The 57,671-nt window shown below is 46.1% G+C and carries 45 protein-coding genes, 1 tRNA gene and 1 pseudogene (1 of these 47 running past the window's edge); 24 read left to right on the forward strand and 23 right to left on the reverse strand.

Annotation, left to right across the window (positions count from 1 at the left end; genetic code table 11):
* Window positions 1–107: 107 nt before the first annotated feature.
* Window positions 108–269: pseudogene (locus JGK36_RS19040) on the forward strand (heavy metal-binding domain-containing protein); the annotation flags it as partial.
* A 253-nt stretch (window positions 270–522) separates the two neighbouring features.
* Window positions 523–1,146, forward strand: a complete 624-nt coding sequence (locus JGK36_RS19045) for a hypothetical protein (protein WP_293185976.1) — start codon at window positions 523–525, stop codon at window positions 1,144–1,146.
* A 330-nt stretch (window positions 1,147–1,476) separates the two neighbouring features.
* On the opposite strand, the gene metH is transcribed toward JGK36_RS19045, so the two are convergent.
* Window positions 1,477–5,091, reverse strand: a complete 3,615-nt coding sequence (gene metH, locus JGK36_RS19050; RefSeq protein ID WP_293197339.1) for a methionine synthase — start codon at window positions 5,089–5,091, stop codon at window positions 1,477–1,479.
* Window positions 5,092–5,181: 90 nt separating this feature from the next.
* Here metH and JGK36_RS19055 point away from each other — a divergent pair, with 90 nt between their 5' ends.
* Both JGK36_RS19055 and JGK36_RS19060 read left to right on the forward strand, forming a co-directional pair.
* On the forward strand, window positions 5,182–5,748 hold the full coding sequence (locus JGK36_RS19055) for a type II toxin-antitoxin system Phd/YefM family antitoxin (RefSeq protein ID WP_293193291.1): 567 nt from the start codon (window positions 5,182–5,184) through the stop codon (window positions 5,746–5,748).
* A 238-nt stretch (window positions 5,749–5,986) separates the two neighbouring features.
* The gene (locus JGK36_RS19060) at window positions 5,987–6,658 is read left to right on the forward strand and encodes a Uma2 family endonuclease (protein WP_293185980.1); all 672 of its coding nucleotides are present in this window, start codon (window positions 5,987–5,989) and stop codon (window positions 6,656–6,658) included.
* A 290-nt stretch (window positions 6,659–6,948) separates the two neighbouring features.
* On the opposite strand, the gene JGK36_RS19065 is transcribed toward JGK36_RS19060, so the two are convergent.
* The 6 genes from JGK36_RS19065 to ispE all read right to left on the reverse strand — a co-directional run bounded on the left by JGK36_RS19065 (window position 6,949) and on the right by ispE (window position 11,426).
* Window positions 6,949–7,659: a hypothetical protein gene (locus tag JGK36_RS19065; RefSeq protein ID WP_293185981.1), complete on the reverse strand. Its 711-nt coding sequence runs from the start codon at window positions 7,657–7,659 to the stop codon at window positions 6,949–6,951.
* Window positions 7,660–8,026: 367 nt separating this feature from the next.
* Window positions 8,027–8,701 carry a hypothetical protein gene (locus JGK36_RS19070; RefSeq protein ID WP_293185982.1) on the reverse strand — a complete coding sequence of 225 codons (675 nt, stop codon included), beginning with the start codon at window positions 8,699–8,701 and terminating at the stop codon, window positions 8,027–8,029.
* 70 nt (window positions 8,702–8,771) lie between these two features.
* A complete protein-coding gene (locus tag JGK36_RS19075) occupies window positions 8,772–9,224 on the reverse strand; it encodes a DUF488 family protein (protein ID WP_293185983.1) in 453 nt (150 codons plus the stop codon).
* Complete coding sequence (locus JGK36_RS19080; RefSeq protein WP_293185985.1) at window positions 9,202–9,828, reverse strand: DUF488 family protein; 627 nt, start codon at window positions 9,826–9,828, stop codon at window positions 9,202–9,204. Before JGK36_RS19080 ends, JGK36_RS19075 begins: the two co-directional genes overlap by 23 nt.
* A 61-nt stretch (window positions 9,829–9,889) precedes the next feature.
* Window positions 9,890–10,243 carry a DUF3082 domain-containing protein gene (locus JGK36_RS19085; RefSeq protein WP_293185987.1) on the reverse strand — a complete coding sequence of 118 codons (354 nt, stop codon included), beginning with the start codon at window positions 10,241–10,243 and terminating at the stop codon, window positions 9,890–9,892.
* Between the two features lie 205 nt (window positions 10,244–10,448).
* A complete protein-coding gene (gene ispE / locus JGK36_RS19090; protein WP_293147908.1) occupies window positions 10,449–11,426 on the reverse strand; it encodes a 4-(cytidine 5'-diphospho)-2-C-methyl-D-erythritol kinase in 978 nt (325 codons plus the stop codon).
* A gap of 102 nt (window positions 11,427–11,528) precedes the next feature.
* On the opposite strand from ispE, the gene JGK36_RS19095 reads away from it, so the two are divergent.
* The gene (locus JGK36_RS19095) at window positions 11,529–11,699 is read left to right on the forward strand and encodes a hypothetical protein (protein ID WP_293201054.1); all 171 of its coding nucleotides are present in this window, start codon (window positions 11,529–11,531) and stop codon (window positions 11,697–11,699) included.
* Between the two features lie 172 nt (window positions 11,700–11,871).
* Here the strand turns inward: JGK36_RS19095 and rsmA are convergent, their stop codons facing one another.
* On the reverse strand, window positions 11,872–12,693 hold the full coding sequence (gene rsmA, locus JGK36_RS19100; protein WP_293185990.1) for a 16S rRNA (adenine(1518)-N(6)/adenine(1519)-N(6))-dimethyltransferase RsmA: 822 nt from the start codon (window positions 12,691–12,693) through the stop codon (window positions 11,872–11,874).
* Between the two features lie 243 nt (window positions 12,694–12,936).
* Here rsmA and galK point away from each other — a divergent pair, with 243 nt between their 5' ends.
* Window positions 12,937–14,016 (forward strand): galactokinase, encoded by a 1,080-nt coding sequence (gene galK / locus JGK36_RS19105; protein WP_293185992.1) that lies wholly within the window; start codon window positions 12,937–12,939, stop codon window positions 14,014–14,016.
* Here galK and JGK36_RS19110 read toward each other — a convergent pair.
* The 3 genes from JGK36_RS19110 to JGK36_RS19120 all read right to left on the reverse strand — a co-directional run bounded on the left by JGK36_RS19110 (window position 14,006) and on the right by JGK36_RS19120 (window position 15,771).
* Window positions 14,006–14,380 (reverse strand): signal peptidase I, encoded by a 375-nt coding sequence (locus JGK36_RS19110; RefSeq protein ID WP_293185993.1) that lies wholly within the window; start codon window positions 14,378–14,380, stop codon window positions 14,006–14,008. The two genes, galK and JGK36_RS19110, sit on opposite strands and share 11 nt — an antisense overlap.
* 214 nt (window positions 14,381–14,594) lie before the next feature.
* Complete coding sequence (locus JGK36_RS33925; RefSeq protein WP_325315344.1) at window positions 14,595–14,765, reverse strand: hypothetical protein; 171 nt, start codon at window positions 14,763–14,765, stop codon at window positions 14,595–14,597.
* 559 nt (window positions 14,766–15,324) lie between these two features.
* Complete coding sequence (locus JGK36_RS19120; RefSeq protein ID WP_293185994.1) at window positions 15,325–15,771, reverse strand: transposase; 447 nt, start codon at window positions 15,769–15,771, stop codon at window positions 15,325–15,327.
* A 675-nt stretch (window positions 15,772–16,446) separates the two neighbouring features.
* Here JGK36_RS19120 and JGK36_RS19125 point away from each other — a divergent pair.
* The 3 genes from JGK36_RS19125 (at window position 16,447) to crtO (ending at window position 22,334) form a co-directional block, all read left to right on the forward strand.
* The gene (locus JGK36_RS19125) at window positions 16,447–19,296 is read left to right on the forward strand and encodes a COR domain-containing protein (RefSeq protein WP_293197341.1); all 2,850 of its coding nucleotides are present in this window, start codon (window positions 16,447–16,449) and stop codon (window positions 19,294–19,296) included.
* 192 nt (window positions 19,297–19,488) lie between these two features.
* On the forward strand, window positions 19,489–20,268 hold the full coding sequence (locus JGK36_RS19130) for a class I SAM-dependent methyltransferase (protein ID WP_293197343.1): 780 nt from the start codon (window positions 19,489–19,491) through the stop codon (window positions 20,266–20,268).
* Window positions 20,269–20,642: 374 nt separating this feature from the next.
* The gene (gene crtO / locus JGK36_RS19135) at window positions 20,643–22,334 is read left to right on the forward strand and encodes a beta-carotene ketolase CrtO (protein ID WP_293197345.1); all 1,692 of its coding nucleotides are present in this window, start codon (window positions 20,643–20,645) and stop codon (window positions 22,332–22,334) included.
* A gap of 75 nt (window positions 22,335–22,409) precedes the next feature.
* On the opposite strand, the gene JGK36_RS19140 is transcribed toward crtO, so the two are convergent.
* Both JGK36_RS19140 and JGK36_RS19145 read right to left on the reverse strand, forming a co-directional pair.
* On the reverse strand, window positions 22,410–23,210 hold the full coding sequence (locus JGK36_RS19140; RefSeq protein ID WP_293197347.1) for a HEAT repeat domain-containing protein: 801 nt from the start codon (window positions 23,208–23,210) through the stop codon (window positions 22,410–22,412).
* A gap of 192 nt (window positions 23,211–23,402) precedes the next feature.
* Complete coding sequence (locus JGK36_RS19145) at window positions 23,403–23,627, reverse strand: polymorphic toxin type 34 domain-containing protein (RefSeq protein WP_293197349.1); 225 nt, start codon at window positions 23,625–23,627, stop codon at window positions 23,403–23,405.
* 289 nt (window positions 23,628–23,916) lie between these two features.
* Here JGK36_RS19145 and JGK36_RS19150 point away from each other — a divergent pair, with 289 nt between their 5' ends.
* A complete protein-coding gene (locus JGK36_RS19150) occupies window positions 23,917–25,017 on the forward strand; it encodes a saccharopine dehydrogenase NADP-binding domain-containing protein (RefSeq protein ID WP_293197351.1) in 1,101 nt (366 codons plus the stop codon).
* Window positions 25,018–25,305: 288 nt separating this feature from the next.
* Here JGK36_RS19150 and JGK36_RS19155 read toward each other — a convergent pair whose 3' ends face one another.
* Window positions 25,306–25,578, reverse strand: coding sequence for a hypothetical protein (locus tag JGK36_RS19155; RefSeq protein ID WP_293197353.1), 273 nt, complete (start codon window positions 25,576–25,578; stop codon window positions 25,306–25,308).
* 803 nt (window positions 25,579–26,381) lie between these two features.
* Between JGK36_RS19155 and JGK36_RS19160 the strand changes: the two genes are divergently transcribed.
* Window positions 26,382–27,707 (forward strand): hypothetical protein, encoded by a 1,326-nt coding sequence (locus tag JGK36_RS19160; RefSeq protein ID WP_366035294.1) that lies wholly within the window; start codon window positions 26,382–26,384, stop codon window positions 27,705–27,707.
* 272 nt (window positions 27,708–27,979) lie between these two features.
* On the opposite strand, the gene JGK36_RS19165 is transcribed toward JGK36_RS19160, so the two are convergent.
* Window positions 27,980–28,366, reverse strand: a complete 387-nt coding sequence (locus JGK36_RS19165; protein WP_293186011.1) for a hypothetical protein — start codon at window positions 28,364–28,366, stop codon at window positions 27,980–27,982.
* Between the two features lie 71 nt (window positions 28,367–28,437).
* On the opposite strand from JGK36_RS19165, the gene JGK36_RS19170 reads away from it, so the two are divergent.
* From JGK36_RS19170 to JGK36_RS19200, 7 genes are all read left to right on the forward strand, one after another.
* On the forward strand, window positions 28,438–29,331 hold the full coding sequence (locus JGK36_RS19170) for an ion channel (RefSeq protein WP_293186013.1): 894 nt from the start codon (window positions 28,438–28,440) through the stop codon (window positions 29,329–29,331).
* Window positions 29,332–29,482: 151 nt separating this feature from the next.
* Window positions 29,483–29,809, forward strand: a complete 327-nt coding sequence (locus JGK36_RS19175) for a DUF433 domain-containing protein (RefSeq protein WP_293186036.1) — start codon at window positions 29,483–29,485, stop codon at window positions 29,807–29,809.
* A 183-nt stretch (window positions 29,810–29,992) separates the two neighbouring features.
* The gene (locus JGK36_RS19180) at window positions 29,993–30,328 is read left to right on the forward strand and encodes a DUF433 domain-containing protein (RefSeq protein ID WP_293186015.1); all 336 of its coding nucleotides are present in this window, start codon (window positions 29,993–29,995) and stop codon (window positions 30,326–30,328) included.
* A gap of 52 nt (window positions 30,329–30,380) precedes the next feature.
* Window positions 30,381–31,556: an exonuclease SbcCD subunit D gene (locus JGK36_RS19185; RefSeq protein WP_293197356.1), complete on the forward strand. Its 1,176-nt coding sequence runs from the start codon at window positions 30,381–30,383 to the stop codon at window positions 31,554–31,556.
* 277 nt (window positions 31,557–31,833) lie between these two features.
* The gene (locus JGK36_RS19190; RefSeq protein ID WP_293197358.1) at window positions 31,834–34,875 is read left to right on the forward strand and encodes an SMC family ATPase; all 3,042 of its coding nucleotides are present in this window, start codon (window positions 31,834–31,836) and stop codon (window positions 34,873–34,875) included.
* 192 nt (window positions 34,876–35,067) lie between these two features.
* The gene (locus tag JGK36_RS19195) at window positions 35,068–36,237 is read left to right on the forward strand and encodes a pyridoxal phosphate-dependent aminotransferase (RefSeq protein ID WP_293197360.1); all 1,170 of its coding nucleotides are present in this window, start codon (window positions 35,068–35,070) and stop codon (window positions 36,235–36,237) included.
* Between the two features lie 17 nt (window positions 36,238–36,254).
* Window positions 36,255–38,126, forward strand: a complete 1,872-nt coding sequence (locus tag JGK36_RS19200) for an aminopeptidase P family protein (protein WP_293197361.1) — start codon at window positions 36,255–36,257, stop codon at window positions 38,124–38,126.
* 85 nt (window positions 38,127–38,211) lie between these two features.
* Here JGK36_RS19200 and JGK36_RS19205 read toward each other — a convergent pair whose 3' ends face one another.
* From JGK36_RS19205 to JGK36_RS19220, 4 genes are all read right to left on the reverse strand, one after another.
* Window positions 38,212–39,366 carry a hypothetical protein gene (locus JGK36_RS19205; protein WP_293197363.1) on the reverse strand — a complete coding sequence of 385 codons (1,155 nt, stop codon included), beginning with the start codon at window positions 39,364–39,366 and terminating at the stop codon, window positions 38,212–38,214.
* Between the two features lie 6 nt (window positions 39,367–39,372).
* Window positions 39,373–39,789: a hypothetical protein gene (locus JGK36_RS19210; RefSeq protein ID WP_293193278.1), complete on the reverse strand. Its 417-nt coding sequence runs from the start codon at window positions 39,787–39,789 to the stop codon at window positions 39,373–39,375.
* Between the two features lie 273 nt (window positions 39,790–40,062).
* A tRNA-Thr gene (locus JGK36_RS19215) sits at window positions 40,063–40,135 on the reverse strand.
* A 295-nt stretch (window positions 40,136–40,430) separates the two neighbouring features.
* Window positions 40,431–42,710 (reverse strand): serine/threonine protein kinase, encoded by a 2,280-nt coding sequence (locus JGK36_RS19220; protein WP_293201056.1) that lies wholly within the window; start codon window positions 42,708–42,710, stop codon window positions 40,431–40,433.
* A gap of 530 nt (window positions 42,711–43,240) precedes the next feature.
* On the opposite strand from JGK36_RS19220, the gene JGK36_RS19225 reads away from it, so the two are divergent.
* From JGK36_RS19225 to JGK36_RS19245, 5 genes are all read left to right on the forward strand, one after another.
* Window positions 43,241–44,359 (forward strand): sulfate ABC transporter substrate-binding protein, encoded by a 1,119-nt coding sequence (locus tag JGK36_RS19225; RefSeq protein ID WP_293193277.1) that lies wholly within the window; start codon window positions 43,241–43,243, stop codon window positions 44,357–44,359.
* Between the two features lie 138 nt (window positions 44,360–44,497).
* Entirely contained in the window at window positions 44,498–45,358 is an 861-nt protein-coding gene (gene cysT / locus JGK36_RS19230; protein WP_293186033.1) for a sulfate ABC transporter permease subunit CysT, read from the forward strand.
* Entirely contained in the window at window positions 45,348–46,226 is an 879-nt protein-coding gene (gene cysW, locus JGK36_RS19235) for a sulfate ABC transporter permease subunit CysW (RefSeq protein WP_293186035.1), read from the forward strand. The genes cysT and cysW overlap by 11 nt, the downstream gene beginning before the upstream one ends.
* A 206-nt stretch (window positions 46,227–46,432) precedes the next feature.
* A complete protein-coding gene (locus tag JGK36_RS19240) occupies window positions 46,433–46,675 on the forward strand; it encodes an NIL domain-containing protein (RefSeq protein WP_293201058.1) in 243 nt (80 codons plus the stop codon).
* 648 nt (window positions 46,676–47,323) lie between these two features.
* Entirely contained in the window at window positions 47,324–52,381 is a 5,058-nt protein-coding gene (locus JGK36_RS19245) for an SdrD B-like domain-containing protein (protein ID WP_293197367.1), read from the forward strand.
* A 291-nt stretch (window positions 52,382–52,672) separates the two neighbouring features.
* Here the strand turns inward: JGK36_RS19245 and JGK36_RS19250 are convergent, their stop codons facing one another.
* Window positions 52,673–53,026, reverse strand: a complete 354-nt coding sequence (locus JGK36_RS19250; protein WP_293201060.1) for a cytochrome c — start codon at window positions 53,024–53,026, stop codon at window positions 52,673–52,675.
* A gap of 182 nt (window positions 53,027–53,208) precedes the next feature.
* Here JGK36_RS19250 and petG point away from each other — a divergent pair, with 182 nt between their 5' ends.
* On the forward strand, window positions 53,209–53,328 hold the full coding sequence (gene petG / locus JGK36_RS19255; protein ID WP_006632329.1) for a cytochrome b6-f complex subunit V: 120 nt from the start codon (window positions 53,209–53,211) through the stop codon (window positions 53,326–53,328).
* A 304-nt stretch (window positions 53,329–53,632) separates the two neighbouring features.
* On the opposite strand, the gene JGK36_RS19260 is transcribed toward petG, so the two are convergent.
* From JGK36_RS19260 to JGK36_RS19270, 3 genes are all read right to left on the reverse strand, one after another.
* Window positions 53,633–54,715, reverse strand: coding sequence for a glycosyltransferase family 1 protein (locus tag JGK36_RS19260; protein WP_293193274.1), 1,083 nt, complete (start codon window positions 54,713–54,715; stop codon window positions 53,633–53,635).
* 265 nt (window positions 54,716–54,980) lie between these two features.
* Window positions 54,981–56,051, reverse strand: a complete 1,071-nt coding sequence (locus tag JGK36_RS19265; RefSeq protein ID WP_293197369.1) for a glycosyltransferase family 1 protein — start codon at window positions 56,049–56,051, stop codon at window positions 54,981–54,983.
* Between the two features lie 342 nt (window positions 56,052–56,393).
* A protein-coding gene (locus JGK36_RS19270) for a glycosyltransferase (RefSeq protein ID WP_293197371.1) crosses the window boundary here: on the reverse strand, window positions 56,394–57,671 show its 3' portion. Its footprint extends 852 nt past the window's final position; only the last 1,278 of its 2,130 coding nucleotides appear in the window; its start codon lies beyond the right edge, outside the window; its stop codon occupies window positions 56,394–56,396.

The following is a 57,671-nucleotide window of genomic DNA, read 5'->3' on the forward strand; positions in this document are numbered from 1 at the left end:
GGTTCTATGGTTTCTAGATTGTTTCTAGATTTAGTCTAGGTAGACTCTATTCTCCAAGTAGGCTCCTAAAGTAGGGAGCTACTTTCAGTAAGCATAGCAGATTTCCGCGAGGGCAGGGACATGCCCTCGCGGAACTGGAAAAACGGGCCCAGCGCCTGGGTGCTAATGCCGTGATCGGGGTGGAAGTTGACACCGGCACGATTAATGTAGACTCTTCGGGGGCTTTGCTGTTGATTACTGCTGTTGGGACTGCTGTCAGATTGCGTTAATAAGCCGCTTTTCCTCTATACATCAGCGAACTTTTTTAACTGGATAAAATAGTTATTGGTTATCAGCCATCAGTCATCAGTCATTAGCTAATAGCTGCTGGCTGAAAGCTGATGACTTTTTAGTTTATTTCTTCAGACATAGATACTGGTTATTTCCCCAGGCAGATATGGTTTCTATCAATCTCAGCCACAATCAATGCTTAGGTGAAAGATTGTTAAAAATAAAACCAACTCTCAAAGGAAAGGAAAAGCTATGGCATACGTAAATAGACCAGTAGACAACGTTGTTACCGAGCAGACTCTAGTTAAGCCGGTCATGGAATATCACGATTTAGTGCGGTGGGGCCCAATTTTTTCAGGTTTGGTAATTGCGATCGGCACACAACTGGTGTTAAGTGCGTTGGGTGCTGCGATCGGGTTGAGCAACATTGCTAATTCAGGAGCTCCGCGCAGTATTGCAGGCAACGTCGGTACTGGAGTAGGAATTTGGTCAATTATCAGTTTATTAATAAGCTTGGGCGTTGGCGGTTGGGTAACTGCTCGCGCTTGCGGCCCGATGAACCGCAGCACCGCGCTTTTGAACGGAGCAATTTTGTGGGCAACTACCTTAACAATTGGCTCTTGGCTGTTAGCAAATGGCGTAGCTGGGACTTTTGGCGTAGTAGCAGCGAATGCCGGAGCAGCGATTAATCAAGCCCAACAAGGCGGCGTAAATCTACCCAACCAAGCGCCTAGCGTTTCTGCTCAGGATGCTCGGAATATTGCTGAAAATGCCGCTAAAGCTGGTTGGTCATTTTTGTTCGGCTCATTATTGGGTTTGGTTGCTTCAATGGCCGGAGCATCTGCCGGCGCCCGCACTCCCCGGAATCACTTGTAAAAGTTTGGTGGGACAATCAAACTTCCGGTTCATGAAAGCACTTTTTCAAGGTGCTTTTTTATTGGGTGAATTTGTGTATTCTTCAGTCCGCGAAGGCGGACTTTGTTTGTGTACTAGCGGTTTCAACCGCCGAGTTTTATTTGTATAATGCGCTTTTTGCTGAGTCTAGATCCCCCTAAATCCCCCTTAAAAAGGGGGACTTTGATATCTTCCGGTTCCCCCCTTTTTAAGGGGGGTGCCAGGGAGATCTGGGCCTAGTCGTCAAACAGTAAATCGATAGTACATTTGACGTTAAGTTGACACTAATGGTACTCCGCGCGCACTAATAAATTAAGCTGTGAAGTATTTAGCGGCTGGGTGATAGGTGATAATTGCAGTGGTTGACTGTTCCGGATAAAGTTGTTCGCTTTCATCCATATACAGGTTTATACGATCGCACTTTAGCAAATCCAATTGCTTGTACTGATCCGCCATATTCGGACAAGCAGGATAGCCGAAACTGTAGCGCGAACCGCGATATCGCTGCGCCAGCATATCCCGAATATTATCCGGTTCCTCGCTAGCAAAACCCAATTCCCGGCGAATCCGCGCGTGAGTCCATTCGGCTACTGCTTCCGCCGTCTGTACCGCCAATCCGTGGAAGTAGAGATAATCGGTGTATTGATTGTTAGCAAATAGCTTTTGTGCGTACTCCGTAGCAACTTCTCCCACCGTCGCTACTTGCATCGGAAATACATCGATTTTACCCGATTCTTTCGGCGCGAAGAAGTCGGCAATGCACAGCCGGCGCGCCGATTTTTGCCGGGGAAATGTCAATGTTGTCACAGGCAAGATGCCTGTGCCACTATTGGCATTCACAGGCAAGATGCCTGTGCCACTATTTTCTGCTGTGGGGTGGGCATCTTGCCCGCCCTTCATAATTTCTGGGTCATACAGATACAAGGAATTTCCTTCAGCTTGACAGGGGAAATACCCGTAAATTGCTTGCGGGTGCAGTAACTTTTCGGTGATGATTTTGTGTTTCCATTCTGCCAAGATTGGATAAACTGTCTCAGCTAAGAAAGCATCGTATTCTTCCCGCGATTGGTCTTTTGGCTTGCGGAATTGCCACTGTCCAGCAACTAAGGCTTGCAAATCTAAGTGCCAGAAAAGCTCTTCAAAGGGGATTTCTTCGGGCGATAACAGTTTTGTACCCCAGAAAGGAGGATTCGGGCGATCGATATTTGCATCAACTGCTTCGGAACGCTTGGTATCAACAATCACCGGAGTGTCTGCCTTCTTCGCATCCTCAACCGCAGTTTCTGCCGAAGTTTTAGCTGCTTTCACCGCCCCATTCTCACTCCCAACTTCATCTAAAAATCCAGCCAAATCTTCCCAGTTTCCAGCAGATTTGGCTGGCATCAGTTTCTCCATAAAGTTCAAGTCAGAAAACGCATCTTTGCCGTAAACAACTTTACCGTTATAAGTATTTTGGCAATCTTCATGGACAAATTTGGGAGTCAAAGCTGCACCGCCCAAAATCACTGGAACGGTAATGCCTCTCTGGTTGAATACCTCCAAATTTTCCTTCATAAATGCGGTGGATTTTACCAGCAAGCCACTCATGGCAATACAATCGGCTTTGTGCTTTTCGTAGGCTTCGATGATATTATCAACTGGCTGTTTAATTCCCAAGTTAATCACTCGATAGCCGTTGTTTGATAGGATAATATCAACCAAGTTTTTGCCAATGTCATGAACGTCGCCTTTGACAGTCGCAATGATAAATGTGCCTTTAGCATTGTCCCCGGATTCGGACTTTTCCATGTACGGTTCTAAATAAGCAACTGCCGCTTTCATGGTTTCGGCTGATTGCAATACAAATGGTAGCTGCATTTGTCCCGAACCGAACAATTCTCCGACTACTTTCATCCCATCTAACAAGAAGGTATTGATAATTTGCAGGGGCGGATAGGTTTCTAATGCTTTGGCGAGTTGGATGTCGAGGCCGATGCGTTCGCCATCGATGATGTGGCGCTTCAATCGTTCTTCGACGGGGAGGTTTTCGTCTTGGGTACGATCGCGCTTGGTAGTTTTGCCCGCAAACACCGTTGTTAGGTCGCCCAAGGGGTCGTAAATGCAAATATCGCCGTCGAACTCCCGTTCGTCGTAGATCAGTTTGCGGCAGATTTCCTGGTGTTTGGGGTCGATTTTGGCGATCGGCAAAATCTTGTTAGCGCTGATAATCGCCGAATCCATCCCCGCCTGCATCGCTTCGTGCAAAAACATGGAATTGAGAACTTGGCGCGCCGCCGGATTCAAGCCGAAGGAAATGTTAGAAACTCCCAAAATCACGTGACATCCCGGCAATTCTTGGCGGATGCGGCGGATAGATTCGATGGTAGCTTTGCCGTTTTTTCGGTCTTCTTCAATCCCGGTAGAAATCGGCAAAGCCAGGGTGTCAAAAAAGAGTTCTGAGGCGGGAATTCCATAGGCGACGGCGGCGTTATAGGCGCGTTGGGCGATCGCAAATTTTTGGTCAGCAGTGCGCGCCATCCCATCTTCATCAATCGTTCCGATCACAATCCCTGCGCCGTACTTTTTAGCCAACTCCAAAACTTGATAAAAACGCGGTTCTCCGTCTTCATAGTTAGTAGAATTCAGCAAACATTTGCCGCCCGCAACTTTCAAGCCAGCTTCCATCTTTTCCCACTCGGTGGAATCCAGCATTAAAGGCAGAGTTGCATTAGTCACAACCCGGGATACTAATTCTTTCATATCGCGCACGCCGTCGCGCCCGACATAATCGACGTTGACATCGAGAACGTGCGCGCCTTCTCGCACTTGTTCTCTAGCCATTGCTACTAAACCGTCCCAGTCTTCGGCGTTTAGCAAATCGCGGCATTTTTTGGAACCGCTAGCGTTGAGTTTTTCCCCGACAATTAAGAAGGAATTTTCTTGTTCGTAGGGTTGGGCGCTATAAATTGAAGCAGCGGCTGGTTCCCAAGTAATTTCGCGAATTTTGGGTTTAAGAGTTGTGCCAATTTCTGACAGTTCGCGGATGTGATCGTAGCGAGTACCGCAGCAGCCGCCAATGACTTGCACGCCTAAGTCTTCGACGAAGCGCATCAAGGCCATTTTTAATTCAATCGGCGTCAGTTTGTAGTGTGCGTGGCCGCCAATGTTTTCGGGTAAACCAGCGTTTGGTACGCAGGAAACCACGAAGGGCGAATGTTCGGATAGATATTTGACGTGTTCCGCCATGCGATCGGGCCCGGTGGCACAGTTTAATCCTAAAATATCTATGGGATACGGCTGCAAAATAGCTAAAGCGGCGCTGATGTCGGAACCGACTAACATTGTGCCGGTGGCTTCCATTGTGACTGATACCATCAGCGGAATCCGCGCACCTTTTTTCTTAAATACTTCTTCAATGGCATTTAATGCTGATTTAATTTGCAGCACGTCTTGACAAGTTTCGACTATAAATAAGTCAACGCCGCCGTCATAAAGTCCTTCGGCTTGTTCGGTAAAAGCGGCGGTTAGCGTGTCAAAATCGATGTGTCCTAAGGTTGGCAATTTGGTACCCGGGCCGATCGATCCTGCGACAAATCTCGGTTTTTCGGGCGTGTCAAATTCTGCTGCGATATTCTTGGCGAGTTCAGCCGCCGTTTTGTTGAGATAATAGGCTTTGTCGGCTAAATCGTACTCCGCGAGCACGATGGAAGCAGCGCCGAAGGTGTCTGTTTCGATGACATCGGCGCCTGCTTCGAGGAATCCTCGGTGCACGTTGGCGACGGCTTCCGGCTTGGTGTGCACGAGATATTCGTTGCAGCCTTCGTATTCTTTGCCGCCAAAGTCTTCTGCGGTGAGGTTTTGGACTTGCAGGTTGGTTCCCATGGCGCCGTCGAAGACGATGACTGGGCGCGAGGGGTGGTGGAGTCGATCGAGAAATTTGCTATTCATCAGCGGTAAAAAGACGTAGGTGCTATATATTTACAATTTTATCTATTGTGCAATATTGTCAACAATTATGCGTATGTTGGGGAACGACTGATGACTGAAGGATTTAATGCTGCTGACGGTAGTTCGATCGCACCTACGATCTTACCGATCGCCCTGGATAATTGTCAAAATTCTGCTGTGGGCGCGGCTGTGGGGGCTAAACTGGCGATCGACTCTGAGGGGTTTTTTCGCTTAACTGTTGAGGAATTTTGCGAAAATGCGATCGAGATCGTGAAACGAGTGATGCAAAAGGGCGATCGTTTTATTTTACAGCAAGCAGGGAAGGATCTAGCTGCGATCGTTCCCGAAGCAGAGTTTCACAAGATAGATTATCTCATGGAAGAACTCAAACCCTCACAATTCTTTCCTGACGAAGAAGCATATTATGAAGATGAGAGAGGAATCCACTGCATTTACCCGGACGAACTTGTAGAAGACTTTGATAATATTTTAGCAGATGTCAAGGAATTCGACGAATTATTTGGCTTATTGCCCACTGAGGAAATGGGAGAAAATATTGATATTTTCATGTCTGTAGCTATTCTCATGTCGATCGATCGTTTTTGGGTACCGGAGTACCTAATCGCCGAGAAATCCCGACTAAAAATGCTATCATAATACTATTAGTAGGGTGTGTCGCCATTGAAATACCTCGCATCAGATCGACAATCTCATAGCGACGCACCTGACTATTAGTAGGGTGTGTCGCCATTGAAATACCTCGCATCAGATCGACAATCTCATAGCGACGCACCGGACAAAATACTAAACAACACTTCTTTCCTAACACGGCTGTTTATAACTGCTATAAGTTTGTTCACCTTCGATCGCAAAACCAATACAGAGGACTCGCAATATGAATCCGCAAACAATAACCCCGTCTCCTCCCGTACAAGAGCAAATTATCCGAGAGTCAAAAGTTGTTTTGAAAGGCGTTAGCTGGCAAACTTTTCAAGCGTTGCTTGCTGATGTTGGAGACGATCGTGCGTGGAGAATTGCCTATGACAATGGAGTATTAGAAATCAGAATGCCCTACCAAGAACATGAAATGCCTACAGGGATGTTAGAAAGTTTTATTGAAGCCCTAGCAGATGAGCTAGAAATTGAGGTAATGAAACTCCGATCTCTGCTGCTTAAACGAGAAGATTTAAGTCGCGCGATCGAACCAGATACCTGTTTCTACATCCAGAATGAAGCTTTAGTAAGAAGCAGAGATATTGACTTGGAAACCGATCCGCCGCCGGATTTGGCTGTCGAGTCGGATTACACCAATTCTTCTCTAAACAAATTCGCAATTTATGCAGCTTTGGGCGTTCCAGAAATTTGGAGATACCGCCGCCAAACTCTAGAAGTTTATCAACTTGTCGATGACAAATACGAGAGTGTTGGTCAAAGTGTAGCTTTTCCATTTTTGCCGATCGCAGAAATACCAGGATTTATCGAACAAAGCAGGGCGATCGGACAAAGATCGGCCGTGCGTCTATTTCGGACAAGAATTAGAGAAATTTTGCAAAATTCCAACCTATAATAAATGTAAAATTCCAACCCATAATAAAATATAATTGGGGTGGATCTGAGTTTGGTAAATATGATTGTAGGGGCGAAGCATGACCGCAGTCAATATGAGATTATAACTAATAACTCATATACGGTCATGCTTCGCCCTCTTGAAAAACCCGATGCACCCTATAATTGGTTCGTAGCCAGGACTTCAGTCCGCATCCAATCCAAGGACTGAAGTCCTCACTACGAACCTTTAAGAAGGACTGAAGTCCTCACTACAAACCTGTGAGTCTTAAAAAATATTAAATTTTTTGATTATTTCTTTCGCATCTTTCTCTGTGAACCTCTTTTAGCCAGGTGCTTAATTTCATTGTCGGCTGGAACATCCACTTGTTCTACAATTTCTAAATCCAAAACTTCAACCTCGCCTCCGCTGATTTCTTCAGCTTTCTCAACATCCTGCAAATCCTGCTGATGTTCGATTAACTCCAATCCAAATCCAGAATCTAAAATCGGCAATTCATCGATTTCTTCACTAATTTCAGATTCTCCAACCCAATCGTCAATTTCCGCCGCTAAATCTTCCTCAATTTCTTGACTAATTTGAGTTTCTCTAATTTCCTTCTCTACTAGCTGCACCGATAACTGCTGGTTTTCCCTTGACAAATGCTCAATCTGAGTCGATTGAATTCTAAGCTGTTCATTCAAAACGCGAATTTCTCGGTTTTGCTGCTGAATCATTTCTTCCCCATCAGCAATAGTTCGATTTCTCTCTAATATGACTTCATTTCTAGTTTCTAATTCCAAAGCGCTCATTGCTGCTTTAATTACATTATAAAAATGCGGCTTAGACACATCAACTTGTTTAGCATTATGGCGACTTTTCCCCAAAAGTCCAATCTTTTCTCCTTGCTTAACAGCCAACACAAAACCTTGATGATTTTTAATTTTTAATTCTTTGACAAAATCAACTTGAACTAAGCTGCAAATATATCTGTGACAGTCATAATAAAATTCTGCTTTCATGAAAAAGCACCCCTTTCTGCTACAGTCCCGCAGAATTATAGCACGAAGAATGTTAAATCTCGAACAAAATCTCTAAACCTATGGTGCGCGCCGATCGCCCTACCATAATTTCAAATGTATGCGATGTCAAGAGTTGTTGCTAAAATTAATCAAAAATCAATAATCGATCGCCATTTCAATCAAAACACCAGCTAATCCAATACTTCGGACAGTTTTTTAACGACTCTGTAAGCGTATCGCGAGTAAGCCCTGGCATTTTTAATGATTTTTTGAAACGAGCGGGCGAGACTTAAAGAATAGTCATCCCTATAGCCATCAACGGTTTGAGATACTAGATTAGATCTAAAACTGTCCTTCGTATTGCTAATCAATAATAAATAATATCTTCCTCCAACTCAATCACACCCGCAATCAACTTCCAACAAGGATCGTCTCCTTCCCAATCATCAGGCCGCCAAGGCATACTTAAACTGATGGTTAGCAAACAAGCTTTTTCCGGGCGATAACCCAAATCCAACCTTCTAGTAAACACCGGATCGGTAATTGTTGCCGTCAATTTTTGATTGTATGCAGTTACAATAGATCCTTCCCATTTATTCCCACTTTCAAATCTTTTGCCGACCATTCTTACGGTAAATTTTACTGCTTTTATTAATTGTAAAGTAATGCGCTCTTCCCTTGGCAAAGACTGCATATAATCTACTGTCACAAATCGCAAATCATTATGCAAAATATATGCCCGATCGCGGAAATATTTCAGTAAATATGCAGAAGAAACCTTCCCGACGTGCTGCCATTTTCCCGGAATAATAGACAGATTTTCACACTCAAAACCAAAATCCGGCCCCGTATTTGCCAAAGGAATGTCTATAACATCTAATAATGCCGGTTCCAGTCTATTTATCTGCCGTATTTCTTTAGGAATCTGGCCGTCTGGTAAGTCGGAAATTGGACGTACCCAGTTACCATTAATTTCATTAATTCCAGCGATGCACCTGTCACCTCGTTTCCAGGAATTAGCAAGGCAAATTATCCGAGTCATTCGATTTTAGATGTTAGATTTTAGATTGATTCCTGTATTTATGGCGTACACTCCCCGCCAGCTATGCAATTCAAAGATGACTAATTTTGACATTTTGCCACTTATCGTTGAGATATTCAGCAACTAAACGGCGGTGACAGTTGTGAGGCTGTGGTTCGCTACAAAGCAGACACCCGCAGTCTAGAATATCCGGCGAAATTTTTTGCTCAATTTGTCGATCGCGAATCAACTGCAAAAACTGCTGTTCATAAACATCCCAATCTCCCTTTTTCTTTTTATAATCATCCAGAATATCTTGAGTCGGCGCTAAATCCAGAATATGCACATACTTAATATTACCAATTGTCCGCAAAAAATACTCTAAATCTTTCCGCTTAGCAAAACCAGCTAACTGGGACACATTATTCAGCCGCGTATCTATCACCCTGCGGACTCCGGCTTTTATCAAAGTATCAAAAAATTGCTCGGCGCTTTTTTGAGTAAAACCAATTGTAAATAAATTAATTGCTTTCTTTGGTGACATAAGCGATTTCCAATCCATAACGATAATAAGCTGTTTCTAAATCAACTATTTCATCTTTAACTTGAGGTTCTAATTCAAACAAGCTTAACTGAATTGGCTGATTATTTTTTTTACCTTTGTTAAACTTGCTCAAAAGTCTTGCTTCTACATCCTGATGCGATTCTAAACTGCCATCGGACAGAATATGATTTATTTGCAAATTAAATTCTTTGAGTTTGTGGCAAACTAAAATAGTGCGGTGACAAGTAATCGGGTCTTTTTCCGCACACATTAAACTGATTTTATAATTGGTGGCGCCTTTGAGCAAGCGTTGAATTCCTGAGGCAAATAGAGGAGTCGCTGCTATGCGATCGTACAAAGCTTTACCGCTAGTATCGTAACAGCTTAAGTCTTCCGGCCTCGCACCCAATTCTTGCCCCAAAAAAACATATTGAATGCCCGCAGCAGACAGAGAAGCTGTAATTTCTGATTTATTAAAATGAGGTAAATAGCGGCTGAAAGGATGCGATCGCACGTCCGCAACCGCTGTAATTCCGTGTTGTTCCAATAACAAAATAAACGCTTCAATACTGTGATTGGAGTGTCCGATCGTAAATACTTCCATTGCTTCGATCTTACTATTAAGTATTCAGCTTGCAGGCTAGATTTTCTGTAGTCTGATAGTTTCAACCAGCAGGTTTCTTCACCAACTTTTGAATCCCAATTTGCAAACCCAGCAGCATTAAGCCGACTGCCGCCAGCCCAAAAACGCCCGTACCTAAAGCCACCATCCCCACGACTAAAGTTCGCACGGCGACACTAATTTTAAGCACAGTAATATTGGTGGAATGCAGCGGCTTGCTAGCAAAATTTAGAGCGATCGACATAGTTAGCGAATACAAACCAAAAGCGAACACACTCGCGATCAGCGAACCAATCACGCACCGCAAAACAGTCGGCTGCTTGGGAGATGCAGGCGTTGCATCCCGCGCCGAACTTAGAGGTTCAGAAGTGGAATTTGGATTAGTTAAATCAGCCATGGCGATTTTAGATTTTAGATTTTAGATTTTAGATTTCTGGTTAATTTACCAAAACTAAAATCGGTGTTTCATGTCATTTTATCAGTTCTGCGATCTTAATAGACTCCGCGCAAAGTTAGATTCATTTTTGCCGTTAGCGCAGCCCTCGGAGAGGATCGCCCCCACTGACATTTAACCGACGATCGCGATCGCACCCGACAGCGAGTTACACCCTCACAATCGGCGGTTTCGTATCATTTCCTTCCGAAAAAATCCGAATCCCAGTATTGCTAAACTTTGCTACCCAAAAATCCAAATCGGGAGAAGCGATCGCACTTTTCACCCGTTCCAGAACCTGCTGAGCCTGCTCTGGAGACTCACACAGCGCAAACACCGTCGGCCCGGAACCGGACATCATCGCGCCCAAAACCCCCGCCGACTCAAAAGCCTCCCGCAATTGCAACACCTGCGGGTACACGGGTAAAGCAACTTTTTCTAAATCGTTGTGCAGCAATTGACCAATTTTCGATCGATCTTTTTGGGCGATCGCCCCCACCATCGGCCCTGAATGTAGCCTTTGGCGGCGACATTCCAAATCTTCTGGTGCACAATAGGAACTACTGAACTGTTTGCGATAAGTTTGATACGACCATGCAGTAGAAATACTGAGATTGCGAAACTTCGCCAGCACCACACAAAAACCTCCCAAATCAGGCAGGGGAGAGAGTTTATCCCCACGACCTGTTGCCAGAGCCGTACCTCCTCCAATGCAAAAAGGCACATCAGAACCCAGAGTTCCCCCCAACTCTTGCAACTCCGATTGAGTGAGTCCCAATTGCCACAGCAAGTCCATCCCGACTAAAACTGCGGCAGCATTTGCAGAACCGCCGGCGAGCCCCGCGGCCACCGGAATCTGCTTGTGAATGGCAATCTCGACTCCGCCGTATTTCGCCAAAGCATCTGGAAATTGCTGCGCCAACAAATCCGCCGCGCGATAAGCCAGATTATTCTTGTCCGGCGGGACTTGGGGGTGATCGCAGCGCACGCGGATCGTGTCCGTTCCGATCGCGCGCAAGTCAATTCGATCGGCCAAATCTATGCTTTGAAGCACCATCGCCAGTTCGTGATATCCGTCGGGGCGATCGCCTATTATCTCCAAATACAGATTGATTTTTGCTGAAGCTAGCAGAGAATATGAACGCATAGGTGATTAAGCCGCGGGTGAAAGAAACCCCTGGTTGAAGAAATTAATTGACACCAGTCAGACTACATTTTCTCACAACTCAAAGGAAATATTATGCAGGAAATGTGGAAAACTTTTTTTAGTTCGGGGTCATTTATTCCCCACGGGCGCTGTTATCGATGGCAGACCAAGTTAGTCTGGCTGCACGTAGCCTCAGATTCAATAATTGCGATCGCCTATTTCTCGCTCCCGATTACACTGCTTTACTTTATTTCCAAACGCGAAAGTCATTAGTCATTATTCATCAGTCATGTTTTGCGAGTAAACAAGAGTTCGCGAACGTTATTAATCATCAGTTATCAGTAAACTTATTGCATAAATCTTTGATTGATAGGCGAACCACAGATGCAACCGACGATGCAACGCAGATTATTTCCAGATAAGAAAGCTTGGGAGTGCAAGGATTCTAGTCATCGGAAAACAAATTATTGCTCAAATTTACCCATTGCGCCACGCTTAAATCTTCAGCGCGAGATTGAGGATTGATCTGTAACTTTTCTAACAATTGAACGAGTTTATCTAAATCCACAGATCCTTTTAAATTATTACGCAGCATCTTGCGCTTGCTGCCAAATCCTAACTTGACTAAAGTCTCTAAATAACGCGGATTAACTGCTGGCGTTTCTATCACTCGGGGCAGCAGCCGCACCACGGCGGAATCGACTTTTGGCGGCGGATAAAAGTCTCTAGACGGCACATCGCAAATTAACTCGCATTCTGCTAAATACTGCACCCGCACCGACAAAGCGCCAAAAGCTGTCGAACCAGGTTTAGCGTAAAGCCTTTGGGCTACTTCTTTCTGCACCAACAGGACGATCGCATCGAAGGGTTTCGCAACCGGCACAGATATCGTTCCCAGCAGTTTTTGCAGGATGGGGCCGGTGATATTGTAGGGAATGTTGGCAACAACTTTATTGGGATCTTGGAATTTGGGAAAGGCGATTAGTTCAGCCTCTAAATCCATTTCCAGAAAATCGCCTTGTAGCAGTAAAAAGTTGTCGTTTTTGCCTAGTTGCTTGGCGAGTTTTAGGCACAAATCTCGATCGATCTCCACCGCAACAACAGACTCAGCCGCAGCAAGCAAGGGTCGAGTCAGAATCCCAGTGCCCGGCCCGATTTCCAGGACGCGATCGCCCGACAAACTCGCCGCTTTGACAATCTTATCTAAGGCTTTCTCGCTTTTGAGCCAATGTTGAGCAAACTGTTTCCGGGGTCTGGTCGATCGCATTTTTTGAATTCTTCGAGAAATCTTAGCCTGCCATTCTATCACAACCCCATATTTTTTCCCAAGCTAAAGTTATGTTTATTTTTGTAAACAGGGGTTGAATTCAGCAAAAAACTTGGGCATCATAAAATAATTAACGATAAAAAATAAGTTTATTTCTTCCCAATTACCAATTACCAATTACCAATTACCAATTACCAATTACCAATTACCAATTACCAATTACCAATTACCAATTCCCCAAAAATGAAATTCCAACGAGTATTTGGTACATTACCCCAAACCCAAGCCAGCGCGCCCGGAAGAGTAAATATGCTGGGCGAACACACAGACTACAACGATGGATTTGTACTTCCGACTGCGATTGGGCAGCGCACAACAGTACAAATTGGCTTTAGCAGCGATACCCGACACCATTTTTATTCAGCCGAATATGACGAACTCATAAATTTTTCAGACGACGATACCATACCGCAAAAATTCGTCAGTTATATCTGTGGCTGCATCAGACTTTTAGAAAAAGAAGGGTACAAAATACCACCAATAAATCTCTACATTACCTCCGATGTGCCGATCGGCGCCGGTTTGTCCAGCAGCGCGGCTTTAGAAATAGCCACCCTCAGAGCAATCCGCGCGCTGCTGAACCTCCCCCTAGACGACGTGCGGCTGGCTCAAATCGGACAGCTAACCGAAATCCGGTATGCCGGGGTGAACTGTGGCATCATGGATCAAATGGCGTCGAGTTTAGCAGACACCAACACGATGCTATTTATCGACACCCGCAGCCTCGAATACCGCGCGCTACCTTTTCCCACAGGCACAGAAATTTTAGTCATTGACAGCGGTGAAAGCCACAACCTAGCAGCCGGAAGTGGCTACAACCAGCGGCGTGCTGAGTGCGAAGAATCCGCCCGGATATTGGGAGTTAAAGCCCTTAGGGATATCAGCGATCCCAAAGCAGTGGAAGTATTGCCAGAACCCCTAAAAAGGCGATCGCGCCACGTAGTCACCGAAAACAACCGCGTGCTGCAAGCTGTAAAATCTTTACCAGCCGAACGTTTCGGCGATTTAATGAATGCTTCCCATGCGAGTTTGCGCGACGACTACGAAGTTTCGGTGGTTGCAGTAGATGCCTTGGCGGCAATCTTGCAGTCAATCCCCGGAGTCTTCGGCGCGAGGCTGACGGGCGGAGGTTTTGGTGGTGCTTGTGTTGCACTGGTTAAGAGTGGGAAAGCCGATGTTATTGCATCAGAGGCGATCGATCGTTACCACCGCGCGGGTTATAATGGTCGCGTTTTAGTTCCCGAAGTTCAAGTTAATTCTTAATCGCAGAACTATCTCCCGACACCGAAGGCCACCGCACAGTCACGATAACCGAATCCTCCTCGGCCGACCAATAATGAGGCACTCCCGGCAGCCAGAGAGCATAATCTCCTTCACAACACAGCAAGATTTCTTGCGAAGGAAATTGCAAGCGAAACCGCCCTTTTACCAGAATAGAAAGCGTAGTTGCTGCCGCATTTACCGCCCACTGAGTCCTGCAATCTCCGGCGGAGTGAACGCCCCATTTTACCTCTAACGCAGAAGTCGATCGCGCGTCATCTTCGGGCATTATAAAGTGACCCGCAAACCAACCGCCGCGACTTGCACCTTCAGCACCCGCATTTCCAAAAATCACTTCAGGTGGCATCAGTTAATAATCTAACAAACAAATATTTTAAGTAACACAAACTCAAAGGTTCGTAGTAAGAACTTTAGTCATAAACACAACAGGCACTCTTCTGGGAATCGATCTTTAGGTACGTTGTTGCGCTTCAGCGCTCTTTCATAGATCTAGCATAGCGCCCAAGCGCAACAACGTACCTCATCCTTGATGATTTTTAGACGAGCCAACACGATCGCAATTATAACTTGCGGCCCGAAGATTGACCTTCCGTCGTAGCTATTTCCCCAGCTTCCATAAACTGCTTAAAGTGGCGCAAATCGTCAGCAATTTGCTGTTCTGGATCTTCCCCAAATAGTTTAGCAGCGCCCGCACCGATCGCACCGCCCGGAGGGTTGTATTCGATCGCCACTTTTACCTTTGATTCGCATCCGCAGCCGACTGCAAACCCTCCACAACCCCGAGTCCGCGCGCCGCCAAACTGCCGCCCGCAACCGCCAGCAAAGCACCTCTGAGTGAACGCTGCGACAAACCAAACAGCACCAGCGCTCGCCCACCAATTAACGAAGCCCAGCGTTCGGTATCGCTGGTGTTAGCTTGGTTTTGTTTGTCAGAATTTGCGATCGAAGTAGATTCGATTGCTTTAAACCTCGTCAGTCGATTTTAGATTTTAGATTTTAGATTCTTCGACTTCGCGATCGAACCAGTTTTAGATTTTAGATTTACTCCACAGATAAATCTGCGAGGTCTAACTAAGGTCTAAAATCTTGGGATACCCACGACAGCCCTGCGGGGACTTCCGTTTTTGGGCGGGTCAATTAATCGTGAAAAACAGCAGCAAAAGGGGCAACCCAAACAGATCCATCGAAACTGGGAGCATCTCAGTTTTTCATTTATAGCGGTTCTCAGAAAGATTCGCGGATGTTGTTGGGCTTGGGCCCTCTTGGTTTAAGGGTTGTGTGGGCTGTCAGTTATACCTCATCTTTTTGAGAAAGGCTATATATAGATAGTGCTGTCCCCGCTCGCGAGTTGTACAATACGCGAGCGGGGACAGCACTATAATAAAAAAAATGCTTTTTACAAAATTGAGATGCTCCCACATGAATCGCCTCAAACCGTCCCTGAAAAAGTGAACCAACTCTTTGATAGCGTTTATTAATAGCCTTAGTATAAGACAGAGTAAATGCCTGCATCAGGTTGGAAAAACGATTGGTGTTCAGGTGAACTAATAAATGATAGTGGTTCGGCATCAAACAATAAGCAATAATATCGACACCATGAGTAATCAGATGGTTTCTTAATTGACGTAAAAAATAAATATAGTTTTCTCGCTCAAAAAATATCAACTGACGGTTATTACCTCGGTTATAAACATGGTAGTAATTACCCGCTTGCAAGATAACTTGGCGACGTGGCATATCAGATAGTAGGTAAGTGGCTAGCCGAAGTCAGAAACTGGGAGGCTCAGAAACCGGGTTTCTACGAAAAATCTGGTGAGGTTGTTTAAATTATCGCAGAAACCCGGTTTCTTGGACTAAGCGCGTGGAACTCAGAAACCGGGTTTCTCGCGAAAATCTGGTGAAGAGGCGTAAATTCTCACAGAAACCCGGTTTCTTGGGCTCAGCGCGGGAACTCAGAAACCGGGTTTCTATGAAAAATCTCGTGAAGATACGAAAATTCTCGTAGAAACCCGGTTTCTCGGACTCAGCGCGTGGGACTCAGAAACCGGGTTTCTCGCGAAAATCTCGTGAAGAGGCGTAAATTGTCGTAGAAACCCGGTTTCTTGGACTAGGCGCGTCGAGATTCAGAAACCGGGTTTCTTCAGATCATCTCATGAGGAGGCGTAAATTCTCGTAGAAACCCGGTTTCTCGGACTCAGCGCGTGGGACTCAGAAACCGGGTTTCTGCGTAAAATCTCATGAGGAGGCGTAAATTACCGTAGAAACCCGGTTTCTTGGACTAGGCGCGTCGAGATTCAAAAACCTTACTCAAACCTCACGAATCGCCAAAATATTCGTGTTATTTTGTAGTGAGATTAAGGAATATTCAAAATCAAATCATGTCTCAAGATCGCCCTTTCATCTCAAAAGGCGATGATCGAACTTATATACAAAAATCAAAACAGGGAATTGGCAATGTTAGGAACTGATAGCTATTGGGAAGCACAGCAACGCATTGAAAAGGCACGGCAAAATGGAGCAAGAATACTCATTCTTAGCGACATTCAACTGAGGGAACTGCCAGACGAGATCGCCTCCCTAAACCAGTTGAAATGGCTTAACCTCTCCAACAACCAACTGAGAGAACTGCCAGAGGCGATCACATCTCTCACCCAGTTGCACCACATTGACCTCTCCAACAACCAACTGACGGAACTGCCAGACGTGATCCCCTCCCTTACCCAGTTGGGACAGATTAACCTCTCCGGCAACCAACTGACAGAACTGTCAGAGGCAATCGCATCTCTCACCCAGTTGCAAACTCTTTACCTCAGCAACAACGAACTGAGGGAACTGCCAGAGACGATCGCATCCCTCACCCAGTTGCGAGACCTTAACCTCTCCAACAACCCTCTGAATCCAGACCTCGCCGCCGCCTATCAGCAAGGCACTGATGCCCTCTGGCAATACCTGCGCGCAAAAGCAGAAGCAAAAATCACCCTAAATGAAGCCAAACTGATTTTGATCGGTGAAGGCGAGGTAGGCAAAAGTTGCCTCCTCGGAGCATTACGAGAAGACGAATGGCTAGAAAGTCGTCCCACAACTCACGGCATTGAAATTAAACCAGTCATTATCACCCATCCCGACACCGACACAGAGATATCCCTCAATGGTTGGGATTTTGGCGGTCAACCCGTTTATCGACCCACGCACCAATTGTTTTTTAGTGCACCAGCCGTGTATCTGGTGGTGTGGAAGCCGCGAGAAGGCCCCCAGCAAGGCTTTGTCAAAGAGTGGATTACCCTGATCAAGCATCGCGAACCCGATGCCAAAGTCCTGGTAGTCGCCACCCACGGCGGCCCCGGACAGCGACAACCCGACATTGACAGACAGGAAATTTGCGATCGATTCGGCTGCGATACGGTGCTTGGCTTCTTTCATATCGACAGCAAACCTGACACTCAGAACTCCTGCAACGGCGTGGCAGAATTAAAAAGTGCGATCGCTAATGTCGCCGCCTCTCTTCCCGAAATGGGACGTTCGATTCCCGCCAAATGGCAGCGAGTGCGGGAAATCTTGCAGACAAACGACAAAGCCTATCTGCCCTACGATGAAGTTATTGCCATCTGCGCTAAACACGGAATCGATAAAGAACAAGCAGAACTTTTTCTTCGCATTTCCCATACCTTGGGGCATATCATCCATTACCATTACGATCCAATACTGCGAGATATTGTCATCCTCAAACCCGACTGGTTGGCCAAGGCAATTAGCTTCGTACTTGATGATGAAACGACCCGCCGCCGCAACGGTTTAGTAGACTTTGAGCATCTGGGTGAATTATGGAGGAATCCCCCGTTTCCAGGCGAAAACGGCTACCCGAAAGAACTACATCCCATCTTTCTCAAGCTGATGGAACGCTTCGATTTGTCCTACCGCGTGGTACTCGATCCAACTAAACCCAGTAATACCAGTTTGATTGCTCAACTCGTACCCGATACACGCCCGGAATTGTCCAATTGGGGACAGCAACCGGAAGCCGGAGACAGACAACAAATACAAATCTGCCGCATTGTGGACGATCGAGGACAACTTGCAGTCGCAGAAGGATTGTTTTACCAGTTAATTGTGCGCTTGCACAAATACTCACTGGGGCGATGCAATTACGAACAAAGTATCCATTGGCAACGCGGTTTGATGCTTGACGATGACTACAACGGTCGGGCATTGCTGGAATATATTGACAGTGATGTCAAAATCACCGTGCGGGCGGCTTATCCAGAACGGTTCTTGTCTTATCTCACGGCAGAGATTAAATGGCTAGTCGAAAATTATTGGAAAGGATTGCTATGTAATGTGATGGTTCCTTGTATTGCGCCTTGTGGTAAAAATCTGCCTGGGAACGGGCTATTTGAGGTAGAAAAACTAATTAAGAGCAAAAAGAAGAATCGGGATGAGCATCAATGTCACATTTCAGGCTGCGATGAATGGCAAAATATCGATTCTTTACTGAATAACGCACCAATTGCTCCACCTCCATCCCAAGAAATCGGCATTCAGCAGTTCCAAAAAATTGTTGACAAGCTAAACATCATCCACGAAAATATAGCGACTTCCGATAGTCGAAATCAAGAACGATATCAGTCATTGTCTCAGGAACAGCGGATCATTCTCAGCAAAGTCGATGAGCAATTTGCGTCACTGATGCAAATGCTCACCGATGAAGCGAAAGATGGCCCGCGCCTGTTTAGTTTCAAGCCCGTCGATCCCAAGTTTTTCAATCGCCCAAAATGGATTAGTACAAAATTGCAAATAACCCTCTGGTGCGAACACTCTCGTCAACCGCTTCCCGCCTTAAATCCTCACGATAAGCAGAAAGGAGTTTATGAATTGGAAGTATCGCGCCAATGGTTTACCAAAGCAGCCCCCTATCTCAAAATTTTGACCGGAACCCTGAGTCTAGTCTTACCTGTCGCAGCCTCTGCCACCAAGTTCATGCTAGACGAAGCTACCTACAAAGGCATTGAAGAAGAACTCGATTTAGGACAAAAAAGCATCGAATCTACCTTGAAAGGTAGCGATTTAGCTACTAATTTGTCTGACGAAAATGACATCCCAGATTGGCAACAGGGCGACTCAGCAATCATGGCGAAAGGCTCGATTTTGCGAGAATTACACGCGCTGCTAAAAGCCAAAGATCCTGGCTTTGGTGGCTTAGTTCGGGTGCAGAACAGACGGCGCGAATTCCTGTGGGTTCACGAGCAGTTTGTAGGTGAGTATTAATATTGTTCGCCGATCGCCCGTTCCGCGCTACGATCGAACTATGATTCGGCGATTAAAATCGCTTCTACAAAAACGAAGTCCGCCTTCGCGGACTAAGAAAATAAACGGCGCTCTAAACCCGGATTTGGTATGATTACTGATGGCTAATAACTAATGACTGATAACTCATAACTCATACATAACTAATAACTAATGACTGATAACTCCAAACCGCCGTTATACGAGATGAATCCGCTAGGTCGATTTTCCGATCGCGCTACGGATTATGTCAAATACCGCCCGAGTTATCCAGCCGCTGCGATCGATGCGATTTTAGCAGGACTTGGGGAACCTTCACGGTTAACCGCAGCCGATATCGGTGCAGGTACAGGAATTTCTTCCCGTTTGCTAGCAGAAAGAGAGGTTCGAGTATTAGCGATCGAACCCAATGCCGAGATGAGACAAGCGGCTGCACCTCATACTTTGGTAGAGTTTAGAGACGGAACTTCCGAAGCCACTAATTTGCCTGACCGATCGCTCGATTTAGTCGCGTGTTTCCAGTCTTTCCATTGGTTCAATCCTGTTTTAACTTTACCAGAATTTCGGCGAATTCTCAAGCCGTCGGGAAGGTTGGCTGTTGTTTGGAATTTGCGCGATCGCACGGATGCGCTGACAGAGGGCTACACTCAAATTGTTAAGAGCGCTTCCCAGAGCTATCCTGCCCAAAAGCACGATCGCTCGATCGAACCTTTGCTTGCGAGTGCAGATTTTACTGATGTGCGATCGATCGAATTTGCTAACAGACAAGATTTAGATTTAGCAGGGTTAATCGGGCGGGCACAAAGCTCATCTTATATGCCGAACTCCGGGCCTCCATTGCAGAAACTTATCTCGGATTTAACCGAACTTTATCAAGCTTACTGTGGCGATCGTGGCTTTGTTTCATTGGTTTACAAAACAATAGTTTATCTGGGAAATCCTACGGATTGTTAATTTTTTATATAATACCGATAAATGAAAATTTCTGTGATATGATGCTGGGCAAATTGGCGTGGCGATCGCTCGTTCGTTCAGTTGACAGTTGACAGTTGACAGTTGACAGCTACCTCTACCTGGAAGGAAGAGGATTGGAGTAATGAATAGTCTGATTTTAATTTATCCCGATCGGGATTGGGGCTTTAAACCAATTCTTTATGGTAAATTCAAGAATAAATAAAGGCGATCGCACAGCAGCACTAGGTAAGAACTCCATCTTTTGTAAGATGCTCAAACTAATCTCTTAAGATGAATCTATTTCTATTGATAGAGCCCGCAAAGTTGTTAACATTTGTAAAATGAGAAAAACATCCTATCCCAAAGCTTCATCTATGCAAACGTATGACGTGATTATCATAGGAGCAGGTCACAACGGGCTTGTCTGTGCGTCTTATCTCCTCAAAGCCGGATATACCGTTCTTTTGTTAGAAAAACGTTCCGTTCCCGGTGGCGCCGCGACTACCGAAGCTGCGATTCCCGAATTACCAGATTTTAAATTCAACTTGTGCGCGATCGACCACGAATTTATCCATTTAGGGCCAGTTGTAGAAGAGTTAGAACTGGAAAAATACGGATTAGAATATCTTTACTGCGATCCAGTGGCGTTTTGTCCGCATCCAGACGGCAAATATTTCTTGGCGCACGGTTCCGTAGAAAAAACTTGTGCAGAAATTGCCCGCTACAACGAACGCGATGCGAAAAAATATGCCGAATATACAGATTTTTGGCAGCGCGCTTTAAGCGCGATGATTCCGATGTTTAACGCGCCGCCAAAATCCATCATAGATATTGCCGGCAACTACGATATTGCCAAACTCAAAGACTTATTTTCAGTCATCGGTTCCCCAGACAAAACGCTGGACTTTATTCGCACGATGATTACCAGCGCTGAGGACATTCTCAACGAGTGGTTTGATGAGGAATTTTTGAAAGCACCTTTGGCAAGACTGGCCGCAGAGTTGGGCGCGCCTCCTTCACAAAAAACCATTGCTGTAGGCGCAATTATGATGGCAATGCGCCACAATCCTGGGATGGCGAGGCCGCGCGGAGGAACGGGTGCATTGGTGCAAGCGCTGGTCAATTTAGTGAAAAGCTATGCGGGTGTTATACTTACTGACCAGCACGTCGAGAAAATATTAGTTGATAACGGCCGCGCTGTCGGTGTTAGAGTTGCAGGCGGCACAGAATATCGAGCTACTAAAGGCGTCATTTCTAATATTGATGCGAAGCGTTTGTTTCTGCACTTGATGGATGATAGCGATGTTGACAGTGCCGATCCGAATTTGCGGGAAAGATTGGAGCGCAAAATTGTCAATAACAATGAGACAATTCTGAAAATAGATTTAGCTCTCAATGAAGTACCGAAGTTCGATCGCTGGAACCATAAAGACGAATATTTAATGGGTTCTGTTTTGATTGCTGATTCGGTGAAACACGTGGAAATTGCTCATACTCAGCCTGCGATCGGCAAAATCCCCGATTCCGATCCGTCGATGTATGTCGTGTTTCCGACGGTACGAGACCCGTCAATGGCTCCCCCCGGACACCATACGGCTTGGATTGAATTTTTTGCTCCTTACCAAATCGAAAATGCTGAAGGAACCGGCCAGCACGGTACGGGTTGGACGGACGAGCTGAAAAACAAAGTTGCCGATCGCTGCATTGACAAATTAGCAGAATACGCACCCAATATCAAGAACTCAATTATCGGCCGCCGCGTGGAAAGTCCGGCGGAATTGGGAGAGCGTTTGGGGGCGCTGAAGGGGAATTATTACCACGTTGACATGACGCTGGATCAGATGATATTTTTCCGTCCGTTACCCGAGTTGGCGAATTACAAAACGCCGATCGACGGTTTGTTCCTCACCGGTGCGGGTACGCACCCAGGCGGCTCGATTTCGGGGATGCCGGGACGCAATACTGCTCGCGTGTTCATGCACTCGCAGCAGCCGATCGCGCAAACCTTGAGCGATGCGGCTAATTCTCTGAAATCGACGGCTAAGTCGGTGTTTCGGATTAATTAGAAGTAAGATTTTTAACCGCAGATGAACGCAGATAAACGCAGATGAATTACATCTGCGTTTATTTGTATTAATTTATCAGTGTGCGAGTGCGAGAATTTTTTCGGGTTGATTCCCTGTGAGGGGAAAACGATTTGCGATCGCACTTAACACCCTTTCTAAATCGGGAGCATCTTTCGCCAATGTTGGCTGCTCCTCCCGTTCGGTCAAATCTGTTAAAATATTCAGGATGATCGTTGCTAAATATTCATCAGCATTATCCAACAAACTCAATAGCTTCTCGATATCTTCTTTCGCGCCCAACCAGTACCGCGCTCCCAGCAATTCAGCTTTTACTGATAAAGGAAGTTCCGAGTTTAGATACTCTTCCAGTTTTGGCAATAGCTGCGGCGTACCTAAAAGCCCGATCGAATTAGCAGCATACCCTCTAACTGCTTTATCTTCATCAACATCAAGCAGTGAAAGCTCCAGAGTTTCTATAGCTGATGGTTCTTCTAAATATCCAAGAGTTTCTGCTGCTGATGCGCGAACCAGTGCTGAAGGGTCATTTCTGAGAATATATTCTATCGGTACAACCGCAGGACTATAACCAAGTTCTCCCAGTGCCTCCACTGTTTCAGACCTAACCAGTTCTTCAGGATCGTTTAGCAAAGGCATTAATGCAATGCCAACTGTCTCTACTTCCTCTGAACCGAGATAACCTAATGCCTCGGCTGCCTCAGCTCTAATTGATTCATCGGCGGATTTTAGCAATCTTAATATCTTCGGTACAGCTTCATAAACTTCTGCATCTACAAGCTGTATCAATGCTTCTGTTTGCAGGGTATAATCATCTGAATCGCAATAATCTAGCAGTGTTTCAGTTGTCAGCTTATCCATAATTTTTGCACCTCCCTAAATTTTAGTGCTTCCAGCCTAGGTTATTTTCACACTTAGTCAGTTAGATTGAATGGCATTACGCAAGTATCAAAATGAATAAGTGTGAGTAATTCGACATCCCCCAAAACTCTCTGAATTTCGTGGTACTACACTAATTGCAGACTAATTTTGGGAGATATTTCTTTGAGCAGCTTACCTTTTGGTCTTCTTCTTTTTGCCGCTGGATCGGCTATGTCTGTCACCAAAGAATTTCTGGGTGCTTTTAATTTTTTCCATTTTTTCTTTATCTTTATCGCGTTTAGCTTGCTGTTTCAATATTTCGAGTGCTTCAGGCATATCTGATGCTCTTTTTTCGGCGATTAGTTGTTTAGCTTGTTCTACAATACCCGTATCAGCTACATTACCTTCAGATGTCATAGTGTTTTATTTTAGGTTTATTATAAGGAATTATCAAAAATATTACGGACTGTTCATATATGATTACATTTTAACTCAGATATCAAACCTTGTCAATAAAGGATTTTCTACTTTGGTGGAGGTTTATTTAACTTGTCTGTAATTAGTTTGATTTATTGGTTTTCACCGCCCTTCTGGGGTTATGGATATTGGTGCGAGATATCAGTTATCATAAAGTCATACTTTATGTGGATGAAAAGACCTGCCAAAAGTTGACATAGTGAAAGATGGCGTTACCCTTTTTTGAGCGATGGCAAACCGAGTTTTGATTGTCGGCGGGCGCGGACGAATTGGCAGCAGCGTTGCCCAAGATATTCTCACCTATACCGACGCAGAAATTACTGTTACCGGACGCGATCCCAATGGCTCTCTTCCAGCAGAGTTGCCGTCGGATCGATCGCGCTATTTAGCTTTAGATTTAGCAGACAGTGCTGCTCTGCGCCAAGCGGTTTCATCCTCTAACCTCGTCGTGCACTGTGCCGGGCCTTTTCACTACCGAGATGCGGGCGTGCTGAAAACTTGCATCGAAGCAGGTGTTAATTATACCGATGTCAGCGACAGTCGCAGTTTTACTCGGAGAGCTTTAGACTGCCGGGAACTTGCTAAAAATGCCGGGGTGACAGCGATTATCAATACGGGCATTTTTCCGGGGGTTTCTAACAGCATGGTGCGCCGAGATGTGGAGCAGTTAGATACCGCAGAACACATTCATTTGAGTTATGTTGTCGGCGGTTCTGGGGGTGCTGGCGTTACCGTCATGCGTACTACTTTTTTGGGTTTGCAAACTCCTTTTGATGTTTTGGTTGATGGCAAACTACAGCAAATCAAACCCTACACCGATCGCGAAACGATAGAATTTCCAGCACCCTACGGCAAAACAGGCGTTTACTGGTTCGATATGCCGGAAGCAATTACTTTGCCCGAAACTTTCCCAGTCAAAACAGTTATTACTAAATTTGGCACTTCTCCCGACCTTTACAATCACCTTACCTGGTTTGTTGCTAAATACTGGCCGGATAGCTGGCTGAAAAATAATTCAGTCATTGAGTTTTTGTCTTATGTCAGCTACGGGATGACTGCTGTTACCAATAATTTTAGCGGTGTGGGCGTGGCTGTGCGATCGCAAGTGAGCGGCATCAAAAACGGTCAACCCGCAAAAGTGCGATCGACAGCGGTACACCCGAATGCTGCCACAGCAACGGGCATCGGTACTGGCAGCATTGCTCAATTGATGTTAGAGGGCAAACTGACAAAACCGGGGGTTTGGTCGGTAGAACAGGCTCTTTCTACTGAGCTGTTTGAAGGAGCTATGCAGAACCGAAACCTCAACATAGAGCAGGTTTTCTTGTAGTTCGATCGGGTATTTATGCAAGTTTTGATGTTTGGTCAAGGGGCTTTTTTTGATGAACCTAAGAAGGACAGGCGAGACGCCTGTTCCACCTATAGCAATCAGATCGGATTGGCACAAGATAAAAACCTTTTTGTCTTGCGAGACTCCTTGTTGAACAAGGATTTCAGGATTTCTAGGACTAGCAAATCAATTAGGATTGCTATAGAAAGACCCAGAAGAGAAGAGTAAGGGTTTGAAATTGATAGGAAAACCGCTAGATGGGTTTTTTGTAGGAATGGGGATCGCCCCTCAGACAACCTCATAAAAGATGAGTTCCGCTTGTTTAACTAATCTATCTTTTGGTAGAAGTAATGGTAACAAGCAGGAGCTTAATATGTTGCACATCACGATAAATATCTCTGTTCGCTCGATCGCTCTTTGGTAGCTGCGACAAAGATGGCGCTTCAACCAAGGTTCTTGACGCGCGATCGCCCGATCGGGAAAACAAACACGACAATTTTTGCGACAAAATACGAGGAGACGTTGATATGAAGCGGGTTTTAAAAGCTCTTGGACAAACATTGAGTCAATCGATTTTAGATTTTAGATTTTAGATTTTAGAGGCGACCCCACGGATAAATTCGGGGGAAGAGAGGATTTTCGATTTTCGATTTGGGATTGATCAAAGCATTTTGCTGGTATTTTTCAGTCTAGGATGCACATAAACTCGATCGTGCGGGAGTTTTGTACCAGCGCTGCTGAATGCAGCGAAGTGTTTGGGTAAGGAACGCACGTGCGGACTTAAGTCCGCAGCCGGATTGCGGACTGAAGTCCGCACTACGAACTGTTTTTTTATAGTAATCGAGCGGAGATGATATGACACTATTTTCAAGGCGAGTTTAGCAAAGTTATTGGGGATTTTTAGACCCTCTCTACATCGGGAGGGGTATTTTTCGGCTGCGTTGAAATCGCTTTTTTCAGAAAGCAAGATTTGTGCGCGGTTGGTTGTCCGGCTGGGGGTGCAGCGGCTTGTGCAAGAAAATATATCTGTAGGGGCGAAGCATGACCGCAGTGAATATGAGATATAACTAATAACTTATATGCGGTCATGCTTCGCCCTCTTCAAACAAAAGTGAGATGCACCCTCCGGCTGGGGGTGCAAAAAAACTTATTAACAACGGAGTTTGAGATGGACATTATTTTTTGAATATTAGGCTTAAAATTAAACTAATTCAGGACTCAGGCATCGATCGCATATTTCGGTCATTCTTCGCAATCTGCGCCATTCTATCCCAGCCGGAGCGTAAAGCGTCGGTTGCTTCAAGTCCGATAATTGTTAAGAATCTAAATCCTTTCATTCAAAATCGGTATAACTTGTGGATGCAATGTTGGAAAGAGCTTGGACACTCAAGCAAAATTTAATTGACTTTGTGCTGGATGCTGAGGGAGAGTTGGCGGTAGCTTTAGAAGCTTTTGCCGCAATTCGCTCGACGGGCGAGCGCTACGATATTGCTCAACAAAATCAGGTAATTGACAGTTTTACAGTCGAAGGTAAAGTCGGAAACAAAACGCCGATCGACCTTTTTGTCGAAAGTCAGCCCGATTTAACCGAGGGCGAGATCAGTTTGCTAAAAAGTTGGGGTCAAAAAAGCTTCACCGGCTTGTTTGAAATTACTCAAATTTCCCCTGACAGCTTCGAGGTGACAAACTGGCTGACGGCGAAGCACTACAATGTCAAGCCCAACAGCGCTAATTTCCTCCCAGAAATGTCTCGCTTTAAGTTAGGAGAAATCTTGCGGGTTCGGATTGCGCCTCTCACCGATGAGGCGTGGATACTCTCAGGGCCTCCGATTCCCATGGGGAAATTGGGCAAGCCGAAGTTGGCGGTGGCGATCGGCAATTTCAAGCAAAATTACAAAAATAACCTGTACAGCGACGCCCCAGAACTGTTAGAGCAAGCTTGGAAGTCGGTAGAACAGTATCACGACGATTTTACCGAATTTTTTGGCGGCGACGAAGTGACGCTATCGGGATATCACCTCAACAAACAGTTGGGCGAATTTCAGGAGGTAATGACTAAAAAACGCCTCGCTGATATCGGCATCGATCAAAGTAAATCTCTCGCGGATATCGTTGAAGATGCCGGAATCGATCCCGAAGAAATCAAAGCAGTCGCGATCGCAGCAGCAGGCGCCGATACTAAAGCAGTTGAGGTGGCGATCGACAGCAATGCGAGTTCAAAAATGGTAACGCCGAAAGTCGAATTGCCCGATCGCTTCAAAAAAGCCGAAAAGGTGACAGCGCTTTCTCATTCCCGCTGGGGACAAACCTTTTTGTCTAACTACAGCCAGTTTACCGAAATGCTCGCAGCCGAGGACTTTTCCACCATTCCCGGTTACGAGAAAATGGTTCGCAGCTATCTAGAAGATCCGGCAATTAATGCCTGGATTTGGTGGCGGTTAGCTAAAGTTAATCCAGCGAAATTATCACAAATCTTGCAAACAGTATTGCAGCGCACAGACTTTCAGATCGAGACCGATTTAGATTCCCTACTGCAAGAGTATAAAAAACCCTTAGAACCCGAACTCCCGGAAATCGCTAGCGTTCCCCTGCACCTGCACAACTTGTTTCAGGAAGCTTTAGGCGAAGTTCACAAGTCAAAGTCCAAGCCGCAGGACAAAAAGAAAAGCTCTAAGGGCTTTAAATCGTGATTGTGCGATCGCGATGGGGACGAACTCACCGCATTTGATATGAGAGTCGGTTTTAACCGACTTTAGCTTTGAGGCAGGGGTTTAAACCCCTGCCGGACTCCGGCACCAGTCAAAAGCTCGATCGAGCTTTTATTCCTAATCGGGCTGCGCCGACTCACCAAGCAGTCTCACAATAGAAAATTCAAAACTATTAATTAAGTTTGTAGTGAGGACTTTAGTCCTTCTTCACTCCAACCGGAAGGACTGAAGTCCTGACTACAAACCTGTTCTTTTCACTCTTCAACTTGTCTGACAGCCATGCGTTGCAGCGGCAGGCTGAGGATGCTAGAAGCAGTCAACAAATAAGAAAGAACAGTAGTCAGCTTCAAACTCAGCAACAACCAGCTATCCTCTGGCAAGTGAAGTTTCAGCCCGAAAACAGATATGCAGTAAACTATCCAGTAAGTAAAGCTCATCTTGATCAGGATTTCTTCGCTCAAAGTACGCGCGGCGAAGCTATCCCCTAGGGAATCGTCAGCCCCGTCAGAGGAGGCATTATCGCTCAGCACGACTAGACCCGCAATAGCAGCGACAAAAGAAACGATCACCAGATTGTCATGCCAGTTAAGCTCAAGCATTTCTAAAACTCCGCTTTTATCGTAATTTTTGGAATTAGACATCAGTCTAAAGGATAAGTTTTCCCGCTCCAAGCAATAGTTACAATTTGACACAGCCACAGTTACAAATCGCAATGAAAATTCACCGCAACCGCCCGCCACAGGCTCGTTTAGTCAATCGCAAAGGACAATTCACCTTGGGTGTTGTCAAATTGGGAGTACCTCGCCTGCATTTTGCCGATCTATATCACAGGCTGCTAACTCTTTCTTGGCCACAATTTTTCATGCTGATTTGTCTGTCGTATGTACTCACAAATTCTTTATTTGCCTTAGCTTACTTAGCGGGAGGAGATTGCATTGCTAATGCACGGCCTGGTTCATTCAAAGATGCTTTTTATTTCAGCGTGCAAACAATGGCGACAATCGGCTACGGTGCCATGTATCCGCGCACCGAGTACGCTAATACTATAGTTGCGATCGAAGCGTTTTTTGGTTTGTGGGGAGTCGCAATGGTGACGGGACTGGCTTTTTCAAGATTTTCTCGAGCAACCGCTAGAGTTATCTTCAGCCGCGTAGCTATAATCGCTCCTTTCAACGGCGTTCCGACTCTGATGTACCGCGCAGGAAATCAGCGCTTCAACCAAATTTTAGAAGCACAGCAGCGAGCTACTTTAATCCGCGACGAAGTAACATCGGAAGGAGAATATATGCGGCGTTTTTACGATTTGCAATTAATGCGGAGTCAATCTCCTATTTTTGCCTTAACTTGGACGGTAATGCACACAATTGATGAGAACAGTCCTTTGTACCAACTTACCGCCAAAGATTTGATCGAGCAGCACGCCGAAATTGTAATTACGCTAACGGGAATTGACGAGACAGTTTCGCAAACTATACACGCGCGACATTCTTTTGTAGCGTCAGAAATTGTGTGGAATATGCGGTTTGTAGATATTATTTCGAGAACTCCGGATGGCGGGCGGGTGGTTGATTATACTCGGTTTCACGATGTGAAGCCTGTGGAATAGAAGTTTTGATTTAGCGCTAGAATTAGGTGTATTGCAACACAAGCCGTAGGGACACGGCACTGCCGTGTCCCTACCTCTGTTAGATTTAGCCAGTCCTAGAAGACCTGTAGGGCAAAACAAGTTAATATTTATGAACTCAATAACTGCGAACATGACACTGAAAGAATTGCAACCGCAACTTTTGGCGTTAACTCCTGAAGAAAAGACTCAAGCTATACTATTTTTAGCCCAAAGTTTAACCAACTTTTGGTCTGGAATTCAAAAGACTCCCGGCGTGTGCGGTGGCGATGCTTGCATCAGACAAACGCGCATTCCTGTTTGGGTGTTGGTGAATGCTCGCCGTTTAGGTATTTCGGAATCTGAACTGTTAGAAGATTATCCGACTCTGCGTGCCACTGACTTGGCAAATGCTTGGGCATATGCTGAGGCATATCCTGACGAGATTGAAACAGCAATTCAAGAAAATGAGGATGATTGAAAAGTGGCACGTTTTTATATTTGTTGAATGAAGTTATGAGTTACATTATTATCTATTCTTGGCTGGCAATGCGTACTATACAATTGGCACTTAAATAGGCTCAATAAATCTGGGTGGCAAGTGCTAGAATAGTTTGACGATCACCAAACATATATTTTTTACCACTTAGTACGAATAACGAACATGACACTAAAAGAATTACAACCGCAACTCCTGGCGCTAAGTCCAGAGGAAAAAACTCAAGCTATACAATTTTTAGCCCAAAGTTTAAGTAACTTTTGGTCGGAAATTCAAAAGACTCCCGGCGTAATGGGCGGCGAAGCTTGTATCAGACAAACGCGGATTCCTGTTTGGCTGTTAATAAGTTATCGCCGTCAAGGTGCTAGCGATGCTCATATTTTAGAAGGTCATCCGGATCTGAGTGCTGCCGATTTGGTAAATGCTTTTGCTTATGCTGAGGCACACATTGAAGAGATCGATCGAGGTATTCTAGAACAAGAAAAAGAAAGCGACACCTAAACGATTGTTAGAAACCCATAAGTATTAAAATAAATAAAAGACTCCTTGTAATATGCGAATAATTCATACTGCTGACTGGCATTTGGGACGACGTTTTCGAGGGATCGATCGCACTTCTGAAATTGCGATCGCCCTAGAACAAATATTGAAACAAGCCAAGGAGCTCGATGTTGATGCCGTGTTGGTCGCCGGTGACATTTTTGACGTTCCCAACCCTCCAGCCTATGCTGAGCGCATTGCCTATCAATTTTTCTGCGAACTCCAAGCAGCCGAAATTCCCGCAATTGCGATCGCCGGCAATCACGATTCAGCATCCCGCATCGACAGCATCGCGCAACTGCTATCCCTTGCCGGCGTTCGCGCTTTAGGTAAACCCAGGCGATCGGCAGACGGTGGCAGCATTACTCTGAATACCAAAAATGGTAAACTATGCGTAGGAGCGATGCCTTTTGCTTCCGAACAAAGACTCTTAGATGCCAATTCTCTGTGGCACTCTGGCGACGCCAACCGCCGTCAAGATTACCGCGAGATTGTAGCAGATTTACTGCAAAATTTAACCACAGATTTTCGAGACAATACTGTGAATATGCTGATGGGACACATGAGCATTGACGGTGCTCGCTTGGCTAAATCCGAAGTCGCTTATTACACGCGAGAACAATACCTGCTATCATCGCAAACTCTGCCGCCAGAAGCTCAATATGTCGCCCTCGGACACATCCACATTCACCAGCGGATTGCTAAGAGTTCTCCTGCTTATTATTCCGGTTCTTTGATTCAGTTAGATTTTGGAGAAGCCGAACAGGAAAAAGGATTTTGCTTGATCGAAGTTGAGCCGGGAAGTCAGGCAAAGGTAGAATTTAGACCGGTGGCTTGCCACAAACCGTTAAAAGTGCTTCAATGTGATAATGACAATCTCGATCAAATTTTAGAAGCTCATCAATATCATCCTGGTTTTTTGAAGGTAATTGTCGAATTGGATAGCCCGCAAATCGGATTAGCCGATCGCGTGCGGCAAATCTGTTCTCAAGCGCTGTTAATTGAACCGCGCTATCGGGATGCACCGCTAGAACCAACAGAGAGCACTAATATCGATCCCAACAATTTCGATCCAGCAGCAGAGTTCTGCAACTATTATCAAAACCGCTTGGGAACGACACCACAACCCGCTGTATTGGAGGAATTTCAGAATTTGTACAAGAAGTTTAAAGAACCAGTTAATAATTAAATAGGTAATTGGTAATTGGTGATGGGTAATTGGTAATTCTTTGCCATTGCTCGCGAGCTCGCGAACAAACTTGATAAGGGGAGCATCTCAGTTTTGATTTTATAGTGCTGTCCCCGCTCGCGATCTATCAAACACTCTCGAGCGGGGACAGCACTGTAAAGAAATTGTTTTTTTGCAAAAGTGAGATGCTCTCCTTGATAAGTACCCTAAAACTCCGAACAACGTAATTGTAAAAATCCCGAAATCTAAAATCCAAAATCTCAAATCTAAAATCAGTATGCGTCCACTAGAACTTTTGCTCGAAGGATTTACCAGCTTCCGCCGGGAACAGCGTTTAGATTTTTCTCAACTCGATTTGTTTGCAATTACTGGTGCTACTGGTGCGGGCAAATCTTCACTGCTAGATGCCATGACTTACGCGCTTTTTGGTACGACAAATCGCAGTGGCAAACAAGTAGCTGATTTGGTAAGTCAAGGAAGCGAAAATTTAAAGGTGCAGTTGCGTTTTGCTGTGGGTTTGGCACAGTATCGGGTGACGCGGAGATGGCGTTTTCGTCCGAAATCTCCCGAGAATAAGGTGATTTTGGAATGTTGGCAAGATGGCAATTGGGAAACTTTGGGGACGAGTATTGTTGCTGTTCAAAATACGATTGAACAGATTTTGGGGATGGATTTTGATACTTTTACAAGAGCCATTATTCTGCCTCAAGGCAAGTTTGATGAGTTTATTAAAGGAGATACTTCTAAACGCCGGGAAATTTTGCGGCAGCTAGCGGGATTTGAGATTTTTGAGCAGATGCGGAAGGAAGCAAACGACCTCGCAAAGTTGCTGAAACAAGAACGGGAAATGGTGGAAAGACAGTTGGCTGAGTTGAGCGCTCCGGCGGCGAATGAGGTGGAGCTAAAACGATCGCAACTTTGGATTTTAGAGCAGCAATTACCTCAGTTCGAGCGCGCTGTTATGGAAGCTCAGAAGGCTGTGGATGAAGAAGAACAGCTATTTTCGCAAATCACTCGCTGGCAAGAGTTGCAACAAGAATTAGCGCAATTAAATGCTAGTTCTGCCGAGATTACAATTTTAGCACAGCGTTTAGAAAGAGCGCAAGCTGCGAACCATTTACAGGGAGATTGGGCTTTATTGCGATCGGCTCGCAGTCAGTATGAAACTGCCGAAAGTGCTGCTTTATCAGCGCGGGAGCGGTTAACTAAAGCTCGCTCGGAGCTAGCAACAGAGCAGCAGCAATTTGAAGCAGCCAAAGCCAAATCTGAGGTATTAGCACCACAAATTAAGGCTCGCGAAGATGCTCTGGCTGCTGCAAAAGTATATGAAGAACAGCGCACTCAATTAGACAAAGAAGTTGCCCTCGCCCAGAAAAATCAACAGGAAAAACTGCGGTTTCTTCAAGTAGCAGATAAAGAACTGCAAGCTGCTAATACTAAAATTCAGGCGGCTGGTTTTCGGGTTACTCAAGTAGCGGCAATGCTCGAAAAGTATTCGCCCGGAGGAAAGCGTTTTGAAAAATTGCAGGAAGTTGCACCTTTATTGATGGAACTTCAACTAATTGCCAAACAGGTAAAAACTCAGCGCGAACAGTTGAATAAATCTGTCGCCGAAAAAGCCAGCGCCGAACAGAATTACGTGCAGGTTGCGACTAATTTAGCAGCAGCAGAAATCAGGCTAAAAGAGTGCAGTGCCGAGTTAGAAGCGGTGGAAACTGCTAATGCGGAAGCGGCGCGTTTAGAGAGTGTTGCTGCTGTCAGGATGTCGCTGAATGCTGGCGATACTTGCCCGGTGTGCGGGGGGGTGCATCCTGAGAGCGATTTGCTCCCTGCTTTGCCGATTTCTAAGATTGTCGATGTTGCTGGTTTGCGCCGGAAAGTGGCGGCTGCAAATCAGGTTTTGCCAACTGCTCAAATGGCGGTGGCTGAGGGGAAAAGCGCAGTTTTTGCCTGCGAGCAAAAACAGTCAGAAATTGCTCTAGCATTGGAATTGACAGAGAAGAGAGTTGCTCAGTTGCAGCAGCAAATCACTCAAGTTCTGGAAAATCCGCAGTGGGAAGTCTTGCAGTTGCAGCAGGAGTTGGTTATACTTGCAGATAGCGATCGCCAATACCGCGAAACCGAGCAGCAATTCCAACTCGCATCCTTTGAATATAATAATTACGAACAAAGATTTAATTTTGCAGCGACGACTCAAGCAGCTAAACAGCAAGAATATCAAGATGCGATCGCCGAATCAGACCGTCGGAAGCAGCAGTTGCAAAGTTGTGTGAATGCGCTTTATCAAATTACGGAATATCAACCCTATGCTAATTTAGCAAAAGCTTTAGCAGAAGACAAGCAAGAGTTGGCAAATCTGCTGACAACTGCCGAAAAATCGTATCAAACCGCTCAAAATACTGCTATTCAAGCAGCCGAGAGAGAGCAACAAGCGGGGGAGGTTTTCGCACAAGCCCAAGCTAGCAAACAGCAGTTAAACCAGGATTGGTTAGCAAAATTAACAGCGGCTGATTTCACAGAAGAGACGTTTCTAGCAGCGGTGGCGCCCGTTAGCGAACAATCGCAGTGGGAAAATGCGATTCGGTGTGTACGCGAGTCAAAAATTCAGTTGGAGACGCGGGCGAAGGATTTAAGCGAGGCGATCGCAGGCAGGACTACCGATGAAGATATATTAGCACAAGTGCGATCGGCAAAACACGCCGCCCAAGAAAAATTCAAACAAGCCAACAACAACCGCGCCGAACTTTTAGCGTGGATTCAAGTAGCAGCCCAAACCCTCGAACAAGCCGAAAGACTGTCCCAGCAAATTACAAATTTCACAGAACAAGAGCAAACCTATCACACCTTAGCGCAGAATCTGAAATCCAACGAATTTCAATCCTACATCTTAGAACATTTAGAAGCAGAATTAGTCGGCAGCGCCACCTTGATTTTGCAAGAATTAACCGAAAATCGGTACAAGTTAAAAAACCAAGACGGCGAATACTGGGTAGCAGATAATTGGAATGGCGGCGAAGCTAGACGAGTGCGAACCCTTTCCGGTGGCGAAACCTTCGCCACTTCGCTATCAATGGCTTTAGCTTTGTCTGAAAAACTATCTCAAGGAACTCAACTGGGTAGCTTGTTTCTGGATGAAGGATTCGGCACTTTAGATGCAGAAACCCTCGAAAGCGTCACTCAAATTCTAGAATCATTGCGGCAGCGAGAAAGGCTAATTGGAGTGATTACCCATGTTAGAGGATTGGGCGAAAGATTGCCCGCACAAGTTAAAGTATTTAAGTCGCCCCAAGGTTCTAGAATAGAAATAGAAAGAGTTTAAAAGACCGGGCGGTTGGAAACCGCGTCTACACAAGCAAAACCCGCCTCCGCGGGTTGAAGATTTGCCCGTTAAAATTATGTTTTTTTTCTTCAGTTGTTTTCTTCAGTCCGCGGAGGCGGACTTCCCTTGTGTAGACGCGGTTTCAACCGCCGTATACAAACAAAATTAATCCTAAAAACAGACTTAAATTAAATGAAAAATTACCCAACTCGAATGCAATCAGTACAATCGCCAATCATCCCAGTAGTAGGCGAACTAATCCGGCAAAATCCGGGAACGATATCCTTAGGACAAGGCATAGTTTACTACAATCCGCCCCAAGAATCATTTGAAAAAATCCCCGACTTCTTCGCAAATCCCGACAATCATAAATACAAAGCAGTCGAAGGAATCCCAGAATTACAAGATGCCATCGCGGCCAAACTCAAAACAGATAACGGCATAGAAATTAACACCCAAAACTGCATAGTCGTTACCGCCGGCAGCAATATGGGATTTACCAATGCCATTCTCGCCATCACCTCGGCGGGAGACGAAGTTATCATTCAATCACCTTATTATTTCAACCACGAAATGGCTGCTGTCATGGCAAATTGCCGTCCCGTGATAGTAGAAACTGACGCCAACTATCAACTCAATATTGTTGCGATTAAAAAAGCAATCACCGAAAAAACGCGAGCAATTGTCACCATTTCACCTAACAACCCAACAGGCGCGGTTTATTCTGCCGAATCTCTCCGGGAAGTGAACGAGATTTGCCGCCAACACAATATTTATCACATCAGTGATGAAGCCTACGAATATTTTACCTATGACGGCGTGAAACACTGTTCGCCCGCAAGTTTTTCCAACAGCAGCGAACATACAATTTCCCTGTTTAGCCTTTCCAAAGCCTACGGTTTTGCGAGTTGGCGCATCGGGTATATGGTAATTCCACAGCATTTGCTGGTTTCGGTGAGGAAAATTCAAGATACCATCTTAATTTGTCCGCCGGTAATTTCCCAGTATGCAGCCCTGGGAGCCTTGCAAGTTGGTAGAGGTTACTGCGATAATTATGTAAGGGCGATCGCATTTGTGCGCCAACTCGTATTAGACGAACTCAATACCATCCAAAATCTGTGTACAATTTCCCCAGCCGCCGGGGCTTTCTACTTTTTCTTGAAAGTTGACACCGAACTCGATACAATGGAATTAGTAGAGCGATTAATTCGCGAACATCATGTAGCAGTGCTTCCCGGCACAACCTTCGGTATGGATAGCGGCTGCTATTTGCGCGTTGCTTACGGTGCCCTAGAAAATGCAACAGCCAGGGCAGGAATTAGCAGGCTCGTGAAAGGTTTGAAGACAATTTTAAATCAGTAATATAGGATATTAAACAAATGGTTGCAACTAACTTTAAATCTGAACGAATTCTGAAGAATGCCTCCGTTGAAAAAATTGCTACTTTGCGTGCTTTGATGGCAAACTATGACTTAGATTGCTATTTCATCCCAGCAGTTGACGAACACTTAAATTTATCAGTCCCAGCAGCAAAGCAGCGACGAGCTTGGATTTCAGGTTTTACGGGTTCGGCTGGCGATTTGTTAGTTGGCAAAAATTCCGCTTGGTTATTTGTAGATTCCCGTTATTACGAACAAGCAGAGTTGCAAGTCGATGCCGGATTGATTCAAATATCAAAACTTGGCTTAGAAGGAAATTTAAGCTTAATTGAAACTTTAGAAAAACTGGCAACTGAATCTGCCCCCAAATCAACTAAAATTAGATTCGGTTTTGATCCGTTTACCGTAGCGACTGAGCAATATCAAAATTGGCTCAAAAAATTTGCGACTGCGAGAATTGAACTCGTCTCAATCCCGGAAAATTTAGCAGACAAAGTTCGTCAAACAGCAGAAACTTTACCCGCGATTGACGAATCTCCTATATTTAGCTTACCAGCATCCCTGACCGGAGAAACCTGCGCCGAAAAATTAGTCCGAGTCAGGGAAGCGATGCAGAAGGCTAATATCGATGTACTCCCGATGAGCAACCTGAATCAAATAGCGTGGCTGTTCAATCTGCGAGGCTCGGATATTCCCCACATTCCCATTTTCATATCCTACGCGATTGTCACCGCAGATGCAGCATTTTTGTTGACAAATCTCGAACGAGTTTCACCACAAATCGAGCAAGAATTGGCGGCGGCTGTAACTTTGCTTCCCTACTCCGACTATCCGTCAACCTTAGAACTTTGTTTGAATTTGCCGAAACAAGTTCGGGTGCTGTTAGATGCGAAACACAGTACAGCAGGCACTTACCAGTTATTGTTAAACCAGCAAAAAGCTAGTGAAAATAAGATAGAAATAGTTTTCGAGCCAAATCCCGTAGAAGGGATGAAAGCTCGGAAAAATCCTGTGGAAATCGAGCAGATGCAATCTGCTAATTTTAAGGCAAGTCGAGCTAAAACTCTAACTTTAAAGTGGTTGACAGAACAGCTAGAAAATGGTAATGTATTGACGGAGTTTGATGTTAAAGAAAGTATCGAAAGTTTTTATCAGCAAGAAGCTGACTTTCATATTTTAACATTTAGAACGATCGCAGGTGCGGGAGCAAATAGCTCGATCGTACATTACGGCACTCCCAGCCCCGAAATCACGCTAAAACCCGGAGAATTGCTGCTGCTAGACTCAGGCGCACAGTATCTAGCGGGAACAACCGACGACACCAGAACCATGATAGTCGGGGAACCGACAGCGCAGCAAATCGAACACTACACCACAGTTTTGATAGCACACATCAACTGTGCCATGCAGCAATTCCCGAAAGGTACAACCGGATCGCAGTTAGATGCGATCGCCCGTGCGGTATTATGGCAACAACAGCTAGATTACGGACACGGCACGGGCCACGGAGTCGGCGCATTTTTAGCCGGTCACGAAGGCCCCAACGGTATCAGCAAATTTGTCCAATATCCCCTCGAACCGGGAATGGTAACGAGTATCGAACCGGGATATTACGAACCAGGCTGGGGCGGAATTCGCCTTGAAAATCTCTACGTTGTCAGGGAAATGCCGTCTAAAAACGGTACGGCTTGGTACGGATTTGAACCGCTGACGTATATTCCGTTTGAGCAAAAATTGATAAATGTCGATCGGCTATCAACAACTCAACTACAATGGTTGAACAACTATCACGCTTCAGTAGTTGAGAAACTCTCACCCGTACTCGATACTGCTACAATCACCTGGTTGAAAAAAGCCTGTACTGCGTATTGAAAAAATAGGTACGTTGTTGGGCTTTAGCCCTCTTTCAAGATATAAATAAAGAGGGCTAAAGCCCAACAACGTACCTTGATTTGGATTATAATAAATTAGCCTTAAGCAAACGTCTTTTCAATCCAGAGCGACTGCTATATTTATTATGCAGTTGTTGAACCCGTGTGAAAAATTTAACTGTTTGTTTTTGATAATCCGCTAAATCTTGGAGTTTTAAAAGTAACAGCACTACTTCATCGTAAGAGCTAGAAGTTCCTTTTTGAATAAGAGCGTCTATATCTTCCCAAGCAGCCGTTTCTCGCTTAGCCAAAGCTTCTAAATCTCTGATTCGTGCAGCTTTAGCTTCCTGTCCTCTTCTTTCTTCTTCCTTCTTTTCTTCCTTTTCTGCGCTTGCTAAAAGCTGACGAATTGTTCGTTTACCGGGATTTTTCTCTTGTCTAACTTCTATCATTCCTGATAATTTCTTACTCAATTCAATAGAGAGATTAGATTCTCCTTTGAGTAACCGCAGCAAAAAAGTATCGACTTCAGAACGATTGAGTTTTTTGATTGCTTCTTTGATGCTACTTTCAGGAATTGAAGGTTTAGCAACACTCGCACTGATTGCAGCTTTGAGTAGATGCTCATCCACTTCAAAAATATCGATAAAAGCCTGTAACGATGAAGATAACTTACCGAAATTAGGAGGAACAGGTGGTTCTAGCCCTTCTTCATCATTTTCATCATCTTCATTTTCTTCATCATCATCTTCATCTTCGTCGTCTAATTCATCAAGATAGGTAATCCCTTTCAGCCAAGCTAAATAAAGTAAACGATAATCTCCCTGCAAAATTTCCTGACGCAAACCTATCAAAGAGGATAAATTTCCTTCTCCCTCTATCCACCCATTAAAACCTTCTTCCTCATTAATAGAAATTTCTAAAACAACAAAATTATTAATTTCCGAAACCTCAACTATGTCTTCAACACAATATTTCCGCATCAGTTCGATATCAATCAAACCTTTAGGGAAACGAAACATTAGTTGTAGCGATCCCCAATTAGCTATGTAAAACATAGCATCGAAATATTTGATTAATAATTGTTTTTCGTTGCCCGGTAAGTCTCCATAGCTATAGACAAAGATAGCTCTGCTAGAGCTGATTTGCGCGCGACTAGACAGTTTGCTGATTGCTTCTTGTTCGGATTGAGTCAAACGTCGATCGACGCTTTGAAACTCGTAATATTGATATTCGCTCATTTTGGGTTATTCCAAGTACATCGAAGAGATGGCAAAGGCTTCTTCCGGCGTACCGTAGAAACTGCCATTTGGGAACATACAAGGCTCGTATTTTTCACTGCTATAGGCGTAAAATCCCAGAGTCCAAGCTTCTTCATCACTAAAGTAACGCAGCCGACACAGGTGAAGGGGGTTATTTCGTCTTTGTTCTAAATATTCTTCACGAGATACGCGAAGCTCTTTGAACGGAAAATCTAAGGGGACATCAGGTTCTGTGTAGGCATCAACGTAACAAAATTGACTGCGAAAACGGATGCCTAGGCGAGTGTACTTACCAGCGTAGTTAGCAGCAGCATAATTAAGAATACGCTGTTTCACCCGTTCTTGAACTGCCGGTGGGATTTTAACTCCTCCTGAATGTGGATCTTTTACCCAAGGGGACATTTCGCTGCTCCGGTACAGTGCTGACAAAGTTAGTGTAGAATAACTTGCTAAGTTGAGTGGCCAACATTTAATCAAACTTGATAATCAGACGCTCAAGTTTGCGATCGCCCGATTCAATATAACCTTCAATATAACCATAGATATTTCTATTTTTGGAAAAAAGATTACGTTAACAATCAAAATTGCTGAGGCGGGTGACAAGGACTTTGAGACGCTTGCGGGGCAAAAAAAATTAAGGCTAGAAGTTATATCTAGCCTTAATTTCATTAAATAAGCTGGTGACAAGACTCGAACTTGCGACAGGCTGATTACAAATCAGCTACTCTACCAACTGAGTTACACCAGCAGTGAAAATTAATATAGCAAACTTATCGCCATTAGCGCAACCCCCTCAGCAAACTTTTTTGCAAATTCGCCCAAAACCTCTTCCGGTAAGGGCAGAACCGGAATTATCGTCTCCTGGGCGCACCCCGAGATCAGAAACCGGGTTTCTTCCGATATTTCTCGTCACTCAACCCAAATTTTTCGTAGAAACCCGGTTTCTAGCCCCTGTGGGTAAGTCGCGTGGTGGGGGCGGGTTTATCTAGATTGTTAATGGGAATTATAGATTGTTGGTGAACCCGCCCGTACAAGTATTGTGGTTAATTAGCGGATAGGATCTGAAAACAGCCAACAGCCAACAGCCAACTGCCAACTGCCAACTGCCAACTGCCAACTGCCAACTGCCAACTGCCAACTGCCAACTGCCAACTGCCAACTGCCAACTGCCAACTGCCAATCTTAATTGTCTCATCCGCGCTGCCGCTGGCTAGCAAATTGCCCGAAGGTGCGATCGCCACCGAGTATACCGTACCCGAATGTCCCTCAAGAGTGCTCAACAGCTCCCCCGTCTGCAAACTCCAAATATTAATCTTATTATCATCGCAGCCGCTAGCCAAAGTCAAACCGTCCCTACTGATAGCAACCGAATCGCCCCGACTTACATAATTCCGCAAAATATGCACAGCCTCATTCATCCCTAAATTCGCTACACCCTTTCGCTTCGCAGAATTAGAATTTAAGATCCGCAACAAACTGCCCGTGTGCAAATTCCGCAGCTTAATCGTATAATCATTGCTGACGCTAGCCAGAATTTGACCGTCCGGCGCGATCGCCACAGAATTCACCCCAACATTCAAACCCGAAAGAGTCCGCAGCAACTTACCGCTTTCCACATCCCAAACCTTGCTCGTCGCATCCGAACTCCCGCTCGCCAATATCTTACCATCCGGGCTAAAAACCACCGCATTCACATTGTCTGAATGACCCCTCAAAGTCCGCAGCAACTCACCAGTTCGCAAATTCCACAGCTTAATCGTATTATCAGCCCCGCCGCAGCTAGCAATTATCTGCCCCTTCGGATTGATCGCCACCGAATTCACCTCCATAGAATGTCCTGGAAAAGTACACAATAGATCGCCATTGTACAAATTCCAAAACTTAATTGTTTCGTCCGAACTGCCGCTGACCAACATTTTTCCGTCATAGCTAATAGCAACCGAATTTACGCGATCGGAATGTCCCGTCAAAGTGCCAACTAATTCCCTTGTTTCTAAATTCCAAATCTTAATAGTTTTATCCCAACTGCCACTAGCCAGAATTTCGCCATCAGGACTAATCGCCAGAGAATTCACAAACGATGAATGTCCCGGCAGCGTGTAAGCGCACCGCCATTTCAGATTTTTTAATTTGTGAGCGAACTCCTTCGCCCGCTTTGATTTCGCCTCAGCTTCCTGTCTGCTTTTTAGTGCCTCCTCCTCCAAACGCTTGCGTTCCGCCCTAGCTTTCGCCTCTCGCAGTGCTAACCGCCGCATCTCTCCCTTATAGGTTATTCGCTGCTGCTCCTGAATTTCTTTAAGAGTTTCCATATACGGTAGGGCCCAATCTTGAGAAAACCATTCCTGAGCAAATTCCGCCTCTAAATTAAATAGCTGAGGTTCGTGAGTAAAATCTATTTTTAAATAATACAAATCCGCTAAAAAAGCCGCCAGCAACTTATGAATTGTCACAATTATTTGCCGAATAATCCGCAGTCTCACCTTTTCATCTTTCCCCTCGGCTTCCAACTGGTGATAAACTTCTTCCCAATTCCAAGGCTGCATCGCCACTAGGGAAACATTCTGATTGATGATTCCCCAAAAACCGACATGAAAATTAACTTCATAATCGCTGATGTCGCTGTACAATATAGCGGTTGGCACGGGAGACAAAACAGTCTGCAACCGCTCCACATCAATATCAGAAATAGGGTTTTTGAAATAATCTCCGTAAAACTGAACTGGAGAGGATTCTCCGTGCTGGGGGTAGTGCTGGTTCAAAAAAGTTCTCAACTTAGCCGGCAGCTCGATATTCAGATTGTGGCGAAACGAATCCGGGCAATCTTGGCTAATTTTGGCCGGAGCAACTAACAACAGCAATCGGTGCTGCTGCTGCTGCAAAATCTGTTCAGTTTCCTGCCTGCTCAAATTGGAAAACCAGTTGTCCCTGTCCCAAATAATTTGAATTTCGTTCAGCTTAACTCGAATTGCTTCTGATTGAATCTCCCGCATTAACTCGCGGCCAAGCCGACTAATAGTCCGCTGATCTCTCAATTCTTCCGCCCTAATTCGATTGGCGCGTTCTTCCTTTACCTTTTCTTCTTCTATGCTGGCGATCGCAATTAACTCTTGTTCTCGGGCCTGCTGCCGCTGCAAATACTTCACTTGTGCTTTAGTCCAGCGGGGGTCTTTTTTGATTTGCTGGTTCAAAGCAGAAGAACCAGACGGCTCAATTTCTGCATAGCGTTCGTTGACAGCGCTTGCTCCCAATCTTTCTCCCAATTCGCAGGCTACAGGTTTCAACAGTTCAATTAGGGTATCTGAGACGGGGCGAGGTAATACCATTTTAGATTTTAGATTTTAGATTTTAGATTGTCTGAGATTTCCGATTTTAGATAATCTATTAAATTTTAGATTGTCTTTCTTAAATAACTTATGAGATTTTAGATTGTCAATTGTAGAGGAGTTATTCGATGTATTGGAGATGTCTGACAATCGAATCAATTTCCTAACGAGATTTACTTGGCAGGCTGCGATCGGATTCCCCCCACGACGCGAAAGCCCCTAAAAAACACTATCTAGAGTCGATCGCCCTTTCTCCGAAACTCGCAACTCCAGCCTTTGACCTTTGAGGTCTCGCCCAGGTTTACAGCCTCAGCAGCTTAACTTAACAATGTTTATATTCTTTACATTTTACTGCGAATCCAGGCGTACAGCACCGGGCAACTAGGCTAAGAGACGCCCGATCGACCTTTTTTTTTACCAATTTTTTTTGCTTATTGCCATTTCGCTCGCCCTTGTCTATAATCGTACTTCACCACCATAATTACGGTATCCCGACCTAATAACCGTACTTTAGTAAAGGAACAAATATAATGAGCCCGTGGCAACACCTAACTCAACAATTTCACCGACCACAACAGCTACCAATTAGCCAAAATCGATCGCTGACTGCACTTAAAAGATTTGTGTCGCTATTTGTAGTAGGAATAACTTTAAGTTTGGCAATTGTATCCTGCCAGCAGGGAACCCCAACAAACCCAGCAGCCAACAAAGGCAAAGTAGAATTAACCCTCGTTTCCTTCGCCGTCACCAAAGCAGCCCACGAAGCGATAATTCCCAAATTTGTAGAAAAGTGGCAAAAAGAAAAAGGACAAACCGTCACCTTCAGCCAAAGTTACGGCGGTTCCGGTTCCCAAACCAGAGCAGTAATTGACGGATTAGAAGCAGACATCGTACACCTAGCCCTCGCCCTCGACACCGCCAAAATCGAGAAAGCCGGACTCATCCAACCAGGCTGGGAAAAAGAAGTTCCCAGCGAAGGTATCGTCAGCAAATCCGTAGCAGCAATAGTCACCCGCGAAGGCAATCCCAAAGGCATTAAAACCTGGGAAGATTTAAGCAAAGACGGAGTTAAATTGATCACCGCCGATCCCAAAACCTCAGGCGTTGCTCGCTGGAATTTCCTAGCACTTTGGGGTTCGGTAATTAAAACCGGAGGAGACGACACCAAAGCATTAGAGTTTACCACCAAAGTCTACAAAAATGTTCCGATTCTGACTAAAGATGCCCGCGAAGCTATGGATGCTTTTTTTAAACAAGGCCAAGGCGACGCCTTAATAAATTACGAAAACGAAGTTATTTTAGTAGCTGAGAAAGGCGAAAAACCGAGTTATATTATTCCCGATGTGAATGTGTCGATCGACAATCCCGTTGCGATCGTCGATAAAAACGTGGACAAACACGGCACTCGCGAAGTCGCCGAAGCCTTTGTCAAGTATCTGTACACTCCAGAAGCCCAGCGAGAATTTGCCAAAGCAGGATTTCGCCCAGTAGATGAGACAGTCGCCAAAGAAGCAGAATTTGCCCAAAAATATCCCGCCGTCAAAACCCTATTTACAGCTAAAGATTTGGGAGGTTGGGGAGAAATTCAGAAGAAATTCTTTGATGACGGAGCCGCGTTTGACAAAATCCAAGGATCGATTAAACGCTAATTCCCGAATTACCCGCTCGTAGTGAGGACTTCAGTCCTCTCCAAACGGTTCGATCGTTCGGACTTCAGTCCTCCCCAAAATATTAGCTTTTCAAGGACTTGCATTCCTTACTACAAACGAAGAAATACTCAAACCTAAATGGCAGTATCATCTCCAGCAACCAACCCTCAATCTGCGATCGCCAATATCAAAAGAGCGATCGGCAAAATCACACTACCTTGGGGAATCACCATCGGCTACCTCAGCCTAATGCTATTTCTGCCAGTCACAGCCATGCTGCTAAAAGCCAGCACAGCAAACCCCGGCGAATTTTGGAAAATTGCCACAAGCCCGATCGCCCTTTCCGCCTACGATGTCACCTTCGTCACATCATTAATCGCAGCCCTAATCAACGGAGTCTTCGGCACATTAATAGCCTGGGTATTAGTCCGCTACGACTTTCCCTTAAAACGCATTGTCGATGCAGCAGTCGATTTACCCTTTGCGCTACCAACATCCGTTGCAGGTTTAACCCTCGCCACAGTTTACAGCGATAACGGCTGGATCGGTTCGCTATTTGCACCATTAGGAATCAAGATATCATTCACTCGCTTGGGCGTAGGCGTAGCCATGATCTTTATATCCTTACCCTTCATCGTGCGAACTGTACAGCCAGTTTTACACGAAATGGAAAAAGACATCGAAGAAGCAGCTTGGTGCTTGGGTGCTTCTCAATTTCAAACCTTTTGGCGAGTAGTTTTACCGCCGCTCTTTCCGTCAATTTTAACCGGAGTTGCCCTCGGATTTTCCCGAGCCGTTGGCGAGTACGGTTCGACGGTAATTGTAGCAGCCAACGTACCGTTTAAAGATTTAATTGCACCTGTTTTGATTTTCCAAAGATTGGAACAGTACGACTATGCAGGAGCCACAGTAATCGGCACTGTCATGTTAGGTATTTCCCTAGCAATGCTGTTCACAATTAATATTTTACAAGCCTGGAGGAGACGCTATGACGGCTGAGATCAATTTATCTAAAAATTACACAGTTCCGCCAGCGGGTTCGTCGCGGGGCAAAGAAAAAGCCTGGGTAAAGCCAACTTTGATCGGAATTGCGATCGGCTATCTCGGCCTCGTCTTATTTATCCCAACCCTCAACGTTTTTTACCAAGCATTCAAAAAGGGAGTCGAGCCATTTTTCGCCAACTTAACCTCGGCAGATTTTCTATCAGCAGCACAACTTACCCTGCTGATAGCTCTGATAGTTGTACCTATAAACACAGTATTTGGTTTGTGTGCAGCTTGGGTAATCGGCCGCAATAAATTTCCCGGACGCACCCTATTAATCACCATTTTAGACGTGCCGTTTGCCATCTCTCCCGTAGTCGCAGGTTTAATGATTGTACTGCTTTACGGTCGGCTGGGATGGTTCGGCCCGTGGCTGGAAACTGCTGGAATTAAGATTATATTTGCTTTCCCAGGAATGGTGCTAGCTACTGCTTTTGTCACTCTACCTTTTGTTGCCCGCGAAGTGATTCCTGTTTTAGAAGAAGTGGGAACCGATCAAGAAGAAGCGGCGAAAACTTTGGGAGCAAATGATTGGCAAATCTTCTGGAATGTGACGCTGCCGAATATTCGCTGGGGCTTACTTTACGGTGTGATTTTGACAAATGCTAGAGCAATGGGAGAATTTGGAGCTGTTTCTGTGGTATCGGGAAATATTGCTAAAAAAACCCAAACTTTGCCTTTGTTTGTCGAGGATGCTTACAAGCAGTACGCGACGCAAGCAGCATTTTCCGCTGCGGTAGTTCTCGGTTTTTTAGCTGTTGTTACTCTCGTGGTTAAGGAGATTTTGGAACGGAAAACTAGCATTAAGGAAGTTGACAGTTGACAGTTGACAGTTGACAGTTGACAGTTGACAGTTGACAGTTGACAGTTGACAGTTGACAGTTGACAGTTGACAGTTGACAGTTGACAGGGAGACTTTGAGAATACTCCTGCCCCCCTCTTGTTAAGGAGGGTTAGGGTGGATCGAAGGGCTAATCGTCAAGCAGTAGTACGTTATCCCTGAAAAGAAACAGACATTAGGAGGCCACAATGTTAAACCAGAACAATAGCGAACCTGAATTTGAGTCGATCGACAATTTCCACCAAACTCAACAATCAGACATACCGCACACTGAGTCAGGAGACAGCAGACCAACTCAAACCCGCATTCGCATTCGCATTCCCAAAGAATACCATCAGGAACCTGTTATCTCTAACCTGATTTCGGAACACGGTTTAAAGGTGAATTTTAATGCAGCTTTGTTGGGTGGCAAAACTTCCGATGACCAATAATTTTTTGATGGTACCCGCCACGTGATTTATCCGTGGAATCAATCCCAAATCGAAAATCTAAAATCCTCTCTTCCCCCGAATTTATCCGTAGTCAACAAATTGAAAGTGCTCTGATTTATCTGAATGATTTAGATGTGGAAATCTGGAGCAATTCCAATCATCCCGATGAAGAAACTTGGTAATTGGCGATCGATCCAGGCTGTACAGGCTCGCGCAGCCGTGTTGGTTATTAGTCAAAAGCTAAAAACGAATAACTTTGGAATCAATACCCTAAAAAATAACATCAGATTGTAACTAATGGCGATCGCTCGCCATTAGTTATTTTTTGCTTGACATTTATGACAATACGTTGTACTCGTTCGAGTCTAATGACATTAAAAACTGAGTACAAGCTTGACTCAAATATTTTTGTAAAAGCCGGAACAACAGCCCCCTTGAAAACTTCTACACAATCAAACTAACTTCAGTATATCCTATAGGGAGCACAAAAAAAACGTTTTGTCAATCTTCCAGGTAGGTGAAAGTTAGGGGCGATCGTCTTCGAGAGCTTCGCCAACGACAAAATCTACCCTAAAATTAAGATATCTCGCTGCTGCGTTTGGTTTGTGCTATGAATTTAATGTGTGTGTGTACCAGAGGAATTTAATCATGGAACTCTATAAAGAACGGAAACACCAGATAGTTTTTGCGGATTCACAAGTTAAAGATTGCGAAAGTTTAACAAAAACCGCGAATTCCGATACAGAAGTTATTATTCTCAAGGCCGATCGCGACGGCATCAAGCAAATCGCCGAAACACTTAAAGAGCGAAAAAACATTGCAGCCGTCCACATTTTGTCTCACGGCGCAGCAGCCAGCCTGCAACTGGGAACCACAGAACTCAATCTCAGCAACATTGAAACCTACCGCAATTATTTAGAAAAATGGTTTGCTTTGCCAGCAGCCGAAGCAAACTCGAAGTCTTCAACTACTTTTGCTAAACCCGAAATTCTGCTTTACGGTTGCAACGTCGCCGCCACAGAAGCCGGTGTCGCCTTCGTCGAAAGGCTGAGCCAGCTCACGGGGGCAAATATTGCCGCATCCGATAACTTGACCGGCAGTGCAGCCTTGGGCGGAGACTGGGAATTGGAAGTAACTACGGGGAAAATAGAAACACCTTTAGCATTTTCCCAAGAGGCGAGGGAAGCATATAGCGGAGTCTTAGTCGCTACATTTAGCGAACTGCAAGATGCGATCACTCTGGCTAACGCTTTGCCGAATCCAGATACGATTCTCATCACCGGCAACATCACCTTCGCGCCCGGACAAGTTCTGCCGAGAATTTCCACTCCCATCACCTTTACCGGCGGCGGTTTCGCCCTAAATCTCGGCAATAACCGGGGCTTCTTCATCGACAGCGCCACAGCCCCAGTCACATTTTCCAACCTGACAATTACGGGCGGCAGATCCGCAGGTGCTGTCGGTACAGGCGGTGGCGGCGGTGCAGCCGGCATGGGCGGTGCACTATTTATCAACAGCGGGGCTGTCACAGTTAACAGCGTCACCTTTAATGGCAACAGTGCTGTGGGTGGCGCGGGCGGCGCGGCTCCCGTTGCTCCAGCAGTAGCAGGCGCGGGTGGGAACACCGATTTTGCAGCTCTGTTTCCCTTCGTTTCCGCAGGTGGCCCAGGTCTCAACGGTCTCACAGGTTTGACAAGCCTCGGCCCTGGTGGCCCTGGTGGCCCCGGCGGTACGGGTGGCAATGGCGGGGCCGGCAGCGGCGGATTACCAGGTACTGGTCTTAACGGCGGCATCGGAGGCGCTGGTGGCGCTGGTGGCGCTGGTGGCACTGGTACTAACGGCGGAGTTGGTGGTACCGGAGGCACTGGTGGCGCTGGTGGTCTCGGAGGCGGTGGTGGCCCTGGCGGTGCTGGTGGCGCTGGTGGCGTCGCGGGCACTGGCGCGGCAGGTTTACCGGGCGCTGGCGGTGTTGGTGGTGCTGGTGGCTTCGGTGGCGGTGGCGGTGGTGGCGGTGTTGGTGGCAACGGCGGCGCTGGCGGCTTCGGTGGCGGCGGCGGACGCGGTACAGTAGGTGGAGCCAGCGCTGTTGTCGGAGCTTTCGCTCCCGGCGGTGTCGGCAGCGCAGCCGGCGGCGGTGGCGGTGCTGGTTTGGGCGGCGCAATTTTTGTGAATGCTGGCAGTTTGACCCTGAACAACAGCACTTTCTTCAGCAACACAGCCACGGGCGGCGCTGCTGGCGGTGCTGCCGCTACACCCGGCCAGGGCGCAGGGGCCGCGATTTTTGTTAACAGCGGCGCTACTGCAACTCTGACTAACAACACGATTACTGCTAACAGTGCTGCTGCGACTGCTCCTGCTCTTGCTGTGGGCGGGGGTATTGCTACTAACGGCGGTGCTGTGAATGTCAGAAACACTATTGTTGCTGGCAATACTGGTGGCGCGAGTCCTGATGTGTTCGGAACCTCTTTCGCCGCCACCAGTATCAAGAATTTGATCGGGAACATTGCTGGTAGCAATTTACCTGCTACCCAGCAATTGGCGGCGACTGTTCCTCTAGCTAATGTACTCGCACCTACCGCAGCACTGAACCAGGCTACAGGCGTTCCCTTCACTTATGCTTTGGCTGATAGCACTGCGACAGTGATTAATCCGGCGATCGATGGCGGAGATGTGGCGGCTGGGGCGGCTGCTGGCGCGACTGACGAGCGGGGTACTGGCTTTCCTCGGACGATCGGCGCTGCTGTTGATATCGGTGCCTACGAGTACGGCCCGATCGTCACAGGCGTCAAATACAACGACCTTAACGGTGACGGCGTTCGGCAGGCGGCTGAACCCGGTCTCCCAGGTTGGGTAATTTCTGTAGGCACGAAGAGCGCTACCACCGCAGCCGACGGCTCTTACACCCTCCGCGACGTAAAAACAAATACTGCGATTACAGAAGCCCCGCCCGCTGGAACGCCTCCCACTGCTTGGGTGCAGACTGTCGGCCCGACTCCGCCCTCTACAGGTATTGTGAATGTCACCGGCGCCAACTTCGGTAATTTCCAAAAAACTACGATCGCGGGCAAAACCTTCAGCGACCTCGCAGGCAACGGTTTCACTCCCGACGACACCGTATTAGCTGGCGTCGTAGTCAATCTCTACAAAGACACCAACGGCGACGGCATATTCCAAGCCGCCACAGATACAGTTGTCGGCACTCCGCAAACGACTACGGCAACAGGAGATTACAGCTTCGCGGACATCGGCCCGGGCAAGTACCTGATACAAGCCACTCCCCCAGCCAACTCCAGCATCTCTTTCCCCGCTGGCGCAATTCCGGCTATTCCGGTTACTACCCAAAGCGGTCTTGCCGTCACCGGGCAGAACTTTGGCATCTTCAAAAACGTCACTATCACCGGTCAGAAGTTCAACGACCTCAACGGGAATGGGGTCAAAGAGGGCACCGAACCAGGATTAGAAGGCTGGAAAATCTTACTAGAACCACAGACCTTTATCGGCACAGCAGTACCGCGATCGACTACCACTGATGCCTCTGGGAATTACACCTTTACTGACGTTGGCGCTGGTACATTCCTCCTGCGGGAAGAGCAAAAGACTGGTTGGCAGCAAACTTTCCCTGTTCCCCCAGCGGCCACGAGGCTTACTACCGCAAGTGGCGTTAACATTGCCAACACCACCACCCTTCCTACCAACTTCGGGAACTTCCAGGTTGGCAAGATCAGCGGGATCAAATTTAACGATCGCAACAAAAATGGTGTCCAAGATGCTGGCGAACCAGCGCTAGCAGGCTGGAGAATCTACCTAGATGCCAACAACAACGGCACGCTAGAGCCAACCGAAACCGCTACTGTTACCGATATCACCGGTAAGTACCAGTTCAACGACTTGCCATTCGCCACCTACAACGTCCGGGAATTAGTAGAACCAGGCTGGACGCAAATCGCCCCCGCAGCCAGCGCCACCGCGCCTACCCTTCCAGGTGCGTATACTATCCCTCTCACCAGCGGTCAAGACTCCCAAAACAACAACTTCGGCAACTTCTTCGAGGCGAGCACGATCAGCGGTCAAAAATTCAATGACCTCAACAACAACGGTGCTAAGGATGCTGGGGAACCGGGCCTACAAAACTGGCAAATCTTCGTAGACACGAACAAAGATGGAGTGTTCCAACAGGGCGAATTGACTACCATCACGGATAAGGATGGCAACTACACTATCACCGACGTACCCGCAGGTACTTTCCAGGTAAGGGAAGTCCAGCAAACCGGCTGGACGCTGACAACCGCGCTCCCTGCCGACGTTATTATAGCTCAAGCCGGAGAAAAACCCACGGGCATTGACTTCGGCAACTTCCTGCCCCAACCGGGCACGATCCGCGGTCTGAAGTTCCAAGACAACAACAAGAATGGCGTTCAGGATGCCGGAGAACCGGGTTTACCCAATGTCCAAATTCTGTTAACCAAAGTCGTAGCTCCCACCCCAGGAGCTCCTGCTGCTGTTCCTGTTACTACTACCACAGACAACAGCGGCAACTACGTGTTCGCGAACCTAGCGCCGGCAACCTACCGCGTCCGGGAAACCCCGCCAATAGGTTTCACTCAAACCAGCCCCAACCCCGCCGACATCGTGCTGGCTTCGGGCGCTATTGTCAGCGGCATCAACTTCGGGAATTCCATTACAACACCGACGCCACCGACGCCGACGCCGACATCGACGCAGCCGACACCGACACCGCCGGCAAGGATAGAACCGACACCTTCACCTGCACCGACGCCGCTGCCGACACCTGCACCGACGCCTGCACCGACGCCGCTGCCGACACCTGCACCAACACCTGCACCGACTCCGACGCCAACACCTGAACCGACTCCGACACCAGAACCGACGCCGACACCGACGCCGACACCTGTAGGGACAGATTTGGTTTGTCCCGATCCCTTCCCCAGGGTTACCCCTCCGAATCTGCCCCCCAGTCCTTCGCGCAACGGTGTCATCAACGGTACTAACGGCGACGATACCCTCGTGGGCAGTGCCAATGTTGACTCTATCTTCGGGTTAGGCGGCGGCGATTTGATCTTCGGCCAAGAGGGCGGCGATTACATCAATGGCAATACCGGCAACGATACTATCTACGGTGGTAAAGATAGCAATACTATCTTTGGTGGTAAAGGCTTTGACCTGATTTTTGGCGATCGAGCTAACGATACTCTTTACGGCAATCGGGGCAACGACTCAGTAAGCGGCGACGACGGCGATGACGTATTGTACGGCGGCAAAGGCGACGACGTGCTATTGGGAGAAGCCGGCGACGACGTGCTATTGGGCGATCAAGGTAATGACACTCTCTGCGGTGGCGACGGTAACAATACCTTACTGGGCGGCAGCGGCGATGATATACTCTTTGGTGGCACCGGCGATGACTTGCTGTTTGGCGGCATTGGCAATGATACTCTGATCGCTAACGGCAACCGACAAGACTTTGTATTGGCAGCGATTCAGGGAATTGACACGATTATCAACTTTAGACCAGAATCTGATTCGATCCAGTTGGTGGGAGGCTTGGACTTCAATCAACTGTTGTTAACCGAAACTAACGGCTCAACTGCGATCGCGATCGCCAGCACCAACCAGACTTTGGCTATATTGGCGGGCGTTGTCCCCAACCGGTTAGCGGCAAGCAGTTTTAACGTGCTGGTGGTTTAATCTGTAGTCCTTAGTAGGCATTGGTTTCAACTTAACGTCAAACGTAGTGCCTGTCTGGCGATCGGGGCCAGATCCCCCCTAGCCCCCCTTCTTAAGGGGGGGACAGGATTTTTCTCAAAGTCCCCCTTCTTAAGGGGGATTTAGGGGGATCGACGCTCAGGGTAAACGAGAGATACAAAGGTTTTCGGGGTTAAGTTGACACTAATGCTATGTAGGATGCGTACTTCGCGCACCCTACTATTACCCGGACAATCAGGATGAGGGGAACGAAATTCCGTTCCCCTTTTTTGCTTAAATTTGTTGGAGATATTTCAGCAAGTCGGCCATTTCTTGGGGGCTCGGCTGAAACTGTGGCATTGGTGGGGTTCGCCCGCTGGTGACTTGGCGGATCAGCCGGTGCAAGTTGGGCCCAACTTGAGTCTCTCCGACGGATATGTGACACCCCGCACAGTTCATTTGAAAGATGGCGGAACCCTGAAACTGGTCGCCAGCAAGGGACAGCACGCTTTTGACGTAGGGATCGGCAACTTGAAACTGACGAATTGTCATCGTCGCCAACATGATCGCAAGCAACAGCGCGATCGCAAATATGAGCAGTCGCTCGATCGGGTTTTTAATTTCATTCGTGGCAATTTGGTGATTCAAAGGAGTGCAATTTTAAAATAGTATCTACAAGAAAATTTATTTCTCATCACATAGCTTAATCGTTTCCAGCGGGGATATCAAGATCACAGACCCCCAGAACTCCCAAGAATGGGAAAATTCATCTGTCTCAGTGCTGGTAATATTAAAAATAGATTGTTAAATCTTAACGTTAAGGAGCTCTCATGGTAGAACCGCTGCTTTCAGGTATTGTTCTGGGTTTAATCTTTGTTACTCTGGCTGGGCTGTTTTTTGCTGCTTACCAGCAATACAAGCGGGGCGATCAGTTGGGTATCAACAAGTAAAAGGGCCTAAGTCCCTCGGTGAAGCGGAGGGAGGAGATGGAGGAGAGGGGGAGAGGGGGAGAGGGGGAGATTGGAAAAATCTTTCTTCTTTCTTCTTCAGTCTTGCTTCTGTCAACTGTCAACTCTTGGGAGCATCTCAGTTTTGCATTTACAGTGCGAGCATCCCCGCTGGCGTATTTTACAATACGCGAGCGGGACGCTCGCACTACAAGAAAAAAAATGCTTTTTACAAAACTGAGATGCTCCCCAACTCTTCCCTCTTTCCTCTTCCAACTGTCAACTGTCAACTGTCAACTGTCAACTGTCAACTGTATCGATCGAGAATAGCAGCAGTTTCCACGCCTGTCTTTTCCCAGCTAAACTGTTTTGATCGGGCCAAACCGAGTTCCCGCAAGTGCGATCGAGCTTTGGTATCTATTGCCAGCTCGTGCATAGCAGAGGCTATTTCTGCGACGCTGTACGGATTGACTAACGATGCTGCGTCCCCCCCGACTTCGGGCATCGAAGATAGGTTAGAAGTGATGACAGGAGTGCCACAGGCCATTGCTTCGAGCACCGGCAGACCGAATCCTTCCCAAAGACTGGGGAATACAAGGGCGATCGCCCGGTTGATGACTTTCGGCAAATCAGCCGCGGGGAGGTAATTTAGGAATTTTACGCGATCGGACAATCCCAATTCTTGAACCTGGGCCTTCAGCAGCGGCGTATAGCGTTTATCTTCCGATCCCGTTATCCACAATTCGTACTCGGAATTATTAGGTAAAGCCGCAAACGCTGCTACAACTCGCTGGACGTTTTTATGGGGATTGTGGCGGCCCATATACAGGAAATAATTGCTAGTTGGTAAGTCTAGAAACTTAAAAAAACTGGTATCGTAGCCGGGAAAGATTCGTGTAATTAAAGAACTTGGAATCTTACAAAAATTAGTAATATCATTGGCGGTTGACTCGGAATCGCAGATGATATGTTCAGCTTGCCGCAATACTTGGGGAATGTAGTAGCGGTGATAAACTGCCAAAGGATCGAAGCGGCGGGGAAATCGTAGGGCTATTAGGTCATGTACTGTAATTATATACCGACAACCGCTAAATAGAGGAGCTTCGGGAATTGGCGAAAATAACAGGTTAGATTTTAGCTGTTTGTAAATTTTGGGAATTTGGGTTTGTGTCCACAGCAATCGGTTGATGTGTCCTCTGCTTCCTTGTTCTGGTGTGAGGTTCGCTGGGATTTCGTAGCAGTTATTATTGGGAAATTTTTGGGCTGTTAGTAAGGTTGGATTGAGGGTTTTTAGGTGGGGAAATAGGTTTTTAGCATAGATGGCTAATCCGGTTGGTTCGGAAATTAGGAAGGAGAGATTAATTAGTAGGTTGGATTCGGGGTTTGGCATATAATCAGATGAGGATTGCGGTTTTTTGATTGGGATTTTTTTTTGATTAACCGCAGAGGGCGCAGAGGGCGCAGAGAGAGAAAATAGAGAGAGGCAGGATTGAGAGATATTGTTGTAAGATTTATGAGGATTGCGGTTTTTGGTTGGGATTTTTTTTGATTAACCGCAGAGGGCGCAGAGGGCGGAGGATTGCGGTTTTTGGTTGGGATTTTTTTTGATTAACCGCAGAGGGCGCAGAGGGCGCAGAGAGGAAGAGAAGGAGGATTTAAAGATATTGTTGTAAGATGTTGGCGGTTGCTTGTCCGGTTTTGTGCCAGCTAAATTCGGCCGATCGCGCTAAGCTAGATTTTTTTAAGTGCGATCGCACTTTTGAATCTGTGGCTACTGTTTGCATGGCTGCGGCTATTTCTCCGACGCTGTAGGGATTGACTAATAATGCCGCATCTCCGGCTACTTCTGGCATCGATGACAAGTTGGAAGTGATGACTGGTGTACCGCAGGCCATTGCTTCTAAAATCGGCAAGCCGAATCCTTCCCAGAGTGTGGGAAACACCAGGGCGATCGCCTGATTCATCAGTACGGGCAATTGCGAGTAGGGAACGTAACCGAGAAACTTTACTAAAGATTGTAAGCCCAATTGTTCCACTTGTGCGATCGACTGCGGCGTGTAGGCGTTGGGAGGCCCGGCTAGCCACAATTCGTAATTTGTGCGATCGGCTAAACTGGCAAATGCAGCAATTAATCTTTCTAAGTTTTTATAAGCATCGTGTCTGCCGGTATAAAGAAAATAGTTTTTAGCGGGCAAGTCGAGACATCGAAAATTAATATTATCACAAGCTAGGGGAATTGCGGTCATTTTCTGACGCGGAATTTGGTAAAAGTTAGCAACATCTGTCGCCGTTGCTTGAGAATCGCAAATAATATGTTCGGCTTGTCGCAAAACCTGGGGTATGTAGTAGCGGAAATAAGCTGTCAGCCGAGATAATTTTTGGGGGAATCGCAAAGGAATTAAATCGTGAACTGTAACTATGTAGCGACATTTATAGTATAAAGGTGCTTCAGGAATTGGCGAAAATATTAGGTTTGAATCCAATTTATCGTAAATTTTAGGCAATTTAAATTGAGTCCACAGCAGTCTGTTAATTTGTCCTTTCGGCCCTCGATCCGGTGTGATGTTATCGGGGATTTGATAGCAACTATAATTCTCAATTTGCTGGGAAGTGAGTAATGTTGGTTCTAGGTGTTGCAGTTGCGGGAAAAGATTAGCTGCATAAGTTCCGATTCCCGTGGGTTCGGGAGTTAGAAAGGATAAATTTATTAACAGTTTATTGGACACGTTTTGAGTAAAAATAAACTTGTGATTAGTCGATATTTGATATCAAATCAAGTCGATTTTCGGCGATATCTGTGGGGAAATGGCACTCCCTCCGCTACGCTTCGCCCATTGGTGTCAACTTACGATCAAAAACTTTTGTATTTATCGTTCGCATCTGAGTCCAGATCCCCCTAAATCCCCCTTAAGAAGGGGGACTTTGAGAATACTTTTGTCCCTTTTTAAGAAGCAGGACTTTGAGAATACTCTTGTCCCCCCCTTTTTAAGGGGGGCTAGGGGGGATCGAGGCTTAACTTAACACTAACAGACACTGCCACGTCCTTACCCACAGCTATATCTGTATGCTTAAGGTCGATCGAGTATTTGAGCAATCTCGCCTGGATTTGGCAGCCGAATTGTAGCATATTCCTGGTGAATAATCTCAAAAAAACTCTTGACTTTGTGTTCAAAAGGTGCGAGTCTAAAGTTCTGACTGCGTTGCTGTGCACCAGCTTGAAGTTCTGCTAACAAATCGGGATGAGCAATTAGTTGATGTGAATAGCGGCAAAGTTCCTCAACCGTATTGAACAAAAAGCCCGATCGCCCGTGTTCGACAATTTCCGGTTGTCCACCGCCACAAAACGCGATCGGAGCACAACAGTTTTGCATTGCTTCAACAGTCGCCATCCCAAAATGCTCAAACCTTTGGGGATTGACTTCGCCCAAACCGCAGCCATGCCAAAATATACTCGATTTAGCATAAAGCGATTTTACCTCATCTAAGGAACCATTGACTTTAAGTTCGATCGCCCTTGAATCCTGCTTCAACAAATTCTGAACCGTCTTTAAATAAGGATTTTTCGGAACACTGCTACCCGCTAAAATCAGCCGCCATCCTTGAAGTTCATCTGGATAATCTGCTAGCAAACTGCGGAAAGCTTGGATGAGTTCAATTTGCTTTTTTGTTCCTCCAGCTTCAAACTGTCCCACAGCTAAAATTATCTTTTCCTTCGACACTTTAGCTGTAGCCATTTCCACGGGCGGATACAGCATAAAAGTGGGTTGCAAATTCCAACGTTTCTCCAACCACTTGACAGTAAATTGACTGTTGGCAATAATAAAAGTGTAATCATCCACAGCAAAATGACGGTTGCGAAAAGTATTCGGGAAGTGGCAGAAAAATACTGATATCGGCGACAGCGGTTTGACTTTTTCGAGTTGGTTGGCGTTGACAAAAATATCGTAATTTTTGCTTTCTCTGGCAATTTCATCAAAGGGATTTTCCATATCCTCAGCGATGATACTGGAATCGATGCACTGCATTCCACGTTTCTCGTAAAACTGCAACGGAATAATCTTGATTTTGCATTCTGAAAGGTTGAGTCCGTACCACGACTCTAAGTCGGAAACAGCCACGGGTTTGTTGGCGATAAAAGTAATGTCAAATTCATTTTGCAGCAGCGAGGCGATGGTAGCGACGTATTTTTGCCCGCCGCCGATAAAATGCAGTCCGTGATCGTAAATTGCGATCGACATTTTGCGATCGCCCCTAACCACCTCCAATCGAGGTAAAATGCGATCGACCTTCATTCTACTGTAAATCACCGCCAACTTTTCCGTCAACTGCGGCAGTACCGCTGCGAC

This window comes from Microcoleus sp. PH2017_35_SFW_U_B, from assembly GCF_020737865.1.
GTDB lineage: Bacteria > Cyanobacteriota > Cyanobacteriia > Cyanobacteriales > Microcoleaceae > Microcoleus.

Bases quoted from the DNA above. Each gene is read 5' to 3' on its own strand.
- JGK36_RS19045 (WP_293185976.1), top strand. From the start codon at position 523: ATGGCATACGTAAATAGACCAGTAGACAACGTTGTTACCGAGCAGACT.
- metH (WP_293197339.1), bottom strand. From the start codon at position 5,091: ATGAATAGCAAATTTCTCGATCGACTCCACCACCCCTCGCGCCCAGTC.
- JGK36_RS19055 (WP_293193291.1), top strand. From the start codon at position 5,182: ATGACTGAAGGATTTAATGCTGCTGACGGTAGTTCGATCGCACCTACG.
- JGK36_RS19060 (WP_293185980.1), top strand. From the start codon at position 5,987: ATGAATCCGCAAACAATAACCCCGTCTCCTCCCGTACAAGAGCAAATT.
- JGK36_RS19065 (WP_293185981.1), bottom strand. From the start codon at position 7,659: ATGAAAGCAGAATTTTATTATGACTGTCACAGATATATTTGCAGCTTA.
- JGK36_RS19070 (WP_293185982.1), bottom strand. From the start codon at position 8,701: ATGACTCGGATAATTTGCCTTGCTAATTCCTGGAAACGAGGTGACAGG.
- JGK36_RS19075 (WP_293185983.1), bottom strand. From the start codon at position 9,224: ATGTCACCAAAGAAAGCAATTAATTTATTTACAATTGGTTTTACTCAA.
- JGK36_RS19080 (WP_293185985.1), bottom strand. From the start codon at position 9,828: ATGGAAGTATTTACGATCGGACACTCCAATCACAGTATTGAAGCGTTT.
- JGK36_RS19085 (WP_293185987.1), bottom strand. From the start codon at position 10,243: ATGGCTGATTTAACTAATCCAAATTCCACTTCTGAACCTCTAAGTTCG.
- ispE (WP_293147908.1), bottom strand. From the start codon at position 11,426: ATGCGTTCATATTCTCTGCTAGCTTCAGCAAAAATCAATCTGTATTTG.
- JGK36_RS19095 (WP_293201054.1), top strand. From the start codon at position 11,529: ATGTGGAAAACTTTTTTTAGTTCGGGGTCATTTATTCCCCACGGGCGC.
- rsmA (WP_293185990.1), bottom strand. From the start codon at position 12,693: ATGCGATCGACCAGACCCCGGAAACAGTTTGCTCAACATTGGCTCAAA.
- galK (WP_293185992.1), top strand. From the start codon at position 12,937: ATGAAATTCCAACGAGTATTTGGTACATTACCCCAAACCCAAGCCAGC.
- JGK36_RS19110 (WP_293185993.1), bottom strand. From the start codon at position 14,380: ATGCCACCTGAAGTGATTTTTGGAAATGCGGGTGCTGAAGGTGCAAGT.
- JGK36_RS19120 (WP_293185994.1), bottom strand. From the start codon at position 15,771: ATGCCACGTCGCCAAGTTATCTTGCAAGCGGGTAATTACTACCATGTT.
- JGK36_RS19125 (WP_293197341.1), top strand. From the start codon at position 16,447: ATGATCGAACTTATATACAAAAATCAAAACAGGGAATTGGCAATGTTA.
- JGK36_RS19130 (WP_293197343.1), top strand. From the start codon at position 19,489: ATGACTGATAACTCCAAACCGCCGTTATACGAGATGAATCCGCTAGGT.
- crtO (WP_293197345.1), top strand. From the start codon at position 20,643: ATGCAAACGTATGACGTGATTATCATAGGAGCAGGTCACAACGGGCTT.
- JGK36_RS19140 (WP_293197347.1), bottom strand. From the start codon at position 23,210: ATGGATAAGCTGACAACTGAAACACTGCTAGATTATTGCGATTCAGAT.
- JGK36_RS19145 (WP_293197349.1), bottom strand. From the start codon at position 23,627: ATGACATCTGAAGGTAATGTAGCTGATACGGGTATTGTAGAACAAGCT.
- JGK36_RS19150 (WP_293197351.1), top strand. From the start codon at position 23,917: ATGGCAAACCGAGTTTTGATTGTCGGCGGGCGCGGACGAATTGGCAGC.
- JGK36_RS19155 (WP_293197353.1), bottom strand. From the start codon at position 25,578: ATGTTTGTCCAAGAGCTTTTAAAACCCGCTTCATATCAACGTCTCCTC.
- JGK36_RS19160 (WP_366035294.1), top strand. From the start codon at position 26,382: ATGTTGGAAAGAGCTTGGACACTCAAGCAAAATTTAATTGACTTTGTG.
- JGK36_RS19165 (WP_293186011.1), bottom strand. From the start codon at position 28,366: ATGTCTAATTCCAAAAATTACGATAAAAGCGGAGTTTTAGAAATGCTT.
- JGK36_RS19170 (WP_293186013.1), top strand. From the start codon at position 28,438: ATGAAAATTCACCGCAACCGCCCGCCACAGGCTCGTTTAGTCAATCGC.
- JGK36_RS19175 (WP_293186036.1), top strand. From the start codon at position 29,483: ATGACACTGAAAGAATTGCAACCGCAACTTTTGGCGTTAACTCCTGAA.
- JGK36_RS19180 (WP_293186015.1), top strand. From the start codon at position 29,993: ATGACACTAAAAGAATTACAACCGCAACTCCTGGCGCTAAGTCCAGAG.
- JGK36_RS19185 (WP_293197356.1), top strand. From the start codon at position 30,381: ATGCGAATAATTCATACTGCTGACTGGCATTTGGGACGACGTTTTCGA.
- JGK36_RS19190 (WP_293197358.1), top strand. From the start codon at position 31,834: ATGCGTCCACTAGAACTTTTGCTCGAAGGATTTACCAGCTTCCGCCGG.
- JGK36_RS19195 (WP_293197360.1), top strand. From the start codon at position 35,068: ATGAAAAATTACCCAACTCGAATGCAATCAGTACAATCGCCAATCATC.
- JGK36_RS19200 (WP_293197361.1), top strand. From the start codon at position 36,255: ATGGTTGCAACTAACTTTAAATCTGAACGAATTCTGAAGAATGCCTCC.
- JGK36_RS19205 (WP_293197363.1), bottom strand. From the start codon at position 39,366: ATGAGCGAATATCAATATTACGAGTTTCAAAGCGTCGATCGACGTTTG.
- JGK36_RS19210 (WP_293193278.1), bottom strand. From the start codon at position 39,789: ATGTCCCCTTGGGTAAAAGATCCACATTCAGGAGGAGTTAAAATCCCA.
- JGK36_RS19220 (WP_293201056.1), bottom strand. From the start codon at position 42,710: ATGGTATTACCTCGCCCCGTCTCAGATACCCTAATTGAACTGTTGAAA.
- JGK36_RS19225 (WP_293193277.1), top strand. From the start codon at position 43,241: ATGAGCCCGTGGCAACACCTAACTCAACAATTTCACCGACCACAACAG.
- cysT (WP_293186033.1), top strand. From the start codon at position 44,498: ATGGCAGTATCATCTCCAGCAACCAACCCTCAATCTGCGATCGCCAAT.
- cysW (WP_293186035.1), top strand. From the start codon at position 45,348: ATGACGGCTGAGATCAATTTATCTAAAAATTACACAGTTCCGCCAGCG.
- JGK36_RS19240 (WP_293201058.1), top strand. From the start codon at position 46,433: ATGTTAAACCAGAACAATAGCGAACCTGAATTTGAGTCGATCGACAAT.
- JGK36_RS19245 (WP_293197367.1), top strand. From the start codon at position 47,324: ATGGAACTCTATAAAGAACGGAAACACCAGATAGTTTTTGCGGATTCA.
- petG (WP_006632329.1), top strand. From the start codon at position 53,209: ATGGTAGAACCGCTGCTTTCAGGTATTGTTCTGGGTTTAATCTTTGTT.
- JGK36_RS19260 (WP_293193274.1), bottom strand. From the start codon at position 54,715: ATGCCAAACCCCGAATCCAACCTACTAATTAATCTCTCCTTCCTAATT.